This window comes from Microbacterium bovistercoris, from assembly GCF_003387575.1.
GTDB lineage: Bacteria > Actinomycetota > Actinomycetes > Actinomycetales > Microbacteriaceae > Microbacterium > Microbacterium bovistercoris.
Genome location: NZ_QUAB01000033.1, coordinates 111529 through 167252, shown reverse-complemented (window position 1 = coordinate 167252; position 55724 = coordinate 111529). Strand labels below are relative to the sequence as shown.

Here is a 55724-nt window from a genome sequence, read left to right as displayed (position 1 = left end):
TCGCGCGCTCACGCAACTCGTCCGGGTACTTCTTCGGTGCTGCCATGACTCTTATCCTCCGTGAGTTGAGAGCCTCCACCGAACCCGGGGCGCTTCACAGATCAGGTGTCACCTATCCGTGCAGCAGTCCCAAGGTCACGAACCTTCGATGCGTGTCATGAGTTGAGCTCGTGTCGTCGCGCTCCGCCTGATCAGCGACCTTCGATGCCGAGCATCCGCTTCGCGGCCGCGACATCTGCGTCGATCTGTGCGATCAGCGCCTCGATGCCCTCGAACGCGACCATGCCGCGCAGGCGGTCGGCGAACTCGACGGTGACCTGGTGACCGTACAGGTCCAGCCCGCTCTCGCCGAGCACGTGGGCCTCGACCTGGCGCCGTGCCACGTCATCGAATGTCGGGTTGGTGCCGACCGAGATCGCGGACGGATACCGTTCGTCTCCGTCGACGAGCCAGCCGGCGTAGATCCCGTCGGCCGGAACGAGTGCGTCCACGGTCTCGGAGAGGTTCGCGGTCGGGAAGCCCAGCTCGCGGCCGCGTTTCAGGCCGTGCACGACCTCGCCCGACACCGAGACCGGTCTTCCGAGCACCCGGGCCGCCTCGGCGACGTCGCCGGCGTCGAGCAGTTCACGCACCCAGGTGGACGACACGCGGCGATCGGAACCGGGCAGGAACACGTCGTCGACCAGGTCGACGGTGAAACCGTGCTGCGCCCCGAGCTCACGGAGCACCTCGGGCGTGCCGGCTCCCCCGCGACCGAAGCGGAAGTCCGCGCCCACGAGAACGGTGCGCACGTGCAGCGCGTCGACCAGGATGCCGGTGACGAAGTCCGCGGGCTCGCGCGAGGACAGCTCCCGGTCGAAGGTGAGCACCAGCGTCGCATCGATCCCGGTGTCCGCGAGCAGTTCGAGCTTGCGCTCCAGGTCGACGACGCTCTCCGGGCAGATCTCCGGACGCAGCAGCGCGAGCGGGTTGCGGTCGAAGGTGACCGCGACCGCGCGCGCCCCGATCGCCGCGGCGTCCTCCCGCATCCGGCGGATGACGGCCTGATGACCGATGTGCACGCCGTCGAACTTGCCGATCGCGACTACCGACGCCCCGAAGTCTTCCGGAACCTCCTCCGGGCTGCGGAACACGATCATGCGGCGACCTCCGGACGGTGGGTGCGCAGCCACCACAGGCCGCAGATCGGGAGCACGAGCGGGATGAAGACGTAACCCATGCCGAAGTACGACCACACCGAGTCGTGCCCGAAGAGCTCCGGCACGGTCAGACTGAGCGTCCCGACCACGAGCACGCCGACCAGCTCGAACACGATCGCCACCCAGGCGACCGTGTACCACCCCGGCTTGCCGGCGTTGATCAGCGCGAGCGTCGCGAGGATGTACACGACGGCGGCGAGCCCCGACAGCGTGTACGCCAGGGGCGCCTCGTCGAAGCGGCGGACGATCTGCACGAAGCTGCGTCCTGTCGCGCCGAGCGCCATCACGGCGTAGACGATCACGAGGACGCGGCCGATGCCCGTCATCCGGGCGCGCGAAACGGTGTTGGTCATGGCGGGTTCCAGTTTAGATGCGTCCTTCGTCTCGCTGCGCTCGCTCAAGAGCCGTCAGGCGACCTGCACGGTCCAGATCATCTGCATCCGCCACAGCATGATCGCGAGCGAGAGCCCCACGACGCCCAGGATGACGGTGCTCCACCGGCTGCGCTCGAGCAGCGCCCAGGCCACCCCGCCCAGCGGCAGCAGCACGGCGGCGATCAGGTAGACCCAGAACTCGAGGAGGTCTCCGGTGGGCGGATTGCCCGCGAACGGGGCGATGATCGCGACGACGACCTGCACGATCAGCAGCAGCTCCACGAGGGCGAGGCTGCCCACGGTCCAGTCGCTCGGGCGGCGGCCGGCGAAGCCGGCGATGAGGCAGAACAGTCCCGACAGGCAGGCGATGACGATCTGCACGATCGTGAACCACAGGATCATCTGGTTGCCTCCTCCGGCATGTTCATCGCGCTCTTGAGATCCTTTCCGCGGGCCTCGACGACACCCACGAGGCGCCCTTCCGGATCGATCGCCGCGACCAGCTGCGCGGAGAGCCGGAACGCCTGCCCGGACAGGCGCTTGCCGTGACGCAGGTCGCGCGCCTCGTCGGCGGTCACGGCGAGCACGGGCAGCACGCGCTCCGCGGCTGCGGCCGGGGTCATCGGCACGGCCTCGGCCAGCTGCTCGACGGTCACTGCGTCCGCGACATCGAAGTCGCCGACCCGGCTGCGCCGCAGCGCGGTGAGATGTCCGCCGACGCCGAGGCCGGCGCCGAGGTCGCGGGCCAGGGCGCGGATGTAGGTGCCGGAGGAGCAGTCCACGACGACGTCGAGATCGACGACGCCTTCACCGCGGCGCTCGGTCAGCACGGCGAACCGCGACACCGTCACGTCGCGGGCGGCGAGTTCCACCTGCTCCCCTGCGCGCACCCGGTCGTAAGCGCGGCGCCCGTCGACCTTGATGGCAGAGACGGCGCTGGGCACCTGGGAGATGTCGCCGGTGAGTGCCGCGATCTCCGCCTCGATCGCCGAGGCTGTCACGTCCGCGGCATCCGTCTGCGAGATGACCTCGCCCTCGGCGTCGTCGGTGCTTGTCGCCTGGCCGAGGCGGATCGTCGCCTCGTACGTCTTGTCGGCGCCGACGATGTAGGTGAGCAGCCGGGTGGCACCCTCGATACCGATCACCAGGAGTCCGGTCGCCATCGGGTCGAGCGTGCCGGCATGCCCCACCTTGCGGGTGCCGAAGGCACGACGCACGCGCGCCACGACGTCGTGGCTGGTGAGCCCGCCAGGTTTGTCGACGAGAAGGATTCCGGGCGAGACCATCCCTCAAGCCTACGGCGTGTCAGCCGCAGACCTCGTACGGCGGCTCGTCCCTCGAAGTCACGGTGACCGCGCTCACGGTGTCCTCACCGGACCGGAACGCGAAGAAGATCGCGCCCTCACCCTGCGGGCCGACGCGGAGCAACGCGCCGTCGCCGATGGTCGGCTTCTGCTCGGCCGCGTCGGGATGGGCTGCGAGCACCTCGTCGCGAGTCGAGCCGAGCCCCAGTCCGTCGACGGTGCGGGGGCCGTCGTGCGGCTGCACGGTGTCGGTGGTGGACTCGACGTCGATCGTCGTGACGGTGCCGTCGCTCGTCTCGCTGTCGCGCGCGAAGTATGCGGTGACGCCGGTCTCCTGATCATTCCAGAACGCCACCCAGGAGCAGTTCTCCTCGACCGTCCAGGTCGGCACGCCCGCGACCGCGTCTGCGAACAGCTCGTCGAGCTGCACCGGCCCCATACCCTGCTCGGTGATCGTCCACATGGTCGGGTCCGCCGGATCGGCGTCCGGGTTCGTGGGCTGCGTCTCGGTCGGCGTCGGCGACTGCTCCGATGTCGGCGGCGGCGCACCCGTACTCGTACTCGTCGGCGAGGGCGTCCCGCATCCGGACAGCGCCGCCGGCAGCGCAATCGCCAGTGCCAACGCCCCGAGCAGCACTCCTCGGTGCTTCTTCATCATCCTGGTCATCGCTCACCCTCCGTCGCAGCGTCCTGCTCGATAAGCTGGCCGGATGCCCAGGCCCGCGATTCCCCCCGCCGCGTGGCGCCCGGCTCTGCTGGAATGGTACGCACATGAGGCCCGCGACCTCCCCTGGCGACGGCCGGAGTTCTCGGATCGTTATGGCGCCTGGGGCACGCTGGTCAGCGAGTTCATGCTGCAGCAGACGCCGGTCACCCGCGTCATCCCGCACCTGGAGGCTTGGCTGGCCCGCTGGCCCACGCCGGCCGCACAGGCATCGGCGACTCCCGCCGAGGTCGTGCACCAGTGGGCGAACCTCGGCTATCCGCGTCGCGCGCTCTGGCTGCACCGCGCTGCGATCGAGGTCGTCGAGAGGCACGACGGCGTCGTCCCGCGCGACGTCGAGGCGCTCCTCGCGCTCTCCGGCATCGGCGACTACACCGCCCGCGCCGTCGCGGTGTTCAGCTACGGCGACCGGCACCCGGTCGTCGACACGAACACGCGCCGGGTGATCGCCAGGGCCGTTGACGGTCGCTCGCAGCCCGCACCGCCCGCGCGGGCCGACCTCGCCCGCATGTCCGCGCTGCTCCCCGACGACGACACGGATGCGGCCGCGTTCAACGCCGCCGCGATGGAACTCGGGGCGGTCGTGTGCACTGCTCGCTCACCGCGCTGCGAGGTCTGCCCGATCGCGGCATCCTGCGCCTGGCTCGCCGCCGGCCGTCCCGACACCGGCGACGAGCGTCGCCGGCAGGCGCGTTACGAGGGCTCCGACCGGCAGGCCCGCGGCGGCGTCCTGCGCGCCCTGCGGCACGCGCCCGACCACCGGATGCCGGCGGATGCTGTGCTCGCCGACTGGCCGGATCGGATGCAGCGCGACCGGGCGATCGACTCGCTCATCGCAGACGGGCTGCTCGAGGCATCCGATGGGATGCTGCTGCTCCCCCGCTGACGCACGGATGCCCCGGGGAACCCGAATCCCCGGGGCATCCGCACGCCGCGGTGCGGCGTCAGGCGATGCGAATCAGCTGCACGCCGCGACGAGCTCCCACGCACCCCACTGGGATGCGCCGGGGGTCTCGCCCTGCGTCCACCACTTCGCCTTGTACTCGGACCCCTGGTGGCTCACCGTGGAGCCGCCGGGGTACGCGGTTCCCGCGCTCCAGGCCGCGGCGCACGCGCCGGGGTCGGTACCCGGGTCAGTGCCGGGATCCGTGCCCGGGTCCGTGCCGGGGTCGGTGGCACAGGTGCCGGCCTTCTCCCACACGGCGTTGGTGCCGGGCTTGTCACCCTGCGTCCACCACTTCGCGGTGTACTCGGCACCCTCGAAGCTCACCTTCGCGCCGCCGCTGTAGACAGCCGTGGCGGACCAGGCCGCAGCGGCGCACTCACCCGTGCCGGGGTCGGTGCCCGGGTCGGTGCCACCGCCGGTTCCAGGGGTGTCGCCGTCGCCGGGCGTCCCGGTGCGGACCTTGTCGGCGAAGGCTCCGATCAGCTCGCCGTTGCGGTCGCCGTCGAGCTCCCAGAACATCCCGCCGCCGAGGCCGAGGTCGAGCACGTACTGCGCCTTGCGCTCGATGGACTGCTTGTTGTCGTAGCTCCACCACTGGTCGCCGTTGTAGCGCCAGGCAGAACCGGTCGCGGCGTCGTAGTACTCGGTGCCGAGGGTCTTCAGCTTGTCGTAGTCCTCGTTGCCGGCCTCCCAGGTTCCGGGGGCGGCGCCGGTCGCCGTGTTCCACGGCTCAGCGGAGGCGACGCCCTTCCAGCCGCGGCCGTACGCGGCCATGCCCAGCCCGAGCTGCTTCGGGTCGATGCCCGCCTTCAGATACATCTGCACGGCCTTGTCGGCACTGAACCGGCGGTTCTCCGCCCGGGTGTCCTTCGGGTCGTCGAAGAGGTTCGCCTGGTGCCCGGTCAGCGCCGGATCCCACGCGCCGTGCAGGTCGTAGCCCTGCACGTTGCCAAAGTCGAGCGACTGGAAGTTCTCCGGATCGTTCCAGCCGCCCGCGGTGATGTCCGAGGGGTTGGCCGGCAGGAACGCCGACAGCAGGTACTTCTTGCCGCTGGTCGCACCGTAGGCGTCGAGCTGAGTGCGGAACTCCTTCAGCAGCGCCTTGAAGTTCGCCTTGTCGTTCACCTCGTCGACGTAGTTGCCGACGTTGCCGTTCTGGCTGCCCGGCCACTCCCAGTCGATGTCGATGCCGTCGAACACGCCCGCGGCGGCACCCGCGCCACCGCGCCCGTCGATCACCGGCAGGTTGCCCTTGATGTACAGGTCGATGCAGCTGGACACCAGCGCCTTGCGCGATGCATCCGTCGCCGCGGCCTTGGAGAAGTTCTTCGACCAGGTCCACCCGCCGAGCGAGATCATCACCTTGAGGTTCGGATGCTTCGCCTTGAGCTGCTTGAGCTGGTTGAACGATCCCGCCAGCGGCTGGTCCCAGGTGTCGGCCTTGCCGGACACCGACGAGGCCGCGTCGTAGCTCATGCCGAAGTCGGCCCAGGCGTCGCCGGCGCCGTCGGAGCCGTTCGGGCCCTCACCCTGCGCCTTGTTCGCGATGAAGCACTTCAGGGTCTGATAGTGGATGTTGCCGAACGAGTAGTTGATGTGGGTGAGGTCGTCCGCGGCACCGGAGGTGTCGAGCTGCTTCACCTTGAAGTTCCGGCCGTACACGCCCCACTGGGCGAAGTAGCCCACGTTGCGGTAGCCGTTGACGTTGCCGGTCTCACTCGAGGTCGTCGAGCTCTCGGCGGGTGTGGCCGCGGCAGCCGGCACCGCGAAGGCCGCGGCCAGCGTCGCTGCGGCCGCCACGCCCGCGAGCGCTGCGACGATGCCGCGCCGGGGGGATCTGGTCTTCTTCATACCTTCTCTTCCTGTTTCGTCTTCCTGTTTCGGCGGATGCCCGGCATCCGCGGTTTGCCCCGCGATGTGCGGGACGCCCGGTCCAGGCGGCGCGAGGGAGATCGCGCCGCCCGAGGATTCAGCGGGTGGCGCCGCCTCAGCAGCGGACGCCGTCGCCCCACACCGCGGCGGAACCCGGCCTGTCGCCCTGCGTCCACCACTTCGCGGTGTACGCGGAGCCGTCGAAGCTGACCTTCGCGCCACCGGTGTAGACCGATCCGGCACTCCACGCAGCGGCCGTGCACGTGCCCGTGCCGCCGCCGTTCGAACCGCCGCCCGTTCCGCTGCTCGGCTCGACGAGGGTCGCGCCCCGGGTCAGGTCGTGCAGCGTCGAGTAGGTCTCGGTGCCGATGGTGACGCGCAGGTTCGAGATCTGCGCCATCGGCAGCTTCCAGCTGAGCTTCGTCCACGCCGATCCGCCCGCCGGGATGCCGCCCGCGGGTACCTTCAGCGAGTAGGTGTGGAAGTCGCCCTTCAGACCGCCGACATTGCTGCCGGTGTGATCGCTGGACACCTTCGTCAGACCCCAGCCGTTCTGCTCGCCCATGGCGCCGGTGTCGCTGGTGCCGGTGTCGAACGTGATCGTCGCGCCCGCGGGGATGGCGGTCTTCCCGTTGTTGGTGAACGTCACCTTCGGGTTGATCGGATAGTTGTTGTCGCCGAGCGCGAAGTCGCTGTAACTCACCCGCAGGTCGAGGGCCTTCGCCGGCATCTCGACGTTGGCCTTCGCCGCGCCGTACGGCGTCGACGTCGACAGGCGGTCGTGGATGATGTCGATCAGGGTCTCGCCCATCTCGTACTGGCCCTTGGCCTGGTTGAAGCCGTAGTCGCCGGCCAGCTCCCAGATCATCATTCCGCCGATGCCCTTGTTCGCCACGTAGTCGGCCTTGGCCCTGATCGCCTGGTCCGCGTCACCGGAGAGGAACGTCTTCGTCGCGGCGTTCCACCACCACTCCACCTTCGTGGTCTGGTCGAAGTGACGGGTGTAGGTGCCGTTGATCGTCGTCGGTGCGCCGTACGAGGCGGTGTAGTCGCCGACCACGCCCTTCTCGAGGTTCAGCACGTGCCAGATCGGGTTCGCACCCGCTCCGACCTCGGCGCCGGACTTGTCCAGGTCATGCCACAGGTTGTTGATGCCCACGGCGCCCGCGCCGCACTTCGAGGTGCCGCCGAGCGACGGACCGGTGCCCGCCGGGCACTTCGTCTGGTCGGCGAGCGGCGCCGAGCCGTACAGCCCGTCGGTTCCGCCCTGCACACCGTCCCAGCCGCGGGTGTAGAACGGCACGCCCACGTTGATGCGACCGGCCGGCATCGCGCCGCGGAAGTAGTGGTAGGCCCAGTCGGTGTTGAGGTAGCCGATGTTGCTGTACGCGTTGTACACGCCGCCGGCAGCCAGCTCGGGGTCCTTGCCGTCGTCGTACAGCGCGCCGTTGCCGCCCACGTAGTTGTTCCACGACCCGTGCAGGTCGTAGCTCATGATGTTCACGTAGTCGAGGTACTGCACGATCTGGTGCGCCTCGGCTCCGCGCAGCAGCCAGCCGGACGCGGGCGCTGCGACGGTGAGCATGTAGTGCTTTCCGTCGGCGGCGGCAGCGATGTCGAGCTTCTCGCGGAGCGTCTTCATCAGCGACTGGTAGCCGGCCCAGAGCTTGGCGCGGCGCGGCTCCGAGAACGCGAAGTCCTCGGGGCTGCCGGCCTTGCCGTTGCTGTTCGCGTACTCGTAGTCGATGTCGACACCGTCGAACCCGTACGTGCGGATGAACTGCACGGCGGAATCGGCGAACGCGTCGATCTTGGCCTGCGAGTCGGTCAGCGTGTAGAAGCCGCCGTCCGCGACACGGTTGCCGTCGGCGTCGAAGTGACCGCCGGTCTCCGCCCAGCCGCCGACCGACACCAGCGCCTTCACGCCGGGGTTCTGCTTCTTGTACTTGTTCAGCAGGTTGAAGTGACCGGCGTACGGGTACGCGGGATCCATCTCGGCACCCGCCTGCCCCGGCCACGTCATGTCGGTGGCGGGGTTGCCCGCGGCGTCCTGGTTGACAGAGACCTTGCCGTCGCCGCCGATGTGCGCGAAGGCGTAGTTGATGTGGCTGAGCTTGGTCCAGGGGATGTCGGATGCCAGGTAGCTGGGCTGTCCGTTCTTGCCGGTGCGCCAGCTGGTGAAGTAGCCGATCACCCGGTTCTCGAGGCCGTTGGGGAGCTTCTCGCGTCCGGCCTCGTCGTAGATCGTGCAGTACGGCACGTCGACGCCGGGAGTCTGATACAGGCCGTCGGGGCGGCACTTCTCATCCGGGTTGGAGGTCCACGGCGTGCCGGGCTCCGGCGTCGGGGTCGGATCGGGTGTCGGGGTCGGATCCGGCGTGGGAGTCGGATCGGGCGTGGGGGTCGGGTCCGGGTCCGGAGTCGTGTCGCCGCAGGCGCCGAGACTCTCCCAGGCGCCCCAGGCGCTGGCACCGGGGGTCTCGTTCTGAGTCCACCACTTCGCCTTGTAGTTGACGCCGTCGTACGACACCTGCGCGCCCCCGCTGTACGCCGTGGCTGCCGCCCATGGTGTCTGACAGGGTTCTGCGGCGGTGGCGGCGGCATTGGAGGCGACCGCGAAGCCCGCGATCACCACCGCTGCACTGATGACCGCTCCGGCGCGTAGCCGGAACGAGGATCGACGTGTGTGCATGGGGCTCCTGTTCTCCGAACGGACAGCAGGCCCGGGACCCGGGCTGGCCCGACGCTATCGGCGCGAGCAGGAGCTCCACATCAGGGGTTTCCACATTGTCCGGAACGCGGTTCAGCCGTGCTGGTTCGTCCGGTGCGCGAGAGCCGTGAGCTCGCCACGGGTGCGGACGTCGAACTTGCGGAAGACCCGCCCCGCGTGGACCTCGATCGTGCGCACGGACAGGTGCAGCCGCTCCGCGATGTCGCGGTTGCTCGCCCCCTCCGCGATGAGCATCGCGATCTCCAGTTCACGCGCGGTCAGCATCGGCTGCCACGCCGAACGGCACACGCCGAGCGGGTCGGTCGCACAGATCTGGATCGGCGTGGTCGGGGTGCGCACGTCGATGACGGGCAGCTCCCCCAGCTTGACGAGTCGCGCCTCCACCGCGCAGCGCCATGCGTCTGCGCCCGCATCGGCGAGCATGCCTATGGATGCCCGCAGATGCCGGGTCGCGGCCGCGGCCTCGCCCCTGGTCAGGGCGACGATTCCCAGCAGCGCCTCGATCCTGCCGCGCTCGAAAGGAGAGCGGATCGAACGCGCCTCCTCGGCGATGTCGTCCAGGGCTGCGCCGGCGGCGCCGACTCCGACGGCGCGGATCTGCCGGCGCAGGGCGCCGGCATGGGCGGCATCCGGCGGCTGCACCTGCACCGGGACCTCCAGCGGGCCCACCTCGTCGAGGCCCGGCAGACCGATATCGATTCCCCGGGCAGTCCGCTCGGCCCAGATGCCCAGGTGCACGGATGCCTCGTCGCTGCGCCCGGACAGGTATGCGGCGATCGCCCGTTCCACCGGTCGCGCCTGCATGCGCGGCAGCGGCGACACCGCCTCGAGTGCCGCGGAGAGCTCGCCGCTGCGACCGTCGCAGGCCAGCTCCAGTCGCCGCGCGAGGCGGATCGCGAGACCGCAGAACGGCAGCGCCAGCGGCACCGCCGACGCCGCGCGCTCCAGTGCGGCGCGCGCCTCGCCGAGTTCGCCGTGCCAGGTGCGCAGCAGCGCTGCGAGCACCTCGCGATGCGCACGCAGCAGGGGCCCGTGCGCGACGCCGTGCGAAGCGGACTGCGCGGTCGCGTGCGGCGGCGCGGTGACGACGGCGAGGATCCTCAGTCCCTCGGTGACGTCGCCTCCCAGTGCCGCCCGCAACGCGGCGCGCAGCGGAGCGGCGTTCGGGTCGATGTCCTCCGGGATCGATGCATCGATCCCGGCCCAATGTCCGGCGAGCAGGTCGCGGTCCGCCGCATCGCGCTCATCCTCGATCGCAGACGGGGCGGCTCCGTACCGCAGCATCGTCGCGATCGACAGCGCCTGCGCTGCGGACGCATCCGGGTGGGCACCTGCCATGACCGGTGTCAGCCAGGCGACGGCGTCATCGAGCCAGCCCCCGCTCAGCGCCGCGCGCCCGGCGGCGATGCGTGCGGCGTCCACGTCCGGAGCATCCGCATGGCTGGCCGCCTCGCGGGCGATCGCGTACGCACGGTCGGCCTGACCGGCGTCCAGTGCCTGGGCGGAGAGGCGGAGCAGCGGGCGCGCGAGCGCGCCGTCGCCCTGCATGCAGCCGAGCGCCCGGTGCCACAGGGCGCGTTCCGCCTCACCGCGCGCCTCGTAGACGGCCTGCAGCGTGCGGTGCACGGCGGTGCGCGCCGCGAGGTCTGCCGACTCGTGCACGTAGATCCGCACGCGCGGATCGGCGTACCAGAAGCGGCCGGCCACGAGCGAGAGCACCGAACCGGCGGCGGAGTCCATCAACCCGGTCATCGTCGTCCCGCCGGCCTCGAGCAGTACGTCCACGCGGTCGTCGACGCACACCGCCGCGATCAGCAGGATCCGCAGATCGGACCGACTCAGCGCCGCGCCGACCACGGCTCGGATGCCGGGGACGAGCGGAAGCGGGTCGGGGAGGGCGCTGAGCCCTGCGCGCTGCTCCGGCGTGAGGACGTCCGCGATCTCCGCGGCGATCTCTTCGTCTCCGCAGCAGGCCGCCACGAGCTGCGCGTGCACATGCGGTGCGATCGTGCGTTGCACCGTCGGCGGCGCCGCCGCTGTCAACGATCCCCGGACGTTCCTGGGTACTGCGAAAACCGTGGCCACATCGCCCTCCGATCACAACGCTGATCGCGCGGGCAAAATGTTAGCACCAATTACAAACTAGTGGTGACCTGAGCTTGTCGAAGGCTCACGAGACGCTTCGACAAGCTCAGCGACCCAGCAATGTTACGAGGCGTCGTCCTCGCCATCGGTCCGATACGGGTCTGCGTCGCCGGCATGCGTGGCGGTGGAGGCGAGCTTGGCCACCTCGGCATCGCGCTCCTGCGCCTGACGCAGCAGGGCGCCGATGTGGTCGGCGGTCTCCGGCAGCGCGTCGGGGATGAACTCGAGCGTCGGCACCAGACGGGTGCTGAGCTGACGCCCCACCTCACTGCGGAGCATGCCGGTCGCCGAGGTCAGCGCGGCGCCGCTGGCGACACGCTCCTCCTCGGTGCCGAGCACCGTGTAGAACACCGAGGCGTGCTGAAGATCGCCCGAGACGCGCACGTCCGTGATCGTCACGAAGCCGAGGCGCGGGTCGCGCAGCCCCTTCTCCAGCCTCTCGGCGAGGATGACGCGGATGCGGTCCGCGAGCCGTGCCTGTCGTTCGCCAGCCATGTTCTCTACTCCCCTGTGTGACGAATGAGGGGCGCCCGCAGGCGCCCCTCACATCGTACGGATTCGATCAGCCGCGCGGCTTCTCGACCATCTCGGTGGTCTCGATCTCGTCGCCGATCTGGATGTCGTTGTACTTGCCGAGGCCGATACCGGCCTCGAAGTCGGTGCGCACCTCGGTGACGTCGTCCTTGAAGCGACGCAGCGACTCGATGGCCAGGCCATCGGCGATGACGACGCCGTCGCGGATGACGCGCGCCTTGGCGTTGCGCGTGATCGTGCCCGAGCGGACGATGACACCCGCGATGTTGCCGAACTTCGAGGAGCGGAACACCTCGCGGATCTCGGCGACACCCGACTGGACCTCTTCGAACTCCGGCTTGAGCATGCCCTTGAGCGAGCTCTCGATCTCGTCGATCGCGTTGTAGATCACCGAGTAGAACCGGATGTCCACACCCTCGCGGGACGCCGCCTCGCGGGCCTTCGCGTCGGGGCGGACGTTGAAGCCGATGACGATCGCGTTGTCGATCGTCGCCAGGTTCACATCCGACTCCGTGATGGCGCCGACACCGCGGTGGATGATCCGCAGCTGCACCGAGTCGTCGACCTCGATCTTCAGCAGCGACTCCTCCAGCGCCTCGACGGCACCGGACACGTCGCCCTTGATGATGAGGTTGAGCGTCTCGACCTTGCCCTCTTCGAGAGCACGGGTGAAGTCCTCGAGCGAGATGCGCTTGCGGGCCTTGGCCAGCTGGGCGTTGCGCTCGACGGCCTCGCGCTTCTCGGCGATCTGGCGGGCCATGCGGTCCTCGTCGGTGACGATGAACACGTCACCCGCGCGCGGCACCGAGTTCAGACCCTGCACCTGCACCGGACGCGAGGGCGCGGCGGCCTCGACCGTCTCGCCGTTCTCGTCGAGCATCGCGCGGACGCGGCCGTAGGCGGTGCCCGCGACGATCGCGTCGCCGACGCGCAGCGTTCCGGACTGGATCAGCACCGTCGCGACCGAACCGCGGCCCTTGTCGAGCTTCGCCTCGATGGCGACACCACGGGCGGCTTTGTTCGGGTTCGCCGTGAGGTCGAGACCCGCATCGGCCGTCAGCAGCACGGCATCGAGCAGCTCCTGGATGCCGGTGCCGGCGCGAGCCGACACGTCCACGAACATGACGTCGCCGCCGTACTCCTCGGCCACCAGGCCGTACTCGGTCAGCTGCTGGCGCACCTTGGCCGGGTTGGCCTCGGGCTTGTCGACCTTGTTCACCGCGACCACGATCGGCACATCCGCCGCCTGGGCGTGGTTCAGCGCCTCCACCGTCTGCGGCATGATGCCGTCGTCGGCGGCGACCACGAGGATCGCGATGTCGGTCACCTGCGCACCACGGGCACGCATGGCGGTGAACGCCTCGTGACCAGGGGTGTCGATGAAGGTGATCGCACGCTCGTTGCCCTCGTGCTCGGTCCAGATCTGGTACGCACCGATGTGCTGGGTGATGCCGCCGGCCTCGCCCTCGATGACGTTGGTCTGACGGATCGCGTCGAGCAGTCGGGTCTTACCGTGGTCGACGTGACCCATGACGGTGACCACCGGAGGACGGATCTCGAGGTCTTCCTCGCTCTCGGCCTCGAGCTCCGCCTCGAGGTCGAGACCGAAGCCCTCCAGGAGCTCCTTGTCCTCGTCCTCGGGCGAGACGATCTGCACCTTGTAGCCGAGCTCCTCGCCGAGGACCTCGAAGGTCGCCTCGTCGAGCGACTCGGTCGCGGTCGCCATCTCACCCAGGTTGAACAGGATGGTGACGAGCGTTCCGGGCTGGACGGTGTAACCCCTCAGGGCCTCGAGCTTGTCCGCGAAATCGGCGATCGAGGCACCGCGGCGCAGGCGGATGATCTCGCCGTTGCCCTTCTGGACGTTGACGCCGCCGACGACCGGCGCCGACCGCATCTCGAACTCCTGCCGCTTCGCCCGCCGCGACTTGCGCTGCTTGCTCTTGCCGCCGCCCTTGCCGAACGCACCGGCGGTACCACCGCCGGGTCCGCGGCCACGACCGCCGCCGCCACCGGGACGACCGGCGAAGCCGCCGCCCGGGCGCTGGAAGCCGCCGCCCGCACCGGCACCTGCACCGGGACCGCCGGGACGCCCCGGACCGCCGGAGCGCTGCTGGAACGGTGCACCGGGACGACCGCCCTGGCCACCGCGAGCGCCACCGGGGCGACCGGCGCCTGCCGGACGGGGGCCGCCGACGCGCGGGGAACCCGGACGCGGCGCCTGGGGACGCGGGATGTTGCCCGGGGTCGGACGCTGGCCCATACCCTGCGCCGACGCGAACGGGTTGTTGCCCGGGCGGGGGCCCGCGGGACGCTGACCCATGCCCTGCGCGGACGAGAACGGGTTGTTGCCGGGGCGCGGGGCACCCGGCTTCGGTGCGCCGCCGGGCTTCGGCGCGCCACCCGGCTTGGGTGCGCTGCCGCCCGGCTTGGGCGCATCGGATGCCGGAGCAGCGGCCGGAGCCGGCTTCTCGGCAGTGGTCTTCTCCGCGGCGGGCGCCGGAGCCTCTTCAGCGGGCTTGGCGGGTGCCGCGGGCTTGGCGGGACCCGGCTTCGGGCCCGGCTTCGGAGCGCTCTTCGCACCCGGAGCCGCCAGCTTCGGGGCGCTCTTCGTCTCGGCCTTGGCCTCAGCCGGCTTCGCCGACGGATCGGCCTCGATCGCCGCACGCAGCTTGCGCGCCACCGGCGGTTCGATGGTCGAGGACGGGCTCTTCACGAACTCGCCGAGCTCCTTGAGCTTCGCGAGAGCGAACTTGCTGTCGACGCCGAGTTCAGCGGCGATCTCATGCACACGTGGTTTGGCAGCCACAATTCTCCTGTCTGGGTCGGTCCGCCCAGGCAGGGCGGACCATCAGTCGCGGACGGGTCTCATTTCGAGCCGTTCACTTTGTTTCCATAGCCGTTCAGCCTTTGTTCTGGCGATGCTGTTCGATGATCCGCATGTCGGCCTCGGAGAGTTCCGGGGTTCCCGACGTGCGCAGTGCACGGGCGAAAGCACGGCGCCGCTGCGCGGCATCCATGCATTCCCGCGTCGGATGCAGCCACGCTCCCCTCCCGCTCAGCACAGCGCGCTCGTCGAGGACGAGTTCACCATTCCGGGCAACCACCCTGATCAGGGCGGATCGAGAGGCACGTTCGCGGCAACCGACACACGTTCGTACAGGTTCCATCCTACACCTCGGCTTCAGGTGTCCGTTCCCCCGCGCCGGGGTCAGTCCATGACGCTGTCGGGCTGGATGTCGATCTTCGCCCCGGTCAGCTTGGCGGCGAGGCGGGCGTTCTGCCCCTCCTTGCCGATCGCCAGCGACAGCTGGTAGTCGGGAACGAGGGCGCGAACGGCCTTGGTTCCGGCGTCCAGCACGAAGGCGCTGGTGACCTTCGCGGGCGACAGCGCGTTCGCGACGAACGTCGCGAGATCCGGGTTGTGGTCGACGATGTCGATCTTCTCGCCGGAGAGCTCCTCGGTGACGGCGCGCACGCGGCGGCCGAGCTCGCCGATGCAGGCTCCCTTGGCGTTGATCGAGGGATCGTTGGCCTTCACGGCGATCTTGGTGCGGTGTCCGGCCTCGCGGGCGAGCGAGACGATCTCGACCAGGCCGGCGGCGATCTCCGGGACCTCGAGCGCGAAGAGCTTCCTGACCAGGCCGGGGTGCGTGCGCGACACGGTGATCTGCGGGCCCTTGGCGCCCTTGGACACACTGGTGACGTAGACGCGCAGACGCGAACCGTGCGTGTACTCCTCGCCGGGAACCTGCTCCTCGGGGGGAAGGATGCCCTCGACGGAGCCGAGGTCGACGTGGATCATCCGCGGGTTCGGGCCCTGCTGGATGACACCGGCGACGATGTCGCCCTCCTTGCCGCGGAACTCGCCGAGCACGGCGTCGTCGGCGATGTCGCGCAGGCGCTGGCTGATGACCTGCTTGGCGGCGAAGGCGGCGATGCGGCCGAAGTCGTCGGGAGTGGTCTCCTCCTCGCCGATGACCGCACCCTCCTCGTCGAGCACCGGCTGCAGCACGGCGACATGACCGCTCTTGCGATCGAGGTGCACGCGCACGCCCTCGGTGGTCTCCTCGCCCTCCGAGGATGCGTTCTTGAGGTAGGCCGTCAGGATCGCCTGTTCGATGATCTCGACGAGTTCATCGAACGGGATCGCCTTCTCCTTCTCGATACCGCGCAGCAGCCCGAGTTCGATGTCCATGACGGCCTCCCTATTAAGCTCTCACCGCGGTCAGGTTCGCCGCGGGCATCGGACCAGGATACCGGATGCCGCAGCACGACGCCCGCGCCGCCCGTCCTGGGCGGCCCAGGCCTGGCACCGGACCACCGCGCTACGAGTGGAGGAGAGCTCATGCTGGATGCCGATACAGAGCAGTTCGTCGAGGTGGCCGCGGCGCTGCCAGCCGACCAGCTCGAAGCGGCCTTCGACCGCCTGGTGGACCTGCGCGCCGAGGGCGGCAAGGAGGCCAGTCGCGCGGCGGTGCCGTCGGCGAGCGTGAACTCCGAGCTCGATCATCGGATTCGAGCCGCGCTCCTCCCCCGTGCCGACGAGCTGGACGCCCACCTGACCGGGCTCCATTCCGACGCTCGTGCGGCGATCTCGACGACGGCTCGCGCGATCCTGACACGACGCCGATTGACCGCGGAGCAGTTCGCGGTGCTCGTCGAGCCCTTCGCCGGTCGTGCACCTGTTCCCGCGCAGGACGGCTGATCCCCGCGTCGCCGACGCGCGAGGAGCACGCTGCACCGGATCGGCGTCGGCATCCCCGCGCAGCACGACGCCCGCGCCGTCGGATGGGCGGCACGGGCGTCGAGAGGTGGGTGAACCGGGTCAGGCCCTGTGCACCTGCACGACCGACGGTCGCGGCGCGGTGGCGACATCACCCGGGGCGGTGGACCCATAGTCCGGGAACAGCGAACGGGGCGCGGCGAACGTGCCGTCCTCCCCCGGGTGCTGCACGGCGACGAAGACCAGCCCTTCCCGGTCGTGGATCACCGGGCCGCAGGTCTCGGCATCCCGCGGGACGGAGAGGAACTGCTGCACGTGACCGCGTTCGGCACCGGTCAGCGGCACCTTGAACAGGCCGTCGCCGTAGCCGATCGTGCTGGGGGCGCCGTCGGTCGAGATCCAGAGGTTCCCCTCCGAGTCGAAGGCGACGTTGTCGGGGCAGGAGATCGGCGAGACGAGCTCCTTCGGGAAGCCGGCGAAGTAGGCGTTGCCGAACGAGTTCGGGTCGCCGCAGAGCATCAGGATGCTCCAGCCGAACGTGGTGCCGGAATGCCCCGACGTCTCGGTGAGCTCGACGACGTGACCGTACCGGTTGCCGGTGACCGGGTTGGTCTCGTCGACGGCCGAACGCCGGGAGTTGTTCGTGAGCGCGACGTACACCTTGCCGGTGACCGGGTTCGGCTCCACGTCCTCGGGGCGGTCCATCTTGGTCGCGCCGACGGCGTCCGCAGCGAGGCGCGTGTACACCAGCACCTGCTCGAGCGTGAAGCCGGGCACCGCGCTCGCGCCGTTCCTCGTCAGCGGGATCCAGGTGCCCGTTCCGTCGAACGCACCGTCGGAGGGCAGCGCGCCCGTGCCGGTGATCTCCGCCGCCGGCGAGTTGCCGCTGAACTTCGCGACGAAGAGGTCGCCCTCGGTGAGGAGAGTCATGTTCTTCCTGCGCGAGCCCGAGATGCGGTTCTTCGACACGAACTTGTACAGGTAGTCGTTGCGCTCGTCATCGCCCATGTACGCGACGACGCGGCCGTCGTCGGCCACGTGGATGTTGGCGCCCTCGTGCTTGAACCGGCCGAGGGCGGTGTGCTTGCGGGGTGTGGACGTCGGGTCCTGAGGGTCGATCTCGACGATGTACCCGAACCGGTTGGGCTCGTTGACGTAGTCCGCGTCGTGCGCGTCGAAGCGCGGGTCGTAGGCCTCCCAGCCCGTCGACGTGCTCGTCGTCGACGAGCCGCTGTAGCGCTTCTGCTCGGCCGTGTCGGCGGCCCAGGCGAAGTAGCCGTTGAAGTTCTCCTCGCCGGAGAGGATCGTGCCCCACGGCGTCGTACCGCCTGCGCAGTTGCCGAGCGTGCCGTGCACCCAGCGGCCCTCGGGATCGGCAGCGGTCTTCAGCAGGTCGGAGCCCGCCGCAGGACCGGTCATCTCGAACACGGTCTCGACGGTGATGCGGCGGTTGCGGCGCCCGTCGACGACGTAGGTCCACGGGTCGCCCACCGCCTTGCGCCGGATCTCGACGACGGACATGCCCTGCGCTGCCTTGTAGATGTCGCCGCGGCGGCGCAGCTCCGCGGCATCCGCGCTCGGCGGGAACATGAGGTCGGGGTTGACGTATTCGTGGTTGTTCACGAGTACGCCGGTCTTCCCGGAGGGGTCGGGCACGATGTCGAGGTAGTCGCTGTTGTAGCCGAACTGCTCCGCCTGCGCCTTCGGCGTCTGCGCGTTCAGATCGAAGGCGGGGGTGCGCGAGAACAGCGGGTCGCCCCAGCGGATGATCGGCGACCAGGTGTACCCGGCCGGCACCGTGAACGCGTCGACCTCGGCGTCGACGGGCGCGATCGCGCCGAAGGAGAGGCCGGCGCGACCCGGCTTCGCGAAGGCGGCGCCGGGGCCGGATGCTGTGGCCGCGGACGCGGGCGTCTCCCGTCCGACGCCGACGGCGACGGCGACGGCCGCCGCCGCACCCAGGCCGAACAGCGCGCGCCGCGAGAAGACCGCGGAGGCGATCGACCGGAAGTCCTCGTTGGCCGAGGTGTTGCACTCCGGGCCGAGGCACGCGTTCGCGCACTTCAGCTGGCAGGTCACCGCCGAGCGCTTGCCCTTCGCGTGATCGGCCATCGGCAGGCTGCGTCGGATGTTCTGAGCCAGGGACATGGGGGATCCTCCTCATCGGGTGCGGTCGCCGGACATCGTGGCCCCGCCGGATGACGCGCACGTGAACGAGGCCTGAACTCCGTGTGCGCGCGCCGGCGCCCGCCCCCGGCACTTCCTCGACTCCTACTCCGCGCGCCGCTGGACGCGTGCGGTCTCCGCCCCGGATACTGACGGACATGGATGCGATCAACGAGTGGCTGCTGACCTGGGGCGACAACTTCTGGACCTGGCTGGTACTGCCGATCGTGGTGCTGCTCGGCCTGTACTTCACGTTCCGCTCGGGTGTGGTGCAGTTCCGGATGATTCCCGAGATGTTCCGCACCCTCACCGATCGCACACCCCGCAATGCCGACGGCGAGCCGCAGTCGGTCTCGGCGTTCCAGGCCTTCACCATCTCGGCGGCTTCCCGCGTCGGCGTCGGCAACATCGCCGGGGTGGGCACCGCGATCGCGATCGGCGGGCCGGGTGCGGTGTTCTGGATGTGGCTGATGGCGTTCATCGGCGGGGCGTCCAGCTTCATCGAGTCGTCGCTCGCCCAGCTGTTCAAGGTGCGCGACGCGGACGGCTTCCGAGGCGGGCCCGCGTACTACATGCAGCACGGGCTGAAGGCCCGCTGGATGGGTGTGCTGTTCGCCGTGGTGCTGATCGTCTGCTTCCCCATCGCGTTCAGTTCGCTGCAGGCCAACACCATCCAGGCGACCCTGGCCGGCAGTCTGGGCGATGACGCACCGGGCTGGCTGCCCTGGGTCACCGGCGTCGCCCTGGCCGTGCTGATGGGGCTGGTCGTGTTCGGAGGCGTGCGCCGCATCGCGTCGGTCACGCAGATGCTCGTGCCGCTGATGGCGCTCGGATACCTGCTTCTCGGCCTGATCGTCGTGGCCCTGCATTGGGATCGCATCCCCTACGTGTTCGGCGCGATCTTCGGTCAGGCGTTCGGTCCGAACGAGGTCGTCGGCGCCGCCTTCGGCTACGTGGTGCTGCAGGGCGTGAAGCGCGGCATGTTCTCGAACGAGGCGGGTCTGGGCTCCGCCCCGAACGCCGGGGCGACGGCTGCGGTGACGCATCCCGTGAAGCAGGGCCTGGTGCAGACGCTGGGCGTCTACTTCGACACCTTCCTGGTCTGCTCGATCACGGCGTTCATCATCCTCGTCTCGGTGCCCGATCTCGCCGGCGCGACCCGCGGCATCGGGCTCACGCAGGGCGCGCTGGTGAGCACGCTCGGCGACTGGTCGAACATCGCGCTGAGCATCATCATCTTCCTGCTCGCCTTCAGCTCGGTGCTCGGCAACTACTACTACGGCGAGTCGAACATCGAGTTCATCACCACCCATCGCGGCACCCTCACGGGTTACCGGATCGTCGCGATCGTCGCGGTGTTCATCGGCTCGGTGGTCTCCGCCGACGTGGTCTGGAACTTCGCCGACGGCGCCATGGGCATCATGGCGCTGGTCAACCTGATCGCGATCGCCCTGCTCTCGGGCATCGCCTTCCGGCTGCTGAAGGACTACTCGCAGCAGCGCAGAGAGGGCTTCGACCCGATCTTCACCAGGGACCGGTTGCCGGACATCACCGGCATCAGCGTCTGGGAGGACGCCGAGTCGGTCACCGGCCCGATCGACATGATCCGGAGGCGATGATGGAGCGGTACGACACGATCGTCGTCGGCGCCGGGATGTCCGGCACCACCTGCGCGAGGATCCTGCAGGACGCCGGGCAGCGCGTCCTGGTGCTGGAGGCCAGGGATCGGATCGGCGGGCGGATGAACACCGACCGCACCGCGGGGTTCTCCGTCGACCTCGGTGCATCCTGGATCCACGGTATCGATGGATCCCCGTTGTGGGACCTGGTGCAGGCGCTCGACGTGCCGACCGTGGAGTTCACCGTCGGGAGCTTCCAGGCCGGCGGCCGGCCGATCGAGGACTTCGACGGCGACGGCCGGCGGATGGATGCGGCGGCTTCGGCCCGGTGGGTCGACGACGTCGCCCGTGCCGACGCGGCGCTGCTCGACGAGATCGCCTCCTCCTCGCCCGGGGACACCTACCTGGATGTGACCGAGCGGGTGCTGGACCGGTCGGGTCTCGAACCGGAGCGGATCGACGAGATCAGGGAGTTCTTCCGGCACCGCGTCGAGGAACAGTGCGGCGCGTGGATCGGAGATCTGGATGCGCACGGCTTGGACGAGGATGCGATCGAGGGCGACGAGGTGATCTTCCCGCGCGGCTACGACGAGCTGCCCAACCGCATCGCGGCCGGCCTGGACGTGCGGCTGTCGCAGGCCGTCACCGCCGTCTCGCGAGGCGCCGACGGGGTGACGGTGACCGCCGGGGCGGAGAACTTCACCGCGGCATCCGTCGTGGTCACCGTGCCGCTCGGCGTGCTCAAGGCCGGGGCGATCACCTTCGAGCCGCCCCTGCCCGAGCACATGGCCGCACCGCTGGGCCGGCTCGGCATGGGCGTGTTCAACAAGGTCTTCCTGCAGTTCCCCGAACGGTTCTGGGACGAGGGCAGCTACGCCATCCGTGCGCTCGGCGAGGCGGGCGAGCTGTGGCACTCCTGGTACGACGTCTCCGCGATCAGCGGGCGGCCGACGCTGCTCACCTTCGCCGCCGGCCCTCTGGGCCGCCATCTGCAGGAGCTGTCGGATGCCGCGATCGTCACCGACGTGCTCACCGCGCTTCGCACCCTGTACGGCGACGCCGTGCCGGAGCCGGTCGCACACTGGATCACGCGCTGGGGTCAGGATCCGTACTCGAACGGCTCGTACTCGTACCAGGCGGCGGGCACGTCGCACATCGACCATGACGCGCTCGCCGGACCGGCGGACGGAGTGCTGCACTTCGCGGGCGAGGCCACCTGGGGCGACGAGCCCGCCACCGTCGGCGGCGCCTACGCCTCGGGGCACCGCGCCGCGGAGCGGGTGCTCGGCCGCTCCGTGGACCTCGCGGAGTTCGCCACGAGGATCGTGGCCGCCGAGAACGGCTGACTCGGCCCCACCCGGCATCGCGGCGCTTGCCGGGCGACCACCCCGGGTCTACCCTGATCACATCGGATTTCGTGGGGTGCCCTGGCATCCCGCTTGGGGAACGAGATCGGGACTCCCGTGACACCGCTGAACATCCTCTTCATCGGCGCGGATGCGGGCGGAAACGTGCCGCCTGCCGTCGCCGTGTCGCGCGAGCCCGTCGCGCGAGGGCATCGCGTCGCCTTCGCCGGTATGCTCCCGCGGGACCAGGGCGTGGAGCCCGTGCCGCTGCCCGCGCTCGTCGGGCATCAGCCGGGCCTCGCATCGAACGGGGCGGCGCAGATGTCCGACATGGCGCGCATGGGGATGAGCCGCGGCGTGGCGAGACAGGTGCGACAGGTGATCGCGCAGCGGCATCCGGACGTGGTGCTGATCGACGGCATCATGATCTCGTCGATCCGCGAGGCGACCCGCGTGGGCCCGCCGGTCGCGGTGCTGTTCCACTCGTTCGGAGCGGTCTGGAGCGGACGCATGTCCCAGGGGCCCGCGAAAGCCGTGCTCGGGCCCTTCGGTCTGAGCCCGCTCGCGGTGTGGAACGCAGCGGATGCCCGTCTGCTGTTGACCGACCGCGAGCTGGATCCCCTCACCGACCAGGAGAACACGATCGGGTTCGAGTGGACCGGGACGACGGAGCATGGTGCGCCGCCGGCACCGCGGTCCGCGCAGGATCCCCCGCTCGTTCTGGTCAGCCTCAGCAGTGTCTGGCAGCGCAGACAGGACGACGTGTACCGACGGGTGATCGCAGCGCTCGGTCGGCTCCCGGTGCGGGCGATCGTCACCCGGTCGACGCCGCAGACGCCGCTGGGCGGGGACATCCCCCCGAACGTCGAGGTGCGTGGCCGGGCGTCGCACGCCGAACTGCTCCCCCACGCGACGCTCGTGATCGGACACGGCGGTCATTCGACTACGCTCGCGGCGCTCGCGCACGGGGTGCCCCTTCTGGTGCTGCCGATGAATGCGACCTCGGACCAGCCGCTGATCGGCCGGATCGTCGAGTCGCAGAGCGTCGGAAGGGTTCTTCCCCGCTCGGCGCTCGCCCCTGAGCTCGAGGGCGCGATCTCCGGCCTGCTCGCCGACACGCGCATCACGTCGCTCGCCGCACAGACCGGCATGCGGCTGCGTGCCCAACGCGGCGCGGTGATCGCGGCCGACCGCATCGAGCAGCTCGCCGCGTGACGGCGGCGCCGCTCAATCCGCTCGGCCCGCGGACGGAAGGGCGTTGATCGCCCGGATCACGCGATGCAGCGCACCGACCCGGAACTGGTTCAGCACCAGCACGAGCCGTGGCAGCTCGAGGACGTCGTGATCGGCGCGCTCCGGGGCGAGCGGCTCGGTGCGTTCGATGCGCCCGCGCAGCAGCAGATCACCGAAACGGTCGTTCAGGTCGTCGATCTCGGCATCGGTCGGTTCGTGGCGCAGTCGCAGCACCAGCTGGTCGCCGACCCAGCGCAGCGAGTCGTAGTTGTGCCAGAAGCCGAGGATCTCGCCGGTCGCCGCCTCGACCGAGTCCGTGATCAGCACGCGGTCCATGTCGCCGGCCGAGATGTACCCGCCGGCCGCGAGATTCCCGTCGACGAACGTCTTCAGGCCCTGCCAGAACGTGCCCCCCGGCTCGTCGAGCAGCACGATCGGCACCGGCTCCGCCTTGCCGGTCTGCTGCAGGGTGAGCAGCTCGAACATCTCGTCCATGGTGCCGAATCCCCCGGGCAGGCAGACGAATCCGCGGGACTCCTTGACCAGCATGAGCTTGCGCGTGAAGAAGTACTTCATCGACACGAGGTTCGCGTCCTCCGCGACGACCGCGTTCGCCTTCTCCTCGAACGGCAGCCGGATCGACACGCCGATCGACATCTTCCGCCCCGCGCCCTCCGCCGCGGCCTGCATGATGCCGGGACCGGCACCGGTCACGACCATCCAGCCGTCCTTCGACAGCAGCCTGGCGGCATCCTGCGCCTGGCCGTAGAGCGGGTCGGCCTGAGTCGTCCTGGCGGACCCGAAGATCGTCACCTTGGGCACGCCGCGCAGCGGCTCGAACAGCCGGAACGCCTCCCGCATCTCGCTGAGCGCGGCGGACGCGATCTTCAGATCGAGACGGTCGGTGCGGTCCTGGCCCAGCGCGATCGCCGACTGCAGGATGCGGGTGATGAGGCCTCTGTTCGCGGTGACGCCCTCCTCATCGAGCAGCGCCGAAAGACGCAAGCGGAGATCGTCGGGCAGGGTCACGTCGGTCATGCTCCCAGCCTGTCACGCGGGAGGGGGTCGGGGGCGAGCGACGCGAACGCCGTCGCCTTCGGCGGGCGAGTCGTCTGGGCGGGCGGGCTCACGATGCCGGAAGATGAATGCTGCCGCGCTGCGCAGCGCGCCGGGAGGAGAACGCCTGATGGCCAGGACGAAGCGCTCGCGTCACAGCGAGCTCAAGAACACCGCGTACGAGATCTTCATCGGCATCCTGTCCGTGCTCTCCATCGCGAACCTCGTGCTGGTCTATGCGTTCGCGGGCGACGGGGCGCTGCAGCTGGTGCTCTCGGTGATGAACGGGCTGTTCAGCTTCATCTTCCTGATCGACTTCGTGTACCGGATCACGACGTCGGACACGCCCTGGAAGTACTTCTTCCGAGGCTTCGGGTGGGCCGATCTGCTGGCCAGCCTCCCGTTCCCGCAGCTGAAGATCCTGCGGGTGTTCCGACTGCTGCGCGTGTTCCGCCTGCTCCAGGCGCTCGGCTTCCGCACCATCGTCCGGACGCTCGTGCACGACCGGGCCAACAGCACCCTGATGACGCTGCTGCTGCTCGGCATCCTGGTGCTGCAGTTCGGCAGCATCTCGATCCTGGCGGTCGAGGAGCACGCGAAGGGTGCGAACATCACCTCGGCCTCCGACGCGCTCTGGTACACGGTCGTCACGATCTCGACGGTCGGCTACGGCGATCAGTACCCGGTGACGAACGCCGGGCGGGTGCTCGGAGTTCTCATCATCATCGTCGGGGTCGGCATCTTCGGAACGTTCACCGGTTACCTCGCGAACCTGTTCCTCGGGCCGTCCAAGGACGATGAGGACGGCTCGGCGGATGCGGCGGCGCAGGCGCAGCCCGACGAGGATGCCGCGGACGACGCCGACCGCTCGCGCGCGGCCTCCGCCGGGGTCGCCGCGGGCGCAGCGTCCGGTGCGGTCGCGGTCGGGATGTCGCAGGCGGATTCAGCCGGCGCCGCAGGGTCCACGAGCAGCCCGGGGAGCGTCGATGCGAAGGCCGACCGGCTGGCCGAGCTGCTCGCGCAGTCCGAGGTGCTCTCCGCCGAGATCCGGCAGCTCCTCGACGAACGCCGACCCTGAGCGCGGCGTCGGAGCGCGTAGAAGCGCACGTCGGAGTGCCGGCACGGATGCAGCGCCGTGCGCTCCCGCGGAGATGCACTGCCCCCGCGGACCGAATCCCGGCATCCGCCCGCGCGAAGCGCACGATCCCGCGCGAGCGCGCGGGATCGTGCGGATTCAGCCCAGGCGGGCGATCAGCTCGGAGGCCGCGATCGTCTCGCGCTCACCCGACCGGCGATCCCACAACTCGACCTGACCGTCGGCGGCACCGCGGCCGACGATGACGATCGTCGGCACACCGAGCAGCTCGGCGTCGCCGAACTTCACGCCGGGCGAGACCTTCGGACGGTCGTCGAACAGCACATCGCGGCGCGTCGCCTCGATGTCGGCCGACAGCTGCGCGGCGAGATCGAACGCGACATCGTCCTTGCCGGTCGCGATCACGTGAACATCGAACGGCGCGATGGTCTCGGGCCAGATCAGCCCCTTGTCGTCACTGTTCAGCTCGGCGATCGCCGCGAGGATGCGGGTGACGCCGATGCCGTAGGAGCCCATGGTCACGGTGGTGAGCTTGCCGTTCTCGTCGAGCACCTTGAGGCCGAGCGCCTCGGCGTACTTGCGGCCGAGCTGGAAGACGTGGCCGATCTCCATGCCGCGCGCGATGGTGACCGGGCCGGAGCCGTCGGGCGCCTCGTCGCCATCGCGCACGCCGGCGACCTCGACGAAGCCGTCGGCGGCGAAGTCGCGGCCGGCGACCACGCTGTGCGCGTGCTTCTGGTCGATGTTCGCGCCCGTGATCCAGCTGGTGCCCTCGGCCACGCGCGGGTCGACCAGGTAGCGGATGCCGGTGGCGGACTCCTCGCCCAGCACGGCCCCGGTCTCGCTCCACGGGCCGATGTAGCCACGCACCAGCAGCGGGTTCTTCTCGAAGTCGGCGTCGGAGGCGGGCTCGACCTCAGCGGGAGCGAAGGCCACCTCGGCACGCTTCTCATCGACCTCGCGGTCGCCGGGCACGCCCACGACGACGAGTTCGCGGGTGCCGTCGAGGTGGGTCAGTGCGAGCACGACGTTCTTCAGCGTGTCCGCCGCGGTGTACTCGCCGTCCAGCACGGCATTGCTGTGCGAGACGAGCGTGTCGATCGTGGGAGTGTTCGGCGAGTCGAAGATCACCGGTGCGGCATCCGCGTCGAACGCGACCGCCGCGATCGCCGGCGTCGTGTACGCCTCGACGTTGGCGGCGTAGCCGCCGGCGGAGCGCACGAAGGTGTCCTCGCCGATCGGGGTCGGGTGCAGGAACTCCTCGCTGCGGGATCCGCCCATCGCACCGGCATCCGCCTGCACGATCACGTACTCCATGCCCAGGCGCTGGAAGATGCGCTCGTACGCATCGCGCTGCGCCTGGTAGCTCGCGTCGAGCCCGGCATCGGTGTAGTCGAAGGAGTACGCGTCTTTCATCGTGAACTCGCGGCCGCGCAGCAGGCCGGCTCGCGGACGCGCCTCGTCGCGGTACTTGTCCTGGATCTGGTAGATCGTCAGCGGCAGGTCCTTGTACGACGAGTAAAGGTCCTTCACGAGCAGCGTGAACGCCTCTTCGTGAGTGGGGGCGAGCAGGTAGTCGCCGCCCTTGCGGTCCTGCAGGCGGAACAGCAGGTCGCCGTACTCCTCCCAGCGTCCGGTCGCCTCGTATGCCTCACGGGGCATGAGGGCGGGGAAGTGCACCTCCTGGGCGCCGGCCGCCTCCATCTCCTCGCGGACGATCTTCTCGATCTTCGCCTTCACGCGCAGCCCGAGCGGGAGCCAGGCGAAGATGCCTGCTGCCTGCGGTCGGATGTATCCGGCACGGATCAGCAGCTTGTGGCTCGTGACCTCGGCACCAGCCGGGTCTTCACGGAGCGTACGGACGAAGAGATGAGAGAGACGGGTGACCACGGGACGATTCTACGGGGTGGCCGAGTCGCGACCCCGCGGATGTCAGCAGCCCTTCGGCGCCCAGCCCGGCTTCACGGCGAGGGCCGTCACCGTCATGCTCCTCGAAGAGGAGAGATCGATGTCATCGGCCACGAGGGCGATGCGCGGCTCCCCCGTCTCGAGGTCCACCGTGAACACTCCGAGGTCGGCAGCCTCGTCGTCGACGCCGACACCGATCACACAGCGACCGGCCTGGGCGTACGCCCCCTGATCCTCACTCGCCGTCAGGAAGTCGCCGACGAACGGCCCCAGATCGGCCGAGCTCACCGCCTTCTTCGTGCCCGAAGGCAGGTCTCCCTCATGGTCCCCCTGAAGCGGAACCGACCACAGATCACCGTCCGCTGTCCAATACAGGCGCCCCTCCCGCTCGAACGGCGTGTACGCCTCGAAGGCGCTGACATCACGCGGATACACGAGTTCGGCGGTGCTCCGGGCGCCCGTGGCCCGATCCCAGGTCCGCAGGCTCTGCGTGGGTCTGGACCTGTCCTCGCTGATCTCGCCCAGACCGTAGACCCGATCCCCGTCGCAGAACAGGGTCGGCAGGTCATCGAAGACGTTCTGGCCGTGCAGGTCCCGGGTCTGCGGGGTCACCGCACCGAGCTGACCGCCGAACTCCACCATGACGACCTCGTCGTCGCAGGCCGCGAACTCGGCGTGGGAGAAGCTCACGTCGATCTCCTCAGCGCTCCCGCCCTCGGCATCGATGAACGCCAGGCTGTTCCCCCGTGCGGAGCCGTTCGCCACCAGGAAGCCGCCCGGCGCGGGCAGTCGCTGGCTCTCAGTGACCGAGGCCGATGTCGTGCCCTTCAGGTCGACCTTCGTCGATCCGTCGTCGTGCAGCACGTACTCGGCATCGGGGCCGCCGGTGCTCAGGCCGGCCTGGGTCCAGGCGAGCCTCGAGTGCTGAAAACCGCGCTCATCGACGCGCGCGACGCGGGAGGTGCCGTCGGCATCCAGGAGCGCCAGGTACGACTTCTCCCCCGCGGTGAGGCGAAGTGCGATGACCGCGTCCTCGGTTCCGACGTCCTCCGAGATCCACTGCCTGTCGAAGGCGTTCATCAGTGCGGGAACGCCGAGCACCAGCGCGGCGATCATGATGACGGCCAGCGCGAGCAGGACCGAGGGATCGACCTTCCGCTTCGTCGGGGACGGATGGCCGGCGGAAGTCATCGGACGATCCTCTCATGGTGCTCCCTGCACCGTTTCCAGGGAGCACCTGAGGGCCGTCAGTTCAGGGCGCGCGTGCCCTCCGGGATCACGCCGTTCGCGTACAGGCTCGTCGCGACGTCCTGCAGCGCGGTCAGCGCGACGCGCTGCGGCAGCGGGCCGTACGAGATCCGGGCGACGCCCAGTGCCTCGTACTCGGCCGCGGTGAGCGCGCCGGGCAGGCCGATCACGCTGACCTTGCCCGCGCCGATCCCGTCGACGAGGGTGCGGGTCGCCTCGGCGTCGAGGATGCCGGGGACGAACACGGCCTTCGCACCGGCGTCGAGGTAGGCGCGGCCGCGCTCGACGGCGTCGGCGAGCTTGTCTGCGAGGGGCTTGTCGCCGCCGCGGACGATCGCATCGGTACGGGCGTTGAGCACGAAGGGCACGCCCTCGGCCTCGCCGGCCTTCACGATCGCCTCGACCTGGGCGACCGACTCCGCGAGCGGCTTCAGGCGGTCCTCGACGTTCGCGCCGACGACGCCCGCGCCGATCGCCAGGCGCGCCGTCTCACCGGCGTCGCCGTAACCGTCGTCGAGGTCGGCGCTCACCGGCAGTTCGACGGCCGCGGCGATGCGGCCGACGAAGTCGATCATGATCTCGCGCGGGATCTGCCCGTCGGCGTACCCGAAGGTCGCGGCGATGGAGTGTCCGGCTGTGGCGAGGGCGCGGGTCTCGGGCAGTGCGGCGATCGCCTGTGCCGAGACGACGTCCCAGATGTTGACGACGCGCAGGATCTCCGGCGCGTCGTAGAGGGCCGCGAGTGTCTGAGCCTTGTCCGCAGTGTCGGTCATGACAGCCACGCTAATGCCGGGACGGATGCCAGGGGCCGATGTGTCCGAAGATGGCGGCATAGGCTGGCGCCATGCCTCAGCGTCGATCGCACATCGCAGAATCCGCCGCGCAGAGCGCCCTGGCCGAGGCCCTGGCCGCGGTGCGAGCGCCGTTCGACATCCCGTTCCCGCCCGAGGCGGAGGCCGAGGCCGAACGGGCCACCGCGATCGCGCCCGACGTGGATCTGCGCGACATCCCGTTCGCGACGCTCGACCCCGAAGGATCCAGGGACCTCGACCAGGCGTTCCAGCTCGAACGTGCAGGCAAGGGCTTCACGGTGCGGTACGCGATCGCGGACGTGCCCGGGTTCGTCACCCCGGGCGGGGCGCTGGATGCCGCAGCACGCGCGCGCGGGCAGACGCTGTACGCCGCGGACGGCTCCATCCCGCTGCATCCGCCGGTGCTCAGCGAAGGGAGCGCCTCGCTGCTTCCCGATCAGGACCGCCCTGCGCTGGTGTGGACGTTCGCCCTGGATGCCGAGGGTGTCGTGACAGGCTCGACCCTGCAGCGCGCATTGATCCGCTCCCGCGCGCAGCTCGACTACGTCGCCGCGCAGCGGGCGCTGGATCGCGACGAGGACTCCCCTGCCGCGCTGCTGCCCGAGATCGGACGGCTGCGGCTCGAGCAGGAGGCGGCGCGCGGCGGTGCGAGCCTGAACCTGCCGGACGCCGAGGTCGTGCGCACCGGCGCTGGGCGATACGACATCGAGCGCAGACAACCTCTGCCCGTCGAGGATTGGAACGCCCAGCTGTCACTGATGACGGGCATGGCCGCCGCGCAGCTCATGCTCGACGGCGGCGTCGGAGTGCTGCGCACGATGCCGCAACCCGACGAGCGGACGTTCGAGGAGTTCCGCACGCAGACGCAGGCACTCGGGCGCGCCTGGACCACGGGTCGGTACGGCGAGTACCTTCGCGGTCTGGATCGGGCCGATCCGCTGACCCTTCCCGTGCTCGAGGCGGCGAGCGCCCTGTTCCGCGGCGCCGGCTACGTCGTCTTCGACGGCACGCCGCCCGAGGAGCGGATGCAGGCGGCGATCGGCGCTCCGTATGCGCACGCCACGGCGCCGCTGCGCCGGCTCGTCGACCGCTGGTCCCTCACGATCTGCCTGGCGCTCTCGCAGGGTGACGAGGTTCCGGAGTGGGCGCGCGAAGGGCTGGCCGAACTGCCGCGGCTCATGCAGGAGTCGTCGTCGCGGGCATCGCAGTTGAACGCGCAGACCGTCGAATGCGTCGAGGCCGCCCTGCTCGCACCGCGCGTCGGCGAGGTCTTCGAAGCGACCGTCATCCGGCCTGCGAACGGCGAGGGTGAGGCGACCGTGCAGATCGCCGAGCCCGCAGTGACCGCGCGCGCACCGATCCCCGCAGGAGCCACGCCGGGCGCCGTCGTGCGCGTGCGGCTCGACGCCGCCGACATCCGCACCGGCGCTGTGGCGTTCTCGGCTGCCTGATCGCGCCTGCGGCCGGCCGCACAATCTCGGACTTCTGCAGAATCCCGGATGCTTGATCCCCGAAGCATCCGGGATCCCGCAGATCTCCGAGGTGCTGCCGCGGCTCGAGCGCATCGCGCCGGCCGCACAATCTCGGACTTCTGCAGAATCGCGGATGCCTGGTCTCCGAAGCATCCGAGATCCCGCAGATCTCCGAGGTGCTGCCACGGCAGGATGGAGGGATGAACGAACGGCTGGATGCTGCGCAGCGGGCGTGGGCTGCTGAGCGGCTTCCGGGCGCGGAGGTCGTCGCGGACATGTCGTGGAACCTCGTCGACACCGCCGTGCTGCACGTGCGCTCCGGAGGACAGGACTTCGTCGTGAAGGCCGCGGGTCCCGACGACACGCACCTGCCGCGCGAGATGTCCGCGCATCCGCACTTCGTCGCGCCGCTCGCCGCGACGGCGCAGGCAGCACGGCTTCTCGCCGCGGATGCCGTCGCGCGCATCATCCTGCTCGAGTACCTGCCCGGCACGCTCGTGCTCGGCACGGAGGCCGAACGGCAGGCGGACACGTACCGGCAGGCCGGTGAGCTGCTGAGCAGGCTGCACCGCCTCGAGACGCGCACGGATGCCGGATACGAGGCGCGTGCGACGGCCCGAGCCCTGTCATGGCTCGACCAGCCGCACCGGGTGGACGCCGCGACGGCAGAGCACGCCCGCCGGATCCTGTCCACCGCTCCGGCATCCGCGGTGACGAAGGTGCCGACACACGGCGACTGGCATCCGCGCAACTGGCTCTTCGACCAGGGCATCGTGCGGGCGATCGACTTCGGGCGCTTCGCGTTCCGGCCGGCATCCACCGACCTCGCCCGCCTCGCAGCACAGCAGTGGCGGGAGCACCCCGAGCTCGAGGCGGCGTTCTTCGAGGGCTACGGCCCCGACCCCCGAGACCCCGACCAGTGGCGCCTGGACGCCCTGCGCGAGGCGGTCGGCACCGCGTGCTGGGCCTACAAGGTCGGCGACGAGGCGTTCGAGAACCAGGGTCACCGCATGCTCGCCGAGGCGCTCGCCGCGTTCTGACCCGCGAGGGCGCTGCGCATTCCCCGACTTCTGCAAAACCTCGGATGCCCAAGCCGCGAAGGGTCCGAGATCATGCAGATCTCCGAGATGCTGCAACGGGACCCACCGGTAACCTGGCCCGATGGACTTCACCGCCGCCACAGAGAGATTCGTCGCCGCGCACTTTCCCGGCGCGACGACCGTGATCGTCGGCGGCAGCACGGCCCGCGGCGAGCGCACAGCGAGCAGCGACATCGACCTGCTGCTGATCGGCGAGGAGCTCTTCACCGGCGATCAGACCAGTGCCGCGTCGACGCACGCGTTCGAGGACGAGGTCTTCGAGGTGTTCGCCTACACCGCCGCGGGGTTCGCGGAGTGGGCTCAGCGCGGCGTCGATCAGCATCGACCGGTCATCGTGCACATGCTCGTGGAGGGGTGTGTCGTGCGGGAGGGCGCGGAGCTGGACGAGCTCCGCGAGCACTGGGCGGACGTCCTGGAAGCCGGGCCCGAGTTGACCGAGGTGGAGGCCGTGTTCCGCCGGTATGTCATCACCGATGTGCTCGACGACCTGCGTGACGCCGCCGATCCGCTGGAGCGCCACGTCCTGGCATCCGTGCTCTTCGAACGCACCGCCGAGCTGATGCTGCTGGCCGAGGGCCAGTGGCTGGGCACCGGCAAATGGCTCCCGCGCCGGTTGCGAGTACTGGAAACTGATCGCGTCGAGGCGCTCAGCGCTCCCCTGCTCGCCGGCGACTACGGCACCTTGGCGAACCGGGTGCAGGCGGAACTCGACCGCGCCGGCGGACGGATGCAGGACGGATTCGTCCGGTGAGCGAGATCGTCATCCGCGACTATCGCGACGAGGATGCGGCGACGACGCTGGCGGTGTTCCTCGACGCGGTGACGATCACGGCATCCGCCGACTACTCCGCCGCGCAGATCGCGGCGTGGGCGCGACCTGCTCAGCGCAGCATCGATGGCTGGAACGAGGCGAGACGCCGCCGCGGCACCGTCGTGGCGGTCGTCGATGGCCGCGTCGCCGGTTTCTCCGATGTGAGCGCCTCCGGAGACATCGACATGTTGTTCGTCTCGCCCGCGTTCGCGCGCCGCGGCGTCGCTCGCGCGCTGATGGCCGAGCTCGAGTCGCGCGCAATGGATGCTGGCGCCGCCGGCCTGTCCGCCGATGTGAGCATCACTGCACGACCGTTCTTCGAGCGCGTCGGCTTCGCCGTCGAGGCGGAGCAGCACCCGGTCATCGAGGGCATCGAGCTGACGAACTTCCGGATGGCCAGGCCGCTCAGTTGAGCACGCCGGCTCGCCAGTGCACCTGCCTCGGCTGAGATGTACAAGAGCACCTGACTATTCGGCATCCCGCTGCTAGCCTCCGGAAACATGGGGCAGAGACTGCGCATCAACGGAACCGGAATCTTCGTGGACGAACGCGGTCCCGCAGGCGGCGATCCGGTGCTGTTCATCCACGGCGGTCCCGGCAACCCGTCCTGGGACTTCATGGAGTCGGTGGGCGATCTGCTCGCCGAGCGCGGGGTGCGCATCATCGGCGTCGACCAGCGGGGCGTCGGGCGCTCCGATGCGCTGCCCGAAGACCCCGCACTGAGCGTGCCGGTGCTGATCGACGACTTCGAGCAGCTGCGCGAGTCGCTCGGCATCGACGCCTGGACGATCATCGGACACTCCTCCGGCGGCGCCTACGCGGTCGACTACGCGCTGGCGCACCCCGAGGCCATCACCGGCCTGATCCTGGACTGCCCGGCACTCGACACGGATGCCACGGATCGGCACCGCCTGCCGCGCGCCGCCGCGATGCTCGACGCCGCGGGGATGCCGGAGGCCGCCGCGCGCTGTCGCGAGCTCGCAGGGAGCGAGAGGCGGCTCACCGCGGAGGACAGGTCCTGGGAGGCCATGACCCCGCTGGGCGATCGGTACCTCGACCTGTTCTTCGCCGATGCGGAGGGACGCCGACGTTACGAGAAGAGCACGGAGGCCGCGCCCGATGATCTGGACTGGTCCAAATCGTGGTCGCACCACCCACTGCTGACCGACATGTACGTCGATCGGGTTCCGCTGCTGGCCGGGCTGGCCATGCCCTCGATGCTCGTGCACGGCGACGCGGACCTGGTCGCTGCCCCCGGCCTCATCGACGCGTACCGCAAGTCGACGGGCGGCCCGGTCGCCACGATCGCGCACGCCGGCCATTTCTCCTTCGTCGAACGCCCGGCGGAGTACGTCGACGCCATACTGGATTTCGTCCGCTGATGACGGATCACCCCTCGACCGGGGGCTCGTCCCCGGATTCGACGAGGGTCTTCAGCGTCTGCAGCGAGGTCGCGAGGTAGTCGTCGTAGCGGCGCATCCACGGGCCGAGCGCCCTCTGAAAGGCGTTCGCGTCGATCCGATAGCGCTGGTTGCGACCGTCCCGCTCCGATACCACGAGCCCCGCCGCGCGCAGCGCCATCAGATGCTTCGAGATCCCCGATGCCACCAGCTCCGGGAACTCCTCGGCAAGCTCGCCGACCGTGCACACACCACGGTCGGCGAGCAGGTCGAGGATGCGTCTGCGCGTCGGATCGGCGAGCGCCCGGAACGCCGCATCCGACGGATCGGTCACCCTTCCTCCACGAGCGCTGCGAGCTGCTCCAGAATGCGATGCTTCGCGATGCCGCGCTGATACGCGTCGCGCGTGCCGCGCCAGCCGTCCGTGCCGATGCCCGCGAAGCCGTCATGCACGAGCGTGGCCTCGGTGCCCGCCTCGGTCGGCCGCAGGTTGATGACCAGCCTCCCCGGGTGCTGCCACCCGACACCCTCCTCGAGCCAGGACAGCACCAGCCGCCCCTCGGGCACGAGTTCGAGCACGCGACCGCTGATGACCGTGCCGTCGGGTCCGGTCATCCGATAGGAGCCGCCGACCATCAGTTCGATCTCCAGGTCCGCACCCATCCAGCGGCGCAGGCCCTCCTGGGTCTCCAGCCAGCGCCACACGGCGCTGGGGCGAGCGGCGATCTCGAGCGAATGCGACACATCGGGCATGACGACCTCCTGCATTACCAATAAGTAAACTTTACTGATTGGTAAGAGATTAGATCCGCCCGGTGCCGCCGTCAACCCCCGCCGAAAACCCCTGCCCGTCCTCCGCGGTCGTGCTCGGCGAGAGCGCGGATCCCGCGGACGGCCGAGTACGGCTTCATGTACAGGACCTCGCCCAGGCACTGCTCCCGCGCCCGCCGCAGGCGCCCGCCCAGATCGGGCCGCAACTCCCAGAGATACGCCCGCGCGAGCTCCGCGTGCGGCGAGTTCGACACGATCCTGATCGCATCGGCGTCCTCGATCAGCGCGATCGCGTTCCGCACGTTCTCGCGCGTCGTCCTGCTCAGCGTGTCGAGCCGGATCGGCCCGGTGTACCCGCGCCGCCGGGCATATGCGGCGAGCAGCTCCGCCTCGGCGATCTCCCCGCCGACGGCGCCCCCGCACAGTACGAGCACCGCCTCGCGGGCATCCGGCGTCAGCGAGCGCAGTGCGGCGCGCACCCGGTAGCGGTTGACCGCGTTCGCACGCGTGCCGCGATTGCGGAAGCCGAGCACCACGATCGCCTCGCGACGCACCGGATGCCCGTCATCGGCGCCCAATCGGCGCCGGGAGGAGCGCTCGTGCACGACCTCCGCCCAGGCGAGGACCGCCGCCAGGACGACGGCGGCAGCTCCGAGGGCCGTGCGCATCCGGATCGCGGTCACAGTCATCGACGGTACTCCCCCGACGGGGATCAGGCCGGAGTCGCGTCAGGCGGGAATCACGCTCGTCGTCATGATGAGAAGTTGGGGATCGGACAGGTCCAGCGACACGGCGATCGAGGCGAACTCCGCGAGCGAGGATGCGTGGGTTCCCCCGCACGGGATCGATGCCGTGCCGTCCGGCAGTTCGCACTCCCAGCGCCGCATGTCGGTGATCGTCGGGCCCTCGGCGACGACGCGGCTCGGCGCCCCGGACGACACCCATCCGGCCAGCGTCGTGTTGATCGCGGCTTCCCGCTCCGACACGGTCGCGGCGAAGGTCTCGGTGTCGAACCCGGCCTTGCGCAGGCTCTTGCCGAGGCGGTACTCGTCGACGGCCCCGTCGGAGTGGATGAAGCTGGTCTGGTTCGCCCGCCCCTCGAAGTCGGGGTTGCCGAGAGCATCGGTGCCCGGCTGCTTGCGCCACAGGTCCGCCACGGCGAGATCGAGCGCGAGAGATGCCAGGTGGCAGGCGGTGTGCCCGCGGCTGAGTCCGGCGCGGCGCTCCGCGTCGACCTCGAGCGCCGCTGCGGCACCCGACACGACGGATGCCGGGATGTCACCGTCCACCCGGTGGGCGACCAGCCACGTCCAGCCCTCCGCGCCGCGCCTGACCGGGATGTCGGTCCCCACGGCGAACGCGCCGTCCTCACCGACTGCGGCCATCACGGCCTCGGCGACGATCAGCCGCTCCTCACCCACGGTGATCACCCCGGAGTCACCCGGCTGATCGGGCCAGGTGTGGTCGACGGGATGGAACGGCGTGACATCGGTGACCACGACGTCAGCCTGCACCGCCAGAACTCGGGCGTCCGCCCGCAGGGCGCCGGTGGGGAACGTGACGGTCGTGGCGCTCACGAGGTGACGACCTGCGCGGTGCCGAGCGGCGCGTCGGGCCCCATCTCGGCGGCGATCCGGTTCGCCTCCTCGATGAGGGTGGCGACGATGTCCTCCTCGGGGACGGTCTTGATGACCTCGCCCTTGACGAAGATCTGGCCCTTGCCGTTGCCGGAGGCCACGCCCAGGTCGGCCTCACGGGCCTCGCCCGGGCCGTTCACGACGCAGCCCATGACGGCGACGCGCAGCGGCACGGTCATGTCCTTCAGACCCGCGGTGACGTCGTCGGCCAGCGTGTACACGTCGACCTGGGCACGACCGCAGGACGGGCAGGACACGATCTCGAGCTTGCGCTCGCGAAGGTTCAGCGACTGCAGGATCTGGTGGCCGACCTTGACCTCCTCGGCCGGCGGCGCGGAGAGCGACACGCGGATGGTGTCGCCGATGCCCTCGCCGAGCAGGATGCCGAACGCCGTGGCGCTCTTGATCGTGCCCTGGAACGCCGGACCGGCCTCGGTGACGCCGAGGTGCAGCGGCCAGTCGCCGCGCTCGGCGAGCATGCGGTACGCCTTGACCATCACCACGGGGTCGTTGTGCTTGACCGAGATCTTGAAGTCGTGGAAGTCGTGCTCCTCGAACAGCGAAGCCTCCCAGACGGCGCTCTCCACGAGCGCCTCCGGGGTCGCCTTGCCGTACTTCTCCAGCAGACGACGGTCGAGGGAGCCCGCGTTCACGCCGATGCGCAGCGAGACGCCGGCGTCCTTCGCCGCCTTGGCGATGGCGCCGACCTGGTCGTCGAACTTGCGGATGTTGCCGGGGTTCACGCGCACCGCGCCGCAGCCGGCGTCGATCGCCTGGAACACGTACTTCGGCTGGAAGTGGATGTCGGCGATGACCGGGATCTGGCTCTTCTTCGCGATGATGTGCAGCACGTCGGCGTCGTCCTGCGACGGCACGGCGACGCGCACGATCTCGCAGCCCGAGGCCGTGAGCTCGGCGATCTGCTGCAGAGTCCCGTTGATGTCGGTGGTCTTCGTCGTGGTCATCGACTGCACGCTGACGGGGGCGTCGCCGCCGACGAGCACCTTGCCGACCCGGATCTGACGGGTCTTGCGACGAGGCGCGAGGACTTCCGGGACGCGCGGCATCCCCAGGTTCACTGCTGGCACCCCTCCAGCCTACGACGCCGCCGCTGCACCGGACCTGCAAGCGCGCCTAGGCTGAGCGGATGACCTCCGTCCTGCTCACCGGATTCGGCCCCTTCGCCGGCAGCGACGGCAACCCGTCGCAGGACGCGGTCATTGCGTATGCCGCCGCGCATCCGTCTGCCGACCTCGTCACGGCCGTGCTCCCGGTCGTCTTCACGGATGCCGCGGACCGGCTGCGCACGCTGATCGCCGAGCACCGCCCCGAAGTCGTCATCGCCTTCGGCCTCGCAGGCGGCAGCACGAGGGTCGCCGTCGAGCGGGTCGCCGTGAACCTCATCGACGCCCGCATCCCCGACAACTCCGGCGCCGCGCCCGTCGATGTGCCGAGTGATCCCGGCGGACCGGCCGCCCGGTTCGCCACTCTGCCGGTGAAGCGCATCGCTCGGGCGATCGATGACGCCGGCATCCCGGCGCACGTCTCGCTCTCGGCCGGCAGCTACGTATGCAATCACGTGTTCTACACGGCACTCGCCGCGGCACCGGGCGCGCGGGCGGGATTCATCCATCTGCCCTGGTCCGCGTCGACCGCGCCCGAGGGGGCTCCGCACCTCCCCGACGACGCGCTCGCGCGCGCCGTGGCCGTCGCCGTGGAGCACGCACGCGGTGCGGAGGATGCCCGCAGCGCCGGCACCGAGTCCTGATCGACGTCACACGCGGCATCCCGACCGCCACGGTGTGGTACTTTCGCCCTATGTCCGCGAACCGCACCTGGTGGCCCGCCTTCTAGGCGGAGTTTCGCGTACCCACGAGAATCAGACCGCCTTCCGGGGCGGTCTTTTTGCATCCCGCGCCGGATTCCCCGATACAGGAGACCCGATGGCCATCGCCGACCGCCTGCACGCACTCACCGCCGACCCCGACGCATCCTTCGTGCTGATCGCGCGCGACGGCGGTGTCGAGCTGCTCACCGGCGCCGTCGCCGACGTCGACGTCCTCGCCGACATCCCGCTGGCGGCCGACCGCGAGGTCTTCGCCCTGGTCCCGTACCGGCAGGTGCGCGAGCGCGGCTTCGAGGCGCAGGACGACGGCACGCCGCTGCGCTGCATCCTCGTGGATTCGCACGAACAACTGGATGCCGCGGAGCTGGTCGCCGCTCTGCCGGACGACCCGATCACGCTGCGCGACGGCGGTTTCGACATCTCCGACGAGGACTATGCGGCGATCGTCGATCAGGTCATCGACGAGGAGATCGGCCGCGGCGAGGGCGCGAACTTCGTGATCCGCCGTGACTACCGGGCCTCGTTCGACACCGACGACCGCACGGCCGCGCTGACCTGGTTCCGCGCGCTGCTCGAGCACGAGCGAGGTGCGTACTGGACCTTCGCCGTGATCACGCCCGGACGGATAGCGGTCGGCGCCAGCCCCGAGGCGCACGTCGTCGCCCGCGACGGATTCGTCACCATGAACCCGATCTCGGGCACCTTCCGGCATCCGGCGGGGGGCGCGACCAAGGCGGCGCTGACCGAGTTCCTCTCCTCGACCAAGGAGACCGAGGAGCTCTTCATGGTCGTCGACGAGGAGCTCAAGATGATGAGCCAGGTCTGCTCGGACGGCGGACGCATCACCGGGCCCCACCTGAAGCAGATGTCGAGGCTGACGCACACCGAGTACATGCTGCGCGGGCGCAGCGCCCTCGACCCGCGCGATGTGCTGCGCGAGACGATGTTCGCGCCGACCGTCACCGGATCGCCGATGCAGAACGCCTGCACGGTGATCCGGCGCCACGAGCGCGCCCCGCGCGGCTACTACTCCGGCGTTGCCGCGCTGTTCAGCCCGAACGCGAGCGGCGGCCACGACCTGGATGCGCCGATCCTCATCCGCACGGTCTACGTCGACCGCGGATCTCTCGCCGTGCCGGTCGGCGCCACCCTGGTGCGGCACTCGGACCCGTACGGCGAGGTCGGAGAGACGCATGGCAAGGCTGCCGGTGTGCTGGGCGCGATCGGTGCCATCGAGCGCGACCACGCCGCCGAGGCGCGGGACGACGCCGACGCCCCCGACGCGGCGCCGACGCTCGCCGACGACCCCGAGGTGGCCGAGCTGCTCGCCTCGCGCAATGCCCGGCTCGCGGAGTTCTGGCTGCAGCCGCAGGATGCCGCGGCCGCCGGACCGCTGGCCGGCCGCACCGCGCTCGTCGTGGATGCCGAGGACCGGTTCACCACGATGCTCGCCCACCAGCTGCGCCACCTGGGGCTCGATGCGCGCGTCGTGCCGTGGGGCACCGTGACCGACGACGAGATCGACGCCGCCGACCTGGTTGTGGCCGGCCCCGGCCCCGGCGATCCGCGCGATGCCGCATCACCGCGCATCGCGCGGATGCGGGAGGTCGTCGCCCGCCGCCGTGCGGCGGACGCCCCGCTGCTCGCCGTCTGCCTGAGCCATCAGATCCTCGCGGACTCGCTGGGCATCGCGCTGGTGCCGCTGGACGCCCCGCACCAGGGCGTGCAGAAGATCGTGCCGGTGTTCGGCGAGGACGCCTCGGTCGGCTTCTACAACACGTTCACCGCGCGGGTCTCCCCCGGCGCCGCATCGGTGACGGATGCCGAGGTGTCGGCCGATGCGGTGACCGGCGACGTGTACGCCCTCCGCGGCGAGCGCTTCGCATCGATCCAGGGCCACCTGGAGTCGATCCTGTCGCGCGACGGCATCCGCACCCTGGAGCGGCTGGCGGAGCACGCGCTCGCCTGAGCTCGCCGCGGCTTCAGCCCAGCAGGTTCACCGGCTTGAGCAGGTCGGCGACGATGAGCAGAGCGCCCATCCCGATCATCAGCACCGCCACCACGACGGTGAGCGGGACCAGACGTGTCGCGTCGACCGGCTTCGGCTGACGGCGACCGGTGAGCTTGGCCCAGGTGCGCTTGAGCCCCTCCCAGAGCGCGACGACGATGTGGCCGCCATCCAGCGGCAGCAGCGGGATGAGGTTGAACACGAACAGCGCGATGTTCAGCGCGCCGAGCAGGTAGAGCAGAGTGCTGAGCCTGTTCACCACCGGGCTGTCGGTGACCGCGACCTCGCCTGCGAGCCGGCCGACGCCGACGACGCTGAGCGGGCCGTTCGGGTCGCGCTCCGCGCCGGTGAAGACCGTCTGCGCGACGTCCCACATCTTCTGCGGCAGGGTGACGATCATCGACGCGACGCCTCCCACCTGCTGCGCCGTCATCTGCACGCCGGTGCCGATCGGCTGCTGCACATAGGCGAGCTGCGAGGTGATGCCCGCGTAGCCGACCTCGTTCATCACCGGATCGCCGTTCTCGTCCACGACGGGCTGCCCGTTCGCATCCACTTCCTGGCGCTGCGCCGGAACCGGCGTGAGCGTCGTCTCGACCTGCTCGCCGTCGCGCTCCACGACCACCGGGAGCGACTCCCCCGGGGATGCCTGGATGATGGCGGACGCCTCCGCGAAGGTGTCCACCTCCTCGCCGTCGACGCTCAGCAGCACGTCGCCGGGCTGGATACCCGCCTCGGCCGCGGGTGCCGTCGGGTCACCGGGCTCACAGGTCGTCTGGCTCGTCCCGGCCGGGAGCACGCACTCGCTCACCGAGGCGACGGTCGTCGTGGCCTGCTGGATGCCGATGCCCGAGGCGACCACGGTGAAGATCAGCACGCCGAGGACGAGGTTCATGAACGGCCCGCCGAACATCACGATGATCCGCTTCCACACCGGAAGCTTGTAGAACACGCGGTCCTCGGCTCCCTCCGCGATCGTCTCGTCGTTGGCGGAACGGGCATCCTGCACCAGCTTCGAGAACAGGCCGGTGGCCCTGCCGGTGTCCTTGGACGGCGGGTACATGCCCGACATCGAGATGAAGCCGCCCAGAGGGAGCGCCTTGACGCCGTACTCGGTCTCACCGATCTGCTTCGACCACAGCCGCGGCCCGAAGCCGATCATGTACTGGCCGACGCGCACGCCGAAGAGCTTCGCGGGCACGAGATGCCCGATCTCGTGCAATCCGATGGACAGCGCGAGACCGATCAGCATGAACAGGATGCCGCCCAGGTACAGCAGGATTTCCACCAGATCACCGTACTGGCCGCGGCGAGGAATCCGCTGTGACCCGGAAGGGGTGGGAGACTGGAACCGCCATGGCCACTGCACCCGCCTCCGCTCCCCTGCCCCCCGTCCTGCGTCCGGAGAACCCGCCGCACCGGTCGCTCTCCGATCTCGCCGAGCGCTTCGGCCTCGGCGTCCGAGGGGATCTCGGCGCCCAGACGATCACGGGAATCACGCTCGCCACCGCAGATCTGCGCGCGGGCGAGGTGTTCGTGGGCATCCACGGTGCGCGCCGGCACGGTGCCGAGTTCGCGGGCCAGGCCGCCGAGCAGGGCGCCGTCGCGATCCTCACCGACGCCGAGGGCGCGGAGATCGCCGCTCCGAGCGGACTTCCCTTGCTGATCGCCGACGACCCCCGTGCCGTGCTCGGCGCGATCAGCGCCTGGCTGTACGGCACCGACGCCGACATGCCGACGCTGCTTGCCGTCACCGGGACGAACGGGAAGACGAGCACGGCGCACGTGCTCGAAGCGATCCTCGACCAGATCGGCGTCGTGACCGGCCTCAGCTCGACGGCCGAGAGGCACATCGCGGGGCAGACCATCGTCTCTCGACTCACGACGCCGGAATCCTCCGAGCTGCACGCGCTTCTCGCGCTCATGCGCGAGCGCGATGTCGCGGCCGTCGCCGTCGAGGTCAGCGCCCAGGCACTGTCGCGGCACCGCGTGGACGGGCTCCTGTTCGACGTCGCGGGTTTCACCAACCTCACCCACGACCATCTCGACGACTACGGCGACCTGGAGACCTATCTCGAGGCCAAGCTCGCCCTGTTCCGCCCTGACCGCGCCCGGCGCGGGGTGGTCTGCGTGGACACCGCATCCGGCCGGGAGGTCGTCGCACGTTCACAGATCCCGGTGGTCACCGTCGGCGCGCCGCAGCTGGCGCAGGATGCGGATGCCGCGGCCGACGCCGACTGGATCGTCCGCATCGACGAGGAGACGCAGCGCGCCACGACGTTCACCGTCCGCGCGCCCGGCGGCGACGAGATCAGCACGACGATCCCCGTGATCGGAGCGCACATGGCGGCCAACACCGGGCTCGCCATCGCCATGCTCGTCGAGGCCGGTTACGACTTCGACAGGATCGCGGCGGTGCTCGAGCGCGACGGCGGAGTCCGGGCGGTGCTCCCCGGCCGCACCGAGATCGTCTCCGGCGAGCAGGGGCCCGTCGTCTACGTCGACTTCTCGCACACGCCGGACTCTTTCGAGAAGACCCTCGCCGCCGTGCGCAAGGTCACCCCCGGCCGGGTGCTGATGATGTTCGGCGCCTCCGGCAACCGGGACACGCTCAAGCGGCCGATCATGGGGCGCGTCGCCGCCGAAGGCGCCGACGTCGTCATCGTCACCGATCACCACCCCCGCTACGAGGAGGCCGCACCGATCCGCGCCGCGCTACTGGACGGTGCCCGCTCTGCGGGGACGGATGCCGAGATCATCGAGGTCGCCGCTCCCGAGGAGGCGATCCGCGCCGCGGTGAGCATGACCGGCGAGGGCGACGCGATCCTGTGGGCCGGCCCCGGTCATCAGGACTACCGCGAGATCAACGGGGTCCGCACCCCGTTCTCCGCACGCGCTCTCGCCCGCCAGGCGCTGCAGGATGCCGGCTGGCCGGTGCCCGACCCCCGCTGACCGTTCCGGTCGCCACCGATGCGGGTGCAGGCGCATCACCACCCGCAACGAGTGAGACCGGAACCGAAGGGTCAGGATGCGGCGATGAGGGTGTCGGCCTTCGCGCGGGCCCAGGTCTCGGCATCCGCGAGCGATTCGATGGTGAGCTGCTCCGGCGGCTCGTGCGCGTCGACCACGGCGGCGATCGTGTCGACGATCCCGAGGAACGACAGCCGTCCCTCATGGAAGGCGTCCACGGCCTGCTCGTTCGCGGCGTTGTAGACCGCCGGGAAGGTCGCTCCGGCGCGACCGACCTGCTTCGCGAGGGCCACCGAGGGGAACGCCACGTCGTCGAGCGGCTCGAACGTCCAGCTGGTGGCCTGCCGCCAGTCCAGCGGCCGCCCCACTCCGCCGACCCGGTGCGGCCAGTCCAACCCCAGCGAGATGGGCAGCCGCATGTCCGGCGGGGATGCCTGGGCGATCGTGGACCCGTCGACGAATTCGACCATCGAGTGCACGATCGACTGCGGATGCACGACCACCTCGATGTCGTCATAGGCGACGTCGAACAGCAGGTGCGCCTCGATCACCTCGAGGCCCTTGTTCACCAGGGTCGAGGAGTTCGTCGTCACCATGCGCCCCATGTCCCAGGTGGGATGCGCGAGTGCCTCCGCCGGGGCGACGTCCGCCATCTGCGCGCGGCTGCGCCCGCGGAACGGACCGCCGGATGCGGTGACGATCAGCCGCCGCACCTCGCCGTGCTCCCCCGATCTCAGCGCCTGCGCAATCGCGGAGTGCTCGGAGTCGACAGGGACGATCTGGCCTTCTGCAGCCGCGGACCGCACGAGTGCACCGCCGACGATCAGTGACTCCTTGTTCGCCAGCGCCAGGGTGCGCCCCGCCTTCAGAGCCGCGAGCGTGGACCCCAGCCCGATCGAGCCCGTGATCGCGTTGAGCACCACGTCGGCTTCGACGTCGCGCACCAGCTGCTCGGCCTCCTCCGCGCCGAGTGCGGTGTGCTCGAGCCGGAACTCGGATGCCTGCTCCGCCAGCATCTCGGCGTTCGATCCGGCGGCGATGCCGACCAGCTCGAACCGCCGCGGATTCGCACGGATCACATCCAGAGCCTGGGTGCCGATGGAGCCTGTTGAGCCGAGGACGAGGATGCGACGCATGCTGTCAGCCTATTGCGCGCTCCTGCGCCTCACTTCTCCATCGGCGTCGCGCCGATGATGTCGACGACGAAGACCAGGGTCTCCTTCTGCAGCTCGTGGCCCTCGGATGCTCCGTAGCCGTCCTTCGGCGGGATCTCGGCGATGACCTGAGAGCCGACCTTCTGACCGATCAGCGCCTTCTGGAATCCAGTGACGACCCCGGTCGCGGGGAACTGGGACGGGTACGCGTCGCGGCTCCACGTGGAGTCGAACTCCTTGCCGTCGCTCCACTTCACGCCGCGGTACTGCACGGTCACCAGGTCGTTCTCGGTGACGGTGGCGCCGTCGCCCTGCTTGAGCTGCCCGATCTGCGTCTCGGCGGGCGGGTCGCTCTTGGGGATGGTGATGGTGGGTTCGCCGTCCTTCCCGAGCTTCACGGTCGCCATGCCGGCCGGCGGGTCGACCTCCTCGCCGGTGGCGACGGTCGGCAGCTTCTCGAGGGTCTGCACGTAGAGCACGACCGACGGCTGCCCCTCGCCGAGCTTCTCGCCGGGGATCGCGAGGACGGCCTCGGAGCCGATCGGCATGCACTCGGTCGCGATCACGAAGATGGACGACTGGGTGAAGTCGTACAGCTGCTGCTGCTGGTTGGGGTTCAGCAGCACCGGCAGCACGCCCTCCGGCCCGCGCTCCGAGGTCCCGAGCACGTTGCTCTCGCCGGATTCGATCAGCTGGTACCGCACGGAGATGAAGTCGGTCGGGGCGATGTCCTTGCCGTCGCCCTCCTTCACGATGGTGCGCTCGACGTCGGCGAACTTCGCGTCCTTCGGCACGGTGACCTTGGCATCCAGCCCGGAACCCTCGACAGTGACCGAGTCGGAGGTCGCACCGGGCTGGGTGTCCAGAACACAGGTCGCCGAGCTCTTGGTGGGCGTCGGCGTCGAGCCGGCATCCGGGGAACCCGAGCAGCCGGCCAGGATCAGGGTCGCCGCGGCGACGGTGGACAGCAGGGCGAGCGGACGCAGGCGCACGGTGAGACCTCGTGATCGAGAACAGGGGACGTCTCATCTTCCCTCATCCGCTTAGGCCGCGGCTGAGTACCCTCATTCCGCCGCGGGCATGAACCCTTCGATAATCTGTGCTGATGACCTCTGAGCAGTCGCCGGACCCCGAATCGGCATCTGAGCAGACGAACGCACCCCGCAGGGCGGGCTTCGCCTACGCCTTCGGCCGCATGCTGATCACGCCGCTCGCGCGCATGGTCTACCGCCCCAGGGTGGAGGGTCGCGAGAACGTCCCGAAGGACGGCCCGGTGATCTTCGCCAGCAATCATCTGTCGTTCATCGACTCGATCGCCATCCCGGTGGCCGCTCCCCGCCCCGTCCACTTCCTCGCCAAGTCGAGCTACTTCGAGGGCACGGGCTTCAGAGGCGCGCTGTCTCGGATCTTCTTCACCTCGATCGGAGCCATCCCCGTCCGCCGCGGCGCAGGACAGGCGGCCCTCGACGCCCTCGACCAGCAGAAGCAGCTGCTCGACGACGGCTTGACCGTGGCGCTCTACCCCGAGGGCACGCGCTCCGACGACGGCCGCCTGTACAAGGGACGCACGGGCGTCGCGTTCCTTGCCCTGGAGACCGGGGCCCCGGTCGTGCCCGTGGGACTGATCGGCACCGACCGCATGATGCCGCGCGGCGCGAAGATGCCGTCGCTGCGAGTGCGGGTGACGGTGAAGTTCGGCGAGCCGCTCGACCTGAGCACGCACGGCGCGGCCTCCAGCGGCAGGGCCCGGCGCCAGGCCACCGACGACATCATGGCTGCCATCCACGCGCTCTCGGGCCAGGAGCTCGCCGGCGTCTACAACGAGCCGCCTGCCCACACCCCGATCGAGAAGATCAAGCAGGCGCTGCCGCACGAGCGACGATGATCCCGCTCACCCGACAGTCACGGTCGCTTCGTGGTGCACCGGGAAGTTCACCGAGTTGGCGATGAAGCACCATTCGTGCGCCTGATGGTGCGCCTGCTGCGCGGCCTCGATCATGGATGCGTCCGCGACCGTCACCTGCGGCCGCAGCACGACCTCCGTGAACGCGCCTCCGCCCCGCCCGTCCTCGCGCATCACACCGCTCGCCTCGTCGCGGTACGAGGTCACGACCACGCCGGCGACGACGCAGGCGTGCAGGTACGACAGCAGGTGGCACTCGGAGAGGGATGCCACCAGCAGATCCTCGGGGTTCCACCGCGACGTGTCGCCGCGGAACGGCTTGTCGGAGGAGGCCAGCAGTTCGGGTTTGCCGTCGACCTGGAGTGTGACGTCCCTGCGGTAATCGCGATAGCCGCTGGTGCCTGTGCCGAGGTTGCCGGTCCAGGTGGTCGTCAGCGCGTAGTGGTGTTCTCCGATTGGCATGGCAACAGTCTGGCACGGTGTCCGCACGTCATAAGCTGGAAGACGTGCTCGAGACCCTCACCTCCCAGGATTCCGTGGAACTGGCCGTCGTCGAACGCAGCGGATTCATCGAATCCCGCCATGCCGGCGCGGCTGTCGTACTCTCCCCCGACGGCGAGGTGATCTCGCAGCACGGCAACGCCGATGCGCTGATCCTGCCGCGGTCGAGCATGAAGCCCCTGCAGGCGGTCGCCTGCGTCACGGCGGGCGCCGCGTTGGAGGGCGAGCAGCTCGCGATGAGCACCGCCAGCCACACGGGCACCGATCGGCACGTCGAGGTCGTGCGCGAGATGCTCGTCGCCGGGGGCCTCACCGAGGACGACCTGGCCTGCCCGCCGTCTTGGCCCGGCGACTCCGACACGCGACGCGAGATGACCCGGGACCACGCCGAGCCGAGCCGCATCCGGATGAACTGCTCCGGCAAGCACGCGGCGATGCTGCGCGCCTGCGTGGCGACCGGCTGGCCCACCGAGGGTTATCTGGATCCGGCGCATCCGCTGCAGGTGCACATCCGCGAGACGGTCGAGCGGTTGACCGGCGCGAAGGTCGCGCACACCGCCATCGACGGATGCGGCGCCCCCGTGCACGCCGTGACCCTCGTGGGGCTGGCCCGCAGCATCCACCGGATCGGCACCGCCTCTGACCGCTCCCCGTTCGCTCTGCATCGCGTCGCCGGTGCGCTCGTGCGCGCCGTGCGGCAGAACCCCTGGACGATCGCCGGCCCGGAGCACCAGGACACGATCGCGATCGAGCGGCTCGGGGTCTTCGCCAAGCACGGCGCGGAGGGCGTGATGGCGATGGTGGCCCCCGACGGCACGACGGTCGCGCTGAAGATGCTGGACGGAAACGGCCGCGCGGCGGCGATCGTCGCGGCAACGCTGCTCGCGCGCGCCGGAGCGGTGACCGAAGCGGATGTCGCGGCGCTGGCCGCCGATCTGCCCCTGGTCGTGCACGGCGGAGGGGTGCCGGTGGGCACCATCCGTCCCGGGGCGGGGATCTGAGCCGTCAGTCCGGCGCGCCCGGCAGCAGCACGCGCCGCGGCGCGCTCCCCTGCAGCGTGACCCACGCCCTTCCCGCGTGCACGCGTGCGAACGGCGGCAGTGTGCGCACTCCGGCGAGCTGACGCAGTTCGCTCGGGCACTCGGCGGCGATCAGCAGCTCGCCCTCCGCGCGGACGCGCTGTGTGAGCGCCCAGTTCATCCGCCACTCCTCCGGGTCGGCGACCACGATGACCGGTGCGTCGGATGCCCGCGCGTCTGTCAGGAGTTCGCCGATGCCGATCACCCGATGCCCCGGATGCGCGGCGCGCAGAAGATCCGCCACCTGACGCACGGCCTGCGTCACCACACCGCTGAGGGTGGATGCCGGTCGCCATCGCGGCGTGCCCGGTCTCACGTCCGCGGCCCTCCGACCCTCCTCGACCCAGCACAGCTGCACTTCGCGGCCGCCGATCCGCGCCCGCCCGGCGGGCCGGTCCCGTCGGAACCCGTCGGACTCGCCCCCGGCCGCGAGATGCTCGACCTTGCCGGCCAGGCGCAGCACGGCTCTGCGCGGCAGCCCGTCGACGACACGACTCACAGCGCTCGACGTTCGCGACACGGTCACGACCGCGGGGACCGCGCGCACCAGCTGCTCCCAGGCGGAGATGAACTCCTGGGCGTACTCGGGCGGGTACGCGGCGGCCAGCAGGTCGAGATCGTCGCAGAGCACCAGCGGCGGCCGATCGGCGCCCGCGAGAAGGCCCTGCACGGCGTCCCAGGCGCTCTCGGCAGGCGCCGGGATCGTCATCGCATCGGGCTGCTGAGCAGCCAGAAGGCGCAGCACGCTGGTCTTTCCCGAGCCCGACCCGCCGATGACCGCCAGGCCGCGACCCGGCTCGAGGAGCTCCACGGGCTGGCTCTGTCGGTCCGGTTCATCCGCGACGCCGAGCACGAGGCCCTGTCTGTGGCGCCGACCGCCCTCCCTCGTGGAACTCACGTCATGCAGTGCGAGCCGCTCCGGGAGGGCGGGCAGCCACGGGCTGCGCGGGCGTTCATCCGTCGCCCACCGCAGGGATGCCGCTCGCACATCAGCCGCGCTGGTCAGCGCGATCCGCGCACAGACCGCCTCCGCGTCCTGCGGGCGCCGCACGAACGCCAGCCCGCGCGACTCCGGCCCGCCCGGCACCGTCGCGGCCGCATCGGAGCCGAGCACGAGGCGGCTGTCCGCCGCATCCGCCACACGCAGGCTGACGCGCAGCGGACAGTTCGCCGCGAGGGCATCACGGATCACCCCGGCGGCGCGCTGCGTGCCGAGAACGAGATGCATGCCGAGGGCGCGCCCGCGCGCCGCGACATCCGTGAACACGGCACCGAGATCCGCATGCTCCTGCAGCAACGCGGCGAACTCGTCGATCACGATCACGAGACGCGGCAGCGACGGGAGCTCGCGGATGTCGCGCACTCCGGCCTCGGCCAGCGCCCGCTCCCGGCGGCGCAGCTCGGCGGTCAGGCTCTCCACGCCGCGGCGGGCGCCCTCGTCGTCGAGGTCGGTGATCACCGCGGCGACCTGAGGCAGTTCACGAAGCGGATCGAAGGCCGTGCCGCCCTTGAAATCCGCGAGCACGAAGTTGACGTGTGCCGGGCCGTAGACACCGGCCATCGCCGTCACCCACGAGACCAGGAGTTCGCTCTTGCCCGTGCCCGTCATCCCCGTGACGATGGCGTGCGGGCCGTCCTCCACCAGGTCCACGACGACATCGCCGCGCCCGCTGCGTCCCAGCGCGGCGGCGAGTCCGGTTCCGCCTTCCGGCACCGCATCGAGTTCGTGCAGCGCCACCCGCTCCGGCGGCTCGGTCGCGTCTTCGCCACGGGCGGCGCTGTCGGCGGCGATGGCACGCGCCTGTGCGAGGGAGACGCCTTCGACGACGAGCTCCTGGACGCCGTCGGGCGTGCGGAGCCGGGCCCGGGTCGGGTCCGTGCAGTCCAGCACGGCGGTGACCCCGTCAGGTGGCTCCGTCCCCGGGGCGCACAGCGATATCCGCGCATCGCCGGTGTCGTCGGCGGCGGCGCCGACGACCACACGGAAGGCGGAGCGCCTCACGCTGCTCGCGTGCGGAAGCTCGGCGAGCCCGAGCTCATCGAGCCCGTCCCCGAGCAGGGCCAGCTGCGACGGCGCGAACCGGAGGCAGAGCTGCACGATCAGCGCGCGCAGCACGGCCGCGCCGATCGGCTCCGGTGCTCGCACGCAGACGCCGCGACCGATGGGCACTGTCACCGGGGCGTCTTCCAGTCGCGATGCGCGCTCGCGGAACGCCCTGGCACGATCGTCATCACCGCCGCTCGCCCGCACGCCGCTCTCGCGCACGCCGTGCCCCAGGACCAGCGGGGTGTCCGCCGCGGGCGGCTCCGGACCGCGCAGGGGCTGTTCTCTCAGGCATGCGGCGGCGTCGGGATTCCGTCGCCACATCCCCGCGCGCTCCGCGGCCTGCAGATCGAGCAGCTCGGCATCCGCACGTCGCCAGGCGATGTCGGCTTCCGCCTCGCCGCGCCGCCGATCCCGCCGCCTGGTTCGGATGCCGTCGAGGAACGATGCGAGGAGCATGAGCGGGCCGAGTGCCGCGAAGCAGAGCGCGAACAGCGAGCCGGTGACCGCCCAGAGAACCACCCCTGCAGCGACGGGAACGGTGGCCGCGAGCAACGGCAGGGACGGGCGACTCGGTGGCGCCGGCGAGGGCGGCAGCACGATCGTGGTGGCTTCCATGGCACCATCACAGCGCACGCCACAGCCTGGGACAGGGCTGTCCACAGCCCGATCCGGTCAGACGGCGGAAACGTCTTCTGTGGAGGACGAGTCGTCGACCTGCAGCACGATCAACGTGACGTTGTCGCGTCCGCCGTTCTCCAGCGCGGCCTCGAGCATCGCGTCGACCGCTGCCCCCGGATCGGTGTGCTCGCGCAGGAAGTGCAGGATGCCGTAGTCCGTGAGCTCTTTGGTCAATCCGTCGGAGCACACCACGAACCGATCGCCGGCCTGCACGTCGACGGCGATGTAGTCCGGTGGCAGCAGTTCACTCGCACCGACCGCGCGCGTGATGACATTGCTGTACGGATGCCCTTCGGCCTCCTCCGGGCTGAGCTTGCCGGAGGAGATGAGCTCCTGCACCACGGAGTGGTCGGTGGTGATCTGCGCGAGCTTGCCCTCGCGCGCGAGATACACCCGGGAGTCGCCGATGTTCAGCACGATCCAGCGGAGCTCGTCCTCGCTTCGGTCGAGGAACAGCCCGGTCAGCGTGGTTCCGGTGCCTTCGTCCGTGGTGTCGGGGTGGGCGGCGATGTCGGCCACGGCATGGCCGAGGGCCTGCTCGATCGCCTGAGTGCCGACCTCACCGCTCTCGACGACCGCATCCAGGCGGGCGATCGTACGACTCGACGCGATCTCTCCGCCCGCATGGCCGCCCATGCCGTCCGCGACGACGAAGAGCGGATAACGCGCAAGGAACGCATCCTGATTGGTGTCGCGGCGATGCCCCTGGTCGGTGGCACCGGCCCAGGAGAGCTGCAGGGCGTCGTCGACGCGATACGTCTGCGTTGTCGTCTCAGGCACGAGGACTCTCCGAGGTGCGGGCGATGCTCCGGGTGACCCCGGAATCTGTTGCCATCGTAGTGGAACCCGGCATCACAGCCCGACTGCCGGATCCTCGGGGAGCGGGAACAAGGCGTCGATCGCCGCAAGATCCTCGGCATCCGGCTGCCAGGCCACTGCCGCTCGCACGTTCGACTCGACCTGGGCGGCCGTGGTGGCACCGGCGATGACGCTGGAGACACCCGGCTGCGCCAGCAGCCAGCCGTAAGTCGCCTCCAGCATGGTGATGCCGCGCTCGGCGCAGAACGCCGCATAGGCCTCGAGAGCGTCCCAGGGTGCGTTCTCCCAGATGAAGCGGCGCTCGTTCATGATGCGACTGCCGGAAGGGCCGCCGTCGCGGGTGAACTTGCCGGTCAGCAGGCCGTTGTGCAGCGGGAAGAACGGGAAGAAGCCGAGGCCGTACCTGCTGACCGCAGGCAGCACCTCGCGCTCGGCGCCGCGGGCCAGCAGCGAGTACTGATTCTGCGCGGAGACGAAGCGCCCGGTCGACCGGCCTCGCGCCGTGAACTCCGCCTCGGCGACCTGCCATCCGGTGAAGTTCGAATGCCCGTAGTAGCGGATCTTCCCCTCGTCGACGAGCTCGTCCAGCGCGTCGATCGTCTCGGCGATCGGCGTCTCCACGTCGGGCAGATGCAGCTGGTACAGGTCGATCCAGTCCGTCCGCAGCCGTCGCAGCGACTGCTCGACAGCGAACCGCACGTAGCGGCGCGATCCTCGCCCGCCAGGGAAGCCGTACCCCATGTCGTACTCGTGACCGAACTTCGTCGCGAGCACGACGCGATCCCGGCGCCCCTCGATCGCCTCACCGATGTAGCTCTCGCTGGTGCCGCCTCTGCCGTACATGTCGGCGGTGTCGAAGAAGAACATGCCCTGGTCGATCGCCGCGTCGATGACGACGCGGCTGCCCTGGATGGTCTCGGTCGCCGTCCCGGGCCGCCCGAAGTTGTTGCATCCGAGTCCCGCGGCTGAGACGACGAGTCCGGAGTCCCCCACGCGGCGCTGAGCGTTCACCATGTCTCCCACACTATCGGTGCGGTCGCCCCCGGACACGACGAGGGGCTCCCGTTCCGAGGAACGGGAGCCCCTCGTCGTGGGCTCAGGCCGGCGGCCGGTTGTCGTCGCCCTCCGGAGCAGCAGGCGCGTCCGGAGCATCCGCCTGCGGCTCGGCGGCCGGAGCGCCGAAGTCGATCGAGGGAGCGTCGGACTGCGGAGCGGGCTCCGGTGCCGCATCCGTCGGCGGAACCGGCGGAACCGGCGGAACCGGGGGTGCCGGCGGCGCAGGAGGCGTCGTCGGCGGCGCGGGAGGCGTCGTCGGCGCTGCGGGAACGTCCGGCGTGCTGAACGCGGGCGGGACGGGAGCACCCGCGGCAGGCGCGGCCGGGGGCGCGTAGCCCTGCGGCGGCACCGGAGCACCGGGCGCCGGAGCACCCGGGGCCGGCGGGGCGTAGCCCTGCGGCGCACCGTAGGCGGGCGCCTGCGGCGCCGCAGCGACCTGCACGGGCACGCCTTCCCACACCGTACGGTCCGCGAGGAAGCCGTTCGACGCCCAGCCTGCGGGCGCGATCGACGCGTTCCAGCGCGACTTGTCGAACGCCACGATGCCGAGCCAGACGAGGTCGAGGAAGAAGTACAGGATGACCCAGACGGCTTCCTTCTGCGTCTTCAGGCCGACGCGCCACGCGGCCAGCAGTCCGAGGACGCGTGCGGCCAGAGCGACCAGCGGCAGGATGATGAACCAGCCCAGGATCGGAATGATCGCCCCGAGGATGCCCGCACCGACCAGGTACAGCACCAGCCACGGGCTGAGGTCGCCGAGCTTGAGGAAGATCATGTAGTTGTAGACCGGCACCCACGCCCGCCACTTGCCCTGCACGCCGGCCTTCTCGAAGATCTTCATGTAGAAGAGCGAGTAGAGGATGTAGCCGCCGAAGGCGAAGATGAGGCCGATCAGCGTGGAGACGAGCGTTGCCGCTGCGTCCACCACCCCGTAATCGTCGTAGCCCATGAGGATCGAATCTCCTTGGTCGTCTGGGGCGAATGTCACCCGCCGCGAAGCGCCCGCTTCGCACAGGTCATGCTATCGGCGCGTCGCGCGCCCCGGCAATGACCATGACGGCGGGTCACGACGACCGTCATTCGTCGACGACGAGTTCCAGGATCCCTGGCTCTGTGCGCCGGAACACGATTCCGTTCCCATCGGCCCACCGCAGCAGTGCAGAGCTGTTGCCGATGCGCGGACGCGACAGCGCGAGCAGACGAACGAGTTCGCCCTTGGACTTCTTGTTGAAGTGATTCAGTGCGCGACCGGCCGGGGTGACGACGCGCACGTACTCCGACTTCACGGAGTCCGGCACGGGGCCGAGCGCCACATAGGCCTCGCTGCGCAGGTCGAGCACGAAGCGCTCCTCCCCCAGCGCCTCGCTCGTCGCAGCTGCCCAGTGCCGCCGCATCGGCGGGATGCCGGGCAGCGCGGTGCCCGCGGCGAGCCGGTAGGACGGGATCGGGTCCAGCGCGCCGACCGGACCGAACGGCGCGGAGTGCACCAGCACATGCGTGCCCAGCCAGCGCCGCGAACGCGCGTCGAGCGACCCGGCATCCAGTGCGTCGTAGAGCACGCCGGTGTACCGGTCGATCGCCGGCATGGTCGCGGCCGTGCGCAGCACACGGTTGTGCTCGACGTCACCGGCCTGCCGGTCGCTGAGCTTGAGCACTCGCTGCGCGGCCTGGGCATCCGCAGCGAGCTCGACGAGCGCATCGACGGTCGCCTCACGGGACGGCCGGAGCGACGGCAGGGCCAGGGCGCCGAGGTCCAGCGCTGCGCCCGAACCGCCGGGCCGCTTCGTCTCGGACGGTGGCAGCAGGATCCTCATGCGTTCTCCTCGGGCGCAGACGACTCCGCCCCGGAACCCTGAGCGGGAACCGGGGCGGAGTCGTGGATACGGATGTCAGGCGATCAGCGCGGCGTGTCCGGCCACGATCGTGACCTCGTCGCTCTCCATCGACAGGAACCCGTCCTGCGCGTTGGCGAGCACCTTCGTGCCGTCGAGCCCGGTGATGCGCACCTCGCCCTTGGCGAGGATCGCGAGGACCGGCTCGTGCCCGGCCATGATGCCCATCTCGCCCTCGACGGTCTTGGCGACGACGAGACTGGCCTCGCCCGACCAGATCTCCGCCTCGGCGGAGACGAGATTGACCTTCAGAGCCATGATCAGGCGTTCTCCTTCTGGATCTGCGCCCACTTCTCCTCGACGTCCGAGATCGGGCCGACGTTGAAGAAGGCCTGCTCGGCGACGTGGTCGAAGTCACCACGGGCGATCGCGTCGAACGACTCGATCGTGTCCTTCAGCGGGACGGTCGAACCCTCCACGCCGGTGAACTTCTTCGCCATGTAGGTGTTCTGCGAGAGGAACTGCTGGATCCGGCGCGCACGGGCGACGATGATCTTGTCCTCTTCGGAGAGCTCGTCGACACCGAGGATCGCGATGATCTCCTGCAGCTCCTTGTTCTTCTGCAGGATCTGCTTGACGGTCGTCGCCACGCGGTAGTGGTCCTCGCCCAGGTAGCGGGGGTCCATGATGCGCGAGGTCGAGGTCAGCGGGTCGATCGCCGGGTACAGACCCTTCGAGGCGATCTCACGGGAGAGCTCGGTGGTGGCGTCGAGGTGCGCGAACGTGGTCGCCGGAGCCGGGTCGGTGTAGTCGTCGGCCGGCACGTAGATCGCCTGCAGCGAGGTGATCGAGTGACCACGCGTCGAGGTGATGCGCTCCTGGAGCACACCCATCTCGTCGGCGAGGTTCGGCTGGTAGCCCACGGCCGACGGCATGCGGCCGAGCAGCGTCGACACCTCGGAACCCGCCTGCGTGAAGCGGAAGATGTTGTCGATGAACAGCAGCACGTCCTGCTTCTGCACGTCGCGGAAGTACTCCGCCATCGTCAGAGCCGACAGGGCCACGCGCAGACGCGTCCCCGGCGGCTCGTCCATCTGGCCGAAGACGAGGGCGGTCTTGTCGAAGACGCCCGCCTCCTCCATCTCGCCGATGAGGTCGTTGCCCTCACGGGTGCGCTCGCCGACACCGGCGAACACCGACACACCACCGTGGTCCTGCGCGACGCGCTGGATCATCTCCTGGATGAGGACGGTCTTGCCCACGCCCGCACCGCCGAACAGGCCGATCTTTCCACCCTGCACGTACGGGGTGAGGAGGTCGATCGACTTGATGCCGGTCTCGAACATCGTGGTCTTCGACTCGAGCTGGTCGAAGTTCGGGGCCTTGCGGTGGATCGGCCAGCGCTCGGTGATCTCCACCTGCTCGCCGGGCTCGCCGTTCAGGACCTCGCCGATGACGTTGAAGACCTTGCCCTTGGTGACGTCGCCGACCGGGACCGAGATCGGTGCGCCGGTGTCGCGCACCTCCTGGCCGCGGACCATGCCGTCGGTGGGCTTCAGCGAGATGGCGCGCACGAGGTCGTCGCCGAGGTGCTGAGCGAC

At 70.1% G+C, this 55724-nt stretch carries 49 protein-coding genes (1 of these 49 running past the window's edge); 16 read left to right on the top strand and 33 right to left on the bottom strand.

Annotation, left to right across the window (positions count from 1 at the left end; translation table 11 throughout):
• Positions 1-191: 191 nt before the first annotated feature.
• The 5 genes from DY023_RS06090 to DY023_RS06070 are packed head-to-tail and all read right to left on the bottom strand — an operon-like array spanning position 192 to position 3544.
• The gene (locus tag DY023_RS06090) at positions 192-1139 is read right to left on the bottom strand and encodes a bifunctional riboflavin kinase/FAD synthetase (RefSeq protein WP_116241439.1); all 948 of its coding nucleotides are present in this window, start codon (positions 1137-1139) and stop codon (positions 192-194) included.
• Positions 1136-1552 (bottom strand): hypothetical protein, encoded by a 417-nt coding sequence (locus DY023_RS06085; RefSeq protein WP_116241438.1) that lies wholly within the window; start codon positions 1550-1552, stop codon positions 1136-1138. Before DY023_RS06085 ends, DY023_RS06090 begins: the two co-directional genes overlap by 4 nt.
• Before the next feature lie 54 nt (positions 1553-1606).
• Positions 1607-1975, bottom strand: a complete 369-nt coding sequence (locus tag DY023_RS06080) for a hypothetical protein (RefSeq protein ID WP_116241437.1) — start codon at positions 1973-1975, stop codon at positions 1607-1609.
• Positions 1972-2859, bottom strand: a complete 888-nt coding sequence (truB, locus tag DY023_RS06075) for a tRNA pseudouridine(55) synthase TruB (RefSeq protein WP_116241436.1) — start codon at positions 2857-2859, stop codon at positions 1972-1974. Before truB ends, DY023_RS06080 begins: the two co-directional genes overlap by 4 nt.
• A 19-nt stretch (positions 2860-2878) precedes the next feature.
• Positions 2879-3544 carry a hypothetical protein gene (locus tag DY023_RS06070; protein ID WP_147303273.1) on the bottom strand — a complete coding sequence of 222 codons (666 nt, stop codon included), beginning with the start codon at positions 3542-3544 and terminating at the stop codon, positions 2879-2881.
• Positions 3545-3587: 43 nt separating this feature from the next.
• On the opposite strand from DY023_RS06070, the gene DY023_RS06060 reads away from it, so the two are divergent.
• Positions 3588-4487 carry an HhH-GPD family protein gene (locus tag DY023_RS06060; RefSeq protein ID WP_116241433.1) on the top strand — a complete coding sequence of 300 codons (900 nt, stop codon included), beginning with the start codon at positions 3588-3590 and terminating at the stop codon, positions 4485-4487.
• A 72-nt stretch (positions 4488-4559) separates the two neighbouring features.
• On the opposite strand, the gene DY023_RS06055 is transcribed toward DY023_RS06060, so the two are convergent.
• The 7 genes from DY023_RS06055 to nusA all read right to left on the bottom strand — a co-directional run bounded on the left by DY023_RS06055 (position 4560) and on the right by nusA (position 16027).
• Positions 4560-6398, bottom strand: a complete 1839-nt coding sequence (locus tag DY023_RS06055) for a glycosyl hydrolase family 18 protein (RefSeq protein ID WP_116241432.1) — start codon at positions 6396-6398, stop codon at positions 4560-4562.
• A 136-nt stretch (positions 6399-6534) separates the two neighbouring features.
• A complete protein-coding gene (locus tag DY023_RS06050) occupies positions 6535-9111 on the bottom strand; it encodes a glycosyl hydrolase family 18 protein (RefSeq protein WP_147303272.1) in 2577 nt (858 codons plus the stop codon).
• Positions 9112-9222: 111 nt separating this feature from the next.
• Positions 9223-11169 carry a helix-turn-helix transcriptional regulator gene (locus tag DY023_RS06045; protein WP_147303271.1) on the bottom strand — a complete coding sequence of 649 codons (1947 nt, stop codon included), beginning with the start codon at positions 11167-11169 and terminating at the stop codon, positions 9223-9225.
• 189 nt (positions 11170-11358) lie between these two features.
• Positions 11359-11790, bottom strand: coding sequence for a 30S ribosome-binding factor RbfA (rbfA, locus tag DY023_RS06040; RefSeq protein WP_116241430.1), 432 nt, complete (start codon positions 11788-11790; stop codon positions 11359-11361).
• Between the two features lie 67 nt (positions 11791-11857).
• A complete protein-coding gene (gene infB, locus DY023_RS06035) occupies positions 11858-14638 on the bottom strand; it encodes a translation initiation factor IF-2 (protein ID WP_245958613.1) in 2781 nt (926 codons plus the stop codon).
• A 94-nt stretch (positions 14639-14732) separates the two neighbouring features.
• Positions 14733-14999 (bottom strand): YlxR family protein, encoded by a 267-nt coding sequence (locus DY023_RS06030; protein WP_116241428.1) that lies wholly within the window; start codon positions 14997-14999, stop codon positions 14733-14735.
• Positions 15000-15040: 41 nt separating this feature from the next.
• Positions 15041-16027 (bottom strand): transcription termination factor NusA, encoded by a 987-nt coding sequence (gene nusA / locus DY023_RS06025; protein ID WP_116241427.1) that lies wholly within the window; start codon positions 16025-16027, stop codon positions 15041-15043.
• Positions 16028-16177: 150 nt separating this feature from the next.
• Between nusA and DY023_RS06020 the strand changes: the two genes are divergently transcribed.
• Positions 16178-16537 (top strand): hypothetical protein, encoded by a 360-nt coding sequence (locus tag DY023_RS06020; protein ID WP_116241426.1) that lies wholly within the window; start codon positions 16178-16180, stop codon positions 16535-16537.
• A 120-nt stretch (positions 16538-16657) separates the two neighbouring features.
• On the opposite strand, the gene DY023_RS06015 is transcribed toward DY023_RS06020, so the two are convergent.
• Positions 16658-18703 carry a PhoX family protein gene (locus DY023_RS06015; RefSeq protein WP_116241425.1) on the bottom strand — a complete coding sequence of 682 codons (2046 nt, stop codon included), beginning with the start codon at positions 18701-18703 and terminating at the stop codon, positions 16658-16660.
• Between the two features lie 176 nt (positions 18704-18879).
• Between DY023_RS06015 and DY023_RS06010 the strand changes: the two genes are divergently transcribed.
• The 3 genes from DY023_RS06010 (at position 18880) to DY023_RS06000 (ending at position 22901) form a co-directional block, all read left to right on the top strand.
• The gene (locus DY023_RS06010) at positions 18880-20340 is read left to right on the top strand and encodes an alanine/glycine:cation symporter family protein (protein ID WP_116241424.1); all 1461 of its coding nucleotides are present in this window, start codon (positions 18880-18882) and stop codon (positions 20338-20340) included.
• Complete coding sequence (locus DY023_RS06005; protein WP_116241423.1) at positions 20340-21686, top strand: flavin monoamine oxidase family protein; 1347 nt, start codon at positions 20340-20342, stop codon at positions 21684-21686. The genes DY023_RS06010 and DY023_RS06005 overlap by 1 nt, the downstream gene beginning before the upstream one ends.
• Before the next feature lie 117 nt (positions 21687-21803).
• Positions 21804-22901, top strand: coding sequence for a glycosyltransferase (locus DY023_RS06000; RefSeq protein ID WP_116241422.1), 1098 nt, complete (start codon positions 21804-21806; stop codon positions 22899-22901).
• Positions 22902-22913: 12 nt separating this feature from the next.
• Here DY023_RS06000 and DY023_RS05995 read toward each other — a convergent pair whose 3' ends face one another.
• Complete coding sequence (locus DY023_RS05995; protein ID WP_116241421.1) at positions 22914-23957, bottom strand: LOG family protein; 1044 nt, start codon at positions 23955-23957, stop codon at positions 22914-22916.
• 148 nt (positions 23958-24105) lie between these two features.
• Here DY023_RS05995 and DY023_RS05990 point away from each other — a divergent pair, with 148 nt between their 5' ends.
• Positions 24106-25053 carry an ion transporter gene (locus tag DY023_RS05990; protein WP_220347243.1) on the top strand — a complete coding sequence of 316 codons (948 nt, stop codon included), beginning with the start codon at positions 24106-24108 and terminating at the stop codon, positions 25051-25053.
• A gap of 156 nt (positions 25054-25209) precedes the next feature.
• Here the strand turns inward: DY023_RS05990 and DY023_RS05985 are convergent, their stop codons facing one another.
• The 3 genes from DY023_RS05985 to DY023_RS05975 are packed head-to-tail and all read right to left on the bottom strand — an operon-like array spanning position 25210 to position 29000.
• Positions 25210-26961 carry a proline--tRNA ligase gene (locus tag DY023_RS05985; protein WP_116241420.1) on the bottom strand — a complete coding sequence of 584 codons (1752 nt, stop codon included), beginning with the start codon at positions 26959-26961 and terminating at the stop codon, positions 25210-25212.
• A gap of 42 nt (positions 26962-27003) precedes the next feature.
• Positions 27004-28170 (bottom strand): hypothetical protein, encoded by a 1167-nt coding sequence (locus tag DY023_RS05980; RefSeq protein ID WP_116241419.1) that lies wholly within the window; start codon positions 28168-28170, stop codon positions 27004-27006.
• A 56-nt stretch (positions 28171-28226) separates the two neighbouring features.
• The gene (locus DY023_RS05975; RefSeq protein WP_116241418.1) at positions 28227-29000 is read right to left on the bottom strand and encodes an isocitrate lyase/PEP mutase family protein; all 774 of its coding nucleotides are present in this window, start codon (positions 28998-29000) and stop codon (positions 28227-28229) included.
• A 71-nt stretch (positions 29001-29071) separates the two neighbouring features.
• Here DY023_RS05975 and DY023_RS05970 point away from each other — a divergent pair, with 71 nt between their 5' ends.
• The 5 genes from DY023_RS05970 to DY023_RS05950 all read left to right on the top strand — a co-directional run bounded on the left by DY023_RS05970 (position 29072) and on the right by DY023_RS05950 (position 33804).
• On the top strand, positions 29072-30490 hold the full coding sequence (locus DY023_RS05970) for an RNB domain-containing ribonuclease (protein ID WP_116241417.1): 1419 nt from the start codon (positions 29072-29074) through the stop codon (positions 30488-30490).
• Positions 30491-30711: 221 nt separating this feature from the next.
• On the top strand, positions 30712-31551 hold the full coding sequence (locus DY023_RS05965) for a phosphotransferase family protein (RefSeq protein WP_220347242.1): 840 nt from the start codon (positions 30712-30714) through the stop codon (positions 31549-31551).
• A gap of 121 nt (positions 31552-31672) precedes the next feature.
• Entirely contained in the window at positions 31673-32362 is a 690-nt protein-coding gene (locus DY023_RS05960) for a nucleotidyltransferase domain-containing protein (protein WP_116241416.1), read from the top strand.
• Complete coding sequence (locus DY023_RS05955) at positions 32359-32835, top strand: GNAT family N-acetyltransferase (protein WP_245958612.1); 477 nt, start codon at positions 32359-32361, stop codon at positions 32833-32835. The genes DY023_RS05960 and DY023_RS05955 overlap by 4 nt, the downstream gene beginning before the upstream one ends.
• Before the next feature lie 87 nt (positions 32836-32922).
• Positions 32923-33804 (top strand): alpha/beta fold hydrolase, encoded by an 882-nt coding sequence (locus tag DY023_RS05950; RefSeq protein WP_116241414.1) that lies wholly within the window; start codon positions 32923-32925, stop codon positions 33802-33804.
• Positions 33805-33811: 7 nt separating this feature from the next.
• On the opposite strand, the gene DY023_RS05945 is transcribed toward DY023_RS05950, so the two are convergent.
• The 5 genes from DY023_RS05945 to ispG form a co-directional block, all read right to left on the bottom strand.
• Positions 33812-34156 carry an ArsR/SmtB family transcription factor gene (locus tag DY023_RS05945; protein ID WP_181905738.1) on the bottom strand — a complete coding sequence of 115 codons (345 nt, stop codon included), beginning with the start codon at positions 34154-34156 and terminating at the stop codon, positions 33812-33814.
• On the bottom strand, positions 34153-34575 hold the full coding sequence (locus DY023_RS05940) for an SRPBCC family protein (RefSeq protein WP_181905737.1): 423 nt from the start codon (positions 34573-34575) through the stop codon (positions 34153-34155). The genes DY023_RS05945 and DY023_RS05940 overlap by 4 nt, the downstream gene beginning before the upstream one ends.
• A gap of 71 nt (positions 34576-34646) precedes the next feature.
• The gene (locus tag DY023_RS05935) at positions 34647-35282 is read right to left on the bottom strand and encodes an ElyC/SanA/YdcF family protein (protein WP_245958611.1); all 636 of its coding nucleotides are present in this window, start codon (positions 35280-35282) and stop codon (positions 34647-34649) included.
• A gap of 39 nt (positions 35283-35321) precedes the next feature.
• Positions 35322-36170, bottom strand: coding sequence for an alanyl-tRNA editing protein (locus DY023_RS05930; RefSeq protein ID WP_116241411.1), 849 nt, complete (start codon positions 36168-36170; stop codon positions 35322-35324).
• The gene (gene ispG, locus DY023_RS05925; RefSeq protein ID WP_181905736.1) at positions 36167-37318 is read right to left on the bottom strand and encodes a flavodoxin-dependent (E)-4-hydroxy-3-methylbut-2-enyl-diphosphate synthase; all 1152 of its coding nucleotides are present in this window, start codon (positions 37316-37318) and stop codon (positions 36167-36169) included. Before ispG ends, DY023_RS05930 begins: the two co-directional genes overlap by 4 nt.
• A gap of 59 nt (positions 37319-37377) precedes the next feature.
• Between ispG and DY023_RS05920 the strand changes: the two genes are divergently transcribed.
• Positions 37378-37998 (top strand): pyroglutamyl-peptidase I, encoded by a 621-nt coding sequence (locus tag DY023_RS05920; protein ID WP_116241409.1) that lies wholly within the window; start codon positions 37378-37380, stop codon positions 37996-37998.
• Positions 37999-38173: 175 nt separating this feature from the next.
• Complete coding sequence (locus tag DY023_RS05915) at positions 38174-40045, top strand: anthranilate synthase family protein (protein ID WP_116241408.1); 1872 nt, start codon at positions 38174-38176, stop codon at positions 40043-40045.
• A gap of 13 nt (positions 40046-40058) precedes the next feature.
• On the opposite strand, the gene DY023_RS05910 is transcribed toward DY023_RS05915, so the two are convergent.
• Positions 40059-41372, bottom strand: a complete 1314-nt coding sequence (locus DY023_RS05910; protein WP_116241407.1) for a M50 family metallopeptidase — start codon at positions 41370-41372, stop codon at positions 40059-40061.
• Between the two features lie 68 nt (positions 41373-41440).
• Between DY023_RS05910 and DY023_RS05905 the strand changes: the two genes are divergently transcribed.
• Positions 41441-43036, top strand: coding sequence for a Mur ligase family protein (locus DY023_RS05905; protein ID WP_116241406.1), 1596 nt, complete (start codon positions 41441-41443; stop codon positions 43034-43036).
• A 71-nt stretch (positions 43037-43107) separates the two neighbouring features.
• Here DY023_RS05905 and dxr read toward each other — a convergent pair whose 3' ends face one another.
• Complete coding sequence (gene dxr, locus DY023_RS05900; protein WP_116241405.1) at positions 43108-44190, bottom strand: 1-deoxy-D-xylulose-5-phosphate reductoisomerase; 1083 nt, start codon at positions 44188-44190, stop codon at positions 43108-43110.
• Positions 44191-44219: 29 nt separating this feature from the next.
• Positions 44220-45200 carry an FKBP-type peptidyl-prolyl cis-trans isomerase gene (locus DY023_RS05895; RefSeq protein ID WP_116241404.1) on the bottom strand — a complete coding sequence of 327 codons (981 nt, stop codon included), beginning with the start codon at positions 45198-45200 and terminating at the stop codon, positions 44220-44222.
• A gap of 113 nt (positions 45201-45313) precedes the next feature.
• Between DY023_RS05895 and DY023_RS05890 the strand changes: the two genes are divergently transcribed.
• Positions 45314-46093, top strand: coding sequence for a lysophospholipid acyltransferase family protein (locus DY023_RS05890; RefSeq protein ID WP_116241454.1), 780 nt, complete (start codon positions 45314-45316; stop codon positions 46091-46093).
• Positions 46094-46099: 6 nt separating this feature from the next.
• On the opposite strand, the gene DY023_RS05885 is transcribed toward DY023_RS05890, so the two are convergent.
• Complete coding sequence (locus tag DY023_RS05885; protein WP_116241403.1) at positions 46100-46573, bottom strand: OsmC family protein; 474 nt, start codon at positions 46571-46573, stop codon at positions 46100-46102.
• A gap of 17 nt (positions 46574-46590) precedes the next feature.
• Between DY023_RS05885 and DY023_RS05880 the strand changes: the two genes are divergently transcribed.
• Positions 46591-47613 carry an asparaginase gene (locus DY023_RS05880; RefSeq protein WP_425453431.1) on the top strand — a complete coding sequence of 341 codons (1023 nt, stop codon included), beginning with the start codon at positions 46591-46593 and terminating at the stop codon, positions 47611-47613.
• Positions 47614-47617: 4 nt separating this feature from the next.
• On the opposite strand, the gene DY023_RS05875 is transcribed toward DY023_RS05880, so the two are convergent.
• From DY023_RS05875 to atpD, 7 genes are all read right to left on the bottom strand, one after another.
• On the bottom strand, positions 47618-50353 hold the full coding sequence (locus DY023_RS05875) for an FtsK/SpoIIIE domain-containing protein (RefSeq protein WP_116241401.1): 2736 nt from the start codon (positions 50351-50353) through the stop codon (positions 47618-47620).
• Positions 50354-50410: 57 nt separating this feature from the next.
• Entirely contained in the window at positions 50411-51196 is a 786-nt protein-coding gene (locus tag DY023_RS05870; RefSeq protein ID WP_116241400.1) for a PP2C family protein-serine/threonine phosphatase, read from the bottom strand.
• A 72-nt stretch (positions 51197-51268) separates the two neighbouring features.
• Positions 51269-52249, bottom strand: coding sequence for an aldo/keto reductase (locus DY023_RS05865; protein WP_116241399.1), 981 nt, complete (start codon positions 52247-52249; stop codon positions 51269-51271).
• A gap of 82 nt (positions 52250-52331) precedes the next feature.
• Positions 52332-53240 carry a hypothetical protein gene (locus tag DY023_RS05860; RefSeq protein WP_116241398.1) on the bottom strand — a complete coding sequence of 303 codons (909 nt, stop codon included), beginning with the start codon at positions 53238-53240 and terminating at the stop codon, positions 52332-52334.
• A 127-nt stretch (positions 53241-53367) separates the two neighbouring features.
• Positions 53368-54105 carry a YaaA family protein gene (locus tag DY023_RS05855; RefSeq protein ID WP_116241397.1) on the bottom strand — a complete coding sequence of 246 codons (738 nt, stop codon included), beginning with the start codon at positions 54103-54105 and terminating at the stop codon, positions 53368-53370.
• 75 nt (positions 54106-54180) lie between these two features.
• The gene (locus DY023_RS05850; RefSeq protein ID WP_116241396.1) at positions 54181-54441 is read right to left on the bottom strand and encodes a F0F1 ATP synthase subunit epsilon; all 261 of its coding nucleotides are present in this window, start codon (positions 54439-54441) and stop codon (positions 54181-54183) included.
• Positions 54442-54443: 2 nt separating this feature from the next.
• Positions 54444-55724, bottom strand: partial view of a F0F1 ATP synthase subunit beta gene (gene atpD, locus DY023_RS05845; RefSeq protein WP_116241395.1) — the 3' portion only. The gene runs 171 nt beyond the window's last position; 1281 of the gene's 1452 nt are visible here — the last part of the coding sequence; its start codon lies beyond the right edge, outside the window; it ends in the stop codon at positions 54444-54446.

What these genes read in the sequence shown, in the direction of transcription:
- DY023_RS05965 (WP_220347242.1), top strand. Translation starts at nt 30,712, where the DNA reads ATGAACGAACGGCTGGATGCTGCGCAGCGGGCGTGGGCTGCTGAGCGG.
- DY023_RS06015 (WP_116241425.1), bottom strand. Translation starts at nt 18,703, where the DNA reads ATGTCCCTGGCTCAGAACATCCGACGCAGCCTGCCGATGGCCGATCAC.
- DY023_RS06060 (WP_116241433.1), top strand. Translation starts at nt 3,588, where the DNA reads ATGCCCAGGCCCGCGATTCCCCCCGCCGCGTGGCGCCCGGCTCTGCTG.
- DY023_RS06055 (WP_116241432.1), bottom strand. Translation starts at nt 6,398, where the DNA reads ATGAAGAAGACCAGATCCCCCCGGCGCGGCATCGTCGCAGCGCTCGCG.
- rbfA (WP_116241430.1), bottom strand. Translation starts at nt 11,790, where the DNA reads ATGGCTGGCGAACGACAGGCACGGCTCGCGGACCGCATCCGCGTCATC.
- DY023_RS05875 (WP_116241401.1), bottom strand. Translation starts at nt 50,353, where the DNA reads ATGGAAGCCACCACGATCGTGCTGCCGCCCTCGCCGGCGCCACCGAGT.
- DY023_RS05920 (WP_116241409.1), top strand. Translation starts at nt 37,378, where the DNA reads ATGACCTCCGTCCTGCTCACCGGATTCGGCCCCTTCGCCGGCAGCGAC.
- DY023_RS05970 (WP_116241417.1), top strand. Translation starts at nt 29,072, where the DNA reads ATGCCTCAGCGTCGATCGCACATCGCAGAATCCGCCGCGCAGAGCGCC.
- DY023_RS05940 (WP_181905737.1), bottom strand. Translation starts at nt 34,575, where the DNA reads ATGCCCGATGTGTCGCATTCGCTCGAGATCGCCGCTCGCCCCAGCGCC.
- DY023_RS06080 (WP_116241437.1), bottom strand. Translation starts at nt 1,975, where the DNA reads ATGATCCTGTGGTTCACGATCGTGCAGATCGTCATCGCCTGCCTGTCG.
- DY023_RS05935 (WP_245958611.1), bottom strand. Translation starts at nt 35,282, where the DNA reads ATGACTGTGACCGCGATCCGGATGCGCACGGCCCTCGGAGCTGCCGCC.
- DY023_RS05905 (WP_116241406.1), top strand. Translation starts at nt 41,441, where the DNA reads ATGGCCACTGCACCCGCCTCCGCTCCCCTGCCCCCCGTCCTGCGTCCG.
- DY023_RS05855 (WP_116241397.1), bottom strand. Translation starts at nt 54,105, where the DNA reads ATGAGGATCCTGCTGCCACCGTCCGAGACGAAGCGGCCCGGCGGTTCG.
- DY023_RS06050 (WP_147303272.1), bottom strand. Translation starts at nt 9,111, where the DNA reads ATGCACACACGTCGATCCTCGTTCCGGCTACGCGCCGGAGCGGTCATC.
- DY023_RS06070 (WP_147303273.1), bottom strand. Translation starts at nt 3,544, where the DNA reads ATGACCAGGATGATGAAGAAGCACCGAGGAGTGCTGCTCGGGGCGTTG.
- DY023_RS06020 (WP_116241426.1), top strand. Translation starts at nt 16,178, where the DNA reads ATGCTGGATGCCGATACAGAGCAGTTCGTCGAGGTGGCCGCGGCGCTG.
- DY023_RS05975 (WP_116241418.1), bottom strand. Translation starts at nt 29,000, where the DNA reads ATGACCGACACTGCGGACAAGGCTCAGACACTCGCGGCCCTCTACGAC.
- DY023_RS06090 (WP_116241439.1), bottom strand. Translation starts at nt 1,139, where the DNA reads ATGATCGTGTTCCGCAGCCCGGAGGAGGTTCCGGAAGACTTCGGGGCG.
- dxr (WP_116241405.1), bottom strand. Translation starts at nt 44,190, where the DNA reads ATGCGTCGCATCCTCGTCCTCGGCTCAACAGGCTCCATCGGCACCCAG.
- DY023_RS06085 (WP_116241438.1), bottom strand. Translation starts at nt 1,552, where the DNA reads ATGACCAACACCGTTTCGCGCGCCCGGATGACGGGCATCGGCCGCGTC.
- nusA (WP_116241427.1), bottom strand. Translation starts at nt 16,027, where the DNA reads ATGGACATCGAACTCGGGCTGCTGCGCGGTATCGAGAAGGAGAAGGCG.
- DY023_RS05995 (WP_116241421.1), bottom strand. Translation starts at nt 23,957, where the DNA reads ATGACCGACGTGACCCTGCCCGACGATCTCCGCTTGCGTCTTTCGGCG.
- DY023_RS05890 (WP_116241454.1), top strand. Translation starts at nt 45,314, where the DNA reads ATGACCTCTGAGCAGTCGCCGGACCCCGAATCGGCATCTGAGCAGACG.
- DY023_RS05915 (WP_116241408.1), top strand. Translation starts at nt 38,174, where the DNA reads ATGGCCATCGCCGACCGCCTGCACGCACTCACCGCCGACCCCGACGCA.
- DY023_RS05885 (WP_116241403.1), bottom strand. Translation starts at nt 46,573, where the DNA reads ATGCCAATCGGAGAACACCACTACGCGCTGACGACCACCTGGACCGGC.
- DY023_RS05850 (WP_116241396.1), bottom strand. Translation starts at nt 54,441, where the DNA reads ATGGCTCTGAAGGTCAATCTCGTCTCCGCCGAGGCGGAGATCTGGTCG.
- truB (WP_116241436.1), bottom strand. Translation starts at nt 2,859, where the DNA reads ATGGTCTCGCCCGGAATCCTTCTCGTCGACAAACCTGGCGGGCTCACC.
- DY023_RS06010 (WP_116241424.1), top strand. Translation starts at nt 18,880, where the DNA reads ATGGATGCGATCAACGAGTGGCTGCTGACCTGGGGCGACAACTTCTGG.
- DY023_RS06030 (WP_116241428.1), bottom strand. Translation starts at nt 14,999, where the DNA reads ATGGAACCTGTACGAACGTGTGTCGGTTGCCGCGAACGTGCCTCTCGA.
- DY023_RS05980 (WP_116241419.1), bottom strand. Translation starts at nt 28,170, where the DNA reads ATGACTTCCGCCGGCCATCCGTCCCCGACGAAGCGGAAGGTCGATCCC.
- DY023_RS06005 (WP_116241423.1), top strand. Translation starts at nt 20,340, where the DNA reads ATGGAGCGGTACGACACGATCGTCGTCGGCGCCGGGATGTCCGGCACC.
- DY023_RS05950 (WP_116241414.1), top strand. Translation starts at nt 32,923, where the DNA reads ATGGGGCAGAGACTGCGCATCAACGGAACCGGAATCTTCGTGGACGAA.
- DY023_RS05960 (WP_116241416.1), top strand. Translation starts at nt 31,673, where the DNA reads ATGGACTTCACCGCCGCCACAGAGAGATTCGTCGCCGCGCACTTTCCC.
- DY023_RS05860 (WP_116241398.1), bottom strand. Translation starts at nt 53,240, where the DNA reads ATGGGCTACGACGATTACGGGGTGGTGGACGCAGCGGCAACGCTCGTC.
- DY023_RS05990 (WP_220347243.1), top strand. Translation starts at nt 24,106, where the DNA reads ATGGCCAGGACGAAGCGCTCGCGTCACAGCGAGCTCAAGAACACCGCG.
- DY023_RS05865 (WP_116241399.1), bottom strand. Translation starts at nt 52,249, where the DNA reads ATGGTGAACGCTCAGCGCCGCGTGGGGGACTCCGGACTCGTCGTCTCA.